The 55,227-nt window shown below is 66.0% G+C and carries 58 protein-coding genes (2 of these 58 cut by a window edge); 35 read left to right on the forward strand and 23 right to left on the reverse strand.

Annotation, left to right across the window (positions count from 1 at the left end):
- From pheT to msrA, 9 genes are all read left to right on the forward strand, one after another.
- On the forward strand, positions 1–1,219 hold the 3' portion of the coding sequence (gene pheT / locus AC1DQQ_RS10850) for a phenylalanine--tRNA ligase subunit beta (protein WP_478045161.1). Its footprint begins 1,157 nt before the window's first position; only the last 1,219 of its 2,376 coding nucleotides appear in the window; the start codon falls outside the window, past its left edge; the stop codon is at positions 1,217–1,219.
- Positions 1,220–1,431: 212 nt separating this feature from the next.
- Positions 1,432–1,872 carry a hypothetical protein gene (locus tag AC1DQQ_RS10855; protein ID WP_478031223.1) on the forward strand — a complete coding sequence of 147 codons (441 nt, stop codon included), beginning with the start codon at positions 1,432–1,434 and terminating at the stop codon, positions 1,870–1,872.
- A 3-nt stretch (positions 1,873–1,875) separates the two neighbouring features.
- Positions 1,876–2,622 (forward strand): SDR family NAD(P)-dependent oxidoreductase, encoded by a 747-nt coding sequence (locus AC1DQQ_RS10860; protein ID WP_478045162.1) that lies wholly within the window; start codon positions 1,876–1,878, stop codon positions 2,620–2,622.
- A 249-nt stretch (positions 2,623–2,871) separates the two neighbouring features.
- Positions 2,872–4,269 (forward strand): pyridoxal phosphate-dependent decarboxylase family protein, encoded by a 1,398-nt coding sequence (locus tag AC1DQQ_RS10865; protein ID WP_478045163.1) that lies wholly within the window; start codon positions 2,872–2,874, stop codon positions 4,267–4,269.
- Positions 4,266–5,138 (forward strand): aldose 1-epimerase family protein, encoded by an 873-nt coding sequence (locus AC1DQQ_RS10870; RefSeq protein WP_478045164.1) that lies wholly within the window; start codon positions 4,266–4,268, stop codon positions 5,136–5,138. The genes AC1DQQ_RS10865 and AC1DQQ_RS10870 overlap by 4 nt, the downstream gene beginning before the upstream one ends.
- A 41-nt stretch (positions 5,139–5,179) precedes the next feature.
- On the forward strand, positions 5,180–6,709 hold the full coding sequence (locus tag AC1DQQ_RS10875; protein ID WP_478045165.1) for a peptide chain release factor 3: 1,530 nt from the start codon (positions 5,180–5,182) through the stop codon (positions 6,707–6,709).
- 117 nt (positions 6,710–6,826) lie between these two features.
- A complete protein-coding gene (locus tag AC1DQQ_RS10880; RefSeq protein WP_478045166.1) occupies positions 6,827–8,026 on the forward strand; it encodes a pyridoxal phosphate-dependent aminotransferase in 1,200 nt (399 codons plus the stop codon).
- Positions 8,027–8,258: 232 nt separating this feature from the next.
- Entirely contained in the window at positions 8,259–8,402 is a 144-nt protein-coding gene (locus AC1DQQ_RS10885) for a hypothetical protein (RefSeq protein WP_478031229.1), read from the forward strand.
- A gap of 55 nt (positions 8,403–8,457) precedes the next feature.
- Positions 8,458–9,117, forward strand: coding sequence for a peptide-methionine (S)-S-oxide reductase MsrA (gene msrA, locus AC1DQQ_RS10890; protein ID WP_478045167.1), 660 nt, complete (start codon positions 8,458–8,460; stop codon positions 9,115–9,117).
- A gap of 148 nt (positions 9,118–9,265) precedes the next feature.
- Here msrA and pdeM read toward each other — a convergent pair whose 3' ends face one another.
- Entirely contained in the window at positions 9,266–9,928 is a 663-nt protein-coding gene (gene pdeM, locus AC1DQQ_RS10895; protein WP_478045168.1) for a ligase-associated DNA damage response endonuclease PdeM, read from the reverse strand.
- A gap of 154 nt (positions 9,929–10,082) precedes the next feature.
- On the opposite strand from pdeM, the gene AC1DQQ_RS10900 reads away from it, so the two are divergent.
- A complete protein-coding gene (locus tag AC1DQQ_RS10900) occupies positions 10,083–11,981 on the forward strand; it encodes a potassium transporter Kup (protein WP_478031234.1) in 1,899 nt (632 codons plus the stop codon).
- 118 nt (positions 11,982–12,099) lie between these two features.
- Positions 12,100–13,458, forward strand: coding sequence for a glycoside hydrolase family 27 protein (locus AC1DQQ_RS10905; protein WP_478031235.1), 1,359 nt, complete (start codon positions 12,100–12,102; stop codon positions 13,456–13,458).
- Between the two features lie 77 nt (positions 13,459–13,535).
- On the opposite strand, the gene AC1DQQ_RS10910 is transcribed toward AC1DQQ_RS10905, so the two are convergent.
- The 3 genes from AC1DQQ_RS10910 to AC1DQQ_RS10920 all read right to left on the reverse strand — a co-directional run bounded on the left by AC1DQQ_RS10910 (position 13,536) and on the right by AC1DQQ_RS10920 (position 17,402).
- Complete coding sequence (locus AC1DQQ_RS10910) at positions 13,536–14,942, reverse strand: M20/M25/M40 family metallo-hydrolase (protein WP_478045169.1); 1,407 nt, start codon at positions 14,940–14,942, stop codon at positions 13,536–13,538.
- A 70-nt stretch (positions 14,943–15,012) separates the two neighbouring features.
- A complete protein-coding gene (locus AC1DQQ_RS10915) occupies positions 15,013–15,978 on the reverse strand; it encodes an aspartyl protease family protein (RefSeq protein WP_478041456.1) in 966 nt (321 codons plus the stop codon).
- A gap of 50 nt (positions 15,979–16,028) precedes the next feature.
- Complete coding sequence (locus tag AC1DQQ_RS10920; protein WP_478045170.1) at positions 16,029–17,402, reverse strand: peptide MFS transporter; 1,374 nt, start codon at positions 17,400–17,402, stop codon at positions 16,029–16,031.
- A 361-nt stretch (positions 17,403–17,763) separates the two neighbouring features.
- On the opposite strand from AC1DQQ_RS10920, the gene AC1DQQ_RS10925 reads away from it, so the two are divergent.
- Entirely contained in the window at positions 17,764–19,179 is a 1,416-nt protein-coding gene (locus AC1DQQ_RS10925; protein WP_478045171.1) for a peptide MFS transporter, read from the forward strand.
- Between the two features lie 100 nt (positions 19,180–19,279).
- Here the strand turns inward: AC1DQQ_RS10925 and smc are convergent, their stop codons facing one another.
- Genes smc through AC1DQQ_RS10945 form a run of 4 tightly spaced genes read right to left on the reverse strand, consistent with a single transcriptional unit; the run spans position 19,280 to position 24,796 of the window.
- On the reverse strand, positions 19,280–22,678 hold the full coding sequence (smc, locus tag AC1DQQ_RS10930; protein WP_478045172.1) for a chromosome segregation protein SMC: 3,399 nt from the start codon (positions 22,676–22,678) through the stop codon (positions 19,280–19,282).
- A gap of 31 nt (positions 22,679–22,709) precedes the next feature.
- The gene (locus AC1DQQ_RS10935) at positions 22,710–23,453 is read right to left on the reverse strand and encodes a DsbA family protein (protein ID WP_478031245.1); all 744 of its coding nucleotides are present in this window, start codon (positions 23,451–23,453) and stop codon (positions 22,710–22,712) included.
- Positions 23,454–23,474: 21 nt separating this feature from the next.
- Entirely contained in the window at positions 23,475–24,203 is a 729-nt protein-coding gene (locus tag AC1DQQ_RS10940) for a thioredoxin domain-containing protein (protein ID WP_478041452.1), read from the reverse strand.
- Entirely contained in the window at positions 24,200–24,796 is a 597-nt protein-coding gene (locus AC1DQQ_RS10945; RefSeq protein WP_478041451.1) for a DUF721 domain-containing protein, read from the reverse strand. Before AC1DQQ_RS10945 ends, AC1DQQ_RS10940 begins: the two co-directional genes overlap by 4 nt.
- Positions 24,797–24,876: 80 nt before the next feature.
- Between AC1DQQ_RS10945 and AC1DQQ_RS10950 the strand changes: the two genes are divergently transcribed.
- From AC1DQQ_RS10950 to nudC, 3 genes are read left to right on the forward strand one after another with little or no spacing between them, the layout of a single operon-like run.
- Entirely contained in the window at positions 24,877–25,869 is a 993-nt protein-coding gene (locus AC1DQQ_RS10950; RefSeq protein ID WP_478041552.1) for an A/G-specific adenine glycosylase, read from the forward strand.
- Entirely contained in the window at positions 25,869–27,206 is a 1,338-nt protein-coding gene (locus AC1DQQ_RS10955; protein WP_478045173.1) for a serine hydrolase domain-containing protein, read from the forward strand. The genes AC1DQQ_RS10950 and AC1DQQ_RS10955 overlap by 1 nt, the downstream gene beginning before the upstream one ends.
- On the forward strand, positions 27,203–28,075 hold the full coding sequence (gene nudC / locus AC1DQQ_RS10960) for an NAD(+) diphosphatase (RefSeq protein ID WP_478045174.1): 873 nt from the start codon (positions 27,203–27,205) through the stop codon (positions 28,073–28,075). Before AC1DQQ_RS10955 ends, nudC begins: the two co-directional genes overlap by 4 nt.
- 30 nt (positions 28,076–28,105) lie before the next feature.
- Here nudC and AC1DQQ_RS10965 read toward each other — a convergent pair whose 3' ends face one another.
- The gene (locus tag AC1DQQ_RS10965) at positions 28,106–28,264 is read right to left on the reverse strand and encodes a DUF1674 domain-containing protein (protein WP_478041448.1); all 159 of its coding nucleotides are present in this window, start codon (positions 28,262–28,264) and stop codon (positions 28,106–28,108) included.
- A gap of 88 nt (positions 28,265–28,352) precedes the next feature.
- Here AC1DQQ_RS10965 and AC1DQQ_RS10970 point away from each other — a divergent pair, with 88 nt between their 5' ends.
- From AC1DQQ_RS10970 to AC1DQQ_RS11000, 7 genes are all read left to right on the forward strand, one after another.
- The gene (locus AC1DQQ_RS10970; RefSeq protein WP_478041447.1) at positions 28,353–28,547 is read left to right on the forward strand and encodes a hypothetical protein; all 195 of its coding nucleotides are present in this window, start codon (positions 28,353–28,355) and stop codon (positions 28,545–28,547) included.
- Positions 28,540–29,793: an RsmB/NOP family class I SAM-dependent RNA methyltransferase gene (locus AC1DQQ_RS10975; RefSeq protein ID WP_478041446.1), complete on the forward strand. Its 1,254-nt coding sequence runs from the start codon at positions 28,540–28,542 to the stop codon at positions 29,791–29,793. The genes AC1DQQ_RS10970 and AC1DQQ_RS10975 overlap by 8 nt, the downstream gene beginning before the upstream one ends.
- 8 nt (positions 29,794–29,801) lie before the next feature.
- Complete coding sequence (rpe, locus tag AC1DQQ_RS10980; RefSeq protein ID WP_478031259.1) at positions 29,802–30,464, forward strand: ribulose-phosphate 3-epimerase; 663 nt, start codon at positions 29,802–29,804, stop codon at positions 30,462–30,464.
- A complete protein-coding gene (locus tag AC1DQQ_RS10985; RefSeq protein ID WP_478045175.1) occupies positions 30,461–32,185 on the forward strand; it encodes a heparinase II/III family protein in 1,725 nt (574 codons plus the stop codon). Before rpe ends, AC1DQQ_RS10985 begins: the two co-directional genes overlap by 4 nt.
- Before the next feature lie 49 nt (positions 32,186–32,234).
- A complete protein-coding gene (purH, locus tag AC1DQQ_RS10990) occupies positions 32,235–33,812 on the forward strand; it encodes a bifunctional phosphoribosylaminoimidazolecarboxamide formyltransferase/IMP cyclohydrolase (protein ID WP_478045176.1) in 1,578 nt (525 codons plus the stop codon).
- Positions 33,813–34,207: 395 nt separating this feature from the next.
- A complete protein-coding gene (locus AC1DQQ_RS10995) occupies positions 34,208–34,462 on the forward strand; it encodes a hypothetical protein (protein WP_478045177.1) in 255 nt (84 codons plus the stop codon).
- A 220-nt stretch (positions 34,463–34,682) separates the two neighbouring features.
- The gene (locus AC1DQQ_RS11000) at positions 34,683–34,892 is read left to right on the forward strand and encodes a hypothetical protein (RefSeq protein ID WP_478045178.1); all 210 of its coding nucleotides are present in this window, start codon (positions 34,683–34,685) and stop codon (positions 34,890–34,892) included.
- Here AC1DQQ_RS11000 and AC1DQQ_RS11005 read toward each other — a convergent pair.
- Complete coding sequence (locus AC1DQQ_RS11005) at positions 34,889–35,374, reverse strand: transposase (RefSeq protein ID WP_478045179.1); 486 nt, start codon at positions 35,372–35,374, stop codon at positions 34,889–34,891. The genes AC1DQQ_RS11000 and AC1DQQ_RS11005 overlap by 4 nt on opposite strands.
- A 34-nt stretch (positions 35,375–35,408) precedes the next feature.
- On the opposite strand from AC1DQQ_RS11005, the gene AC1DQQ_RS11010 reads away from it, so the two are divergent.
- Positions 35,409–35,570 (forward strand): DUF6471 domain-containing protein, encoded by a 162-nt coding sequence (locus AC1DQQ_RS11010; protein WP_478045284.1) that lies wholly within the window; start codon positions 35,409–35,411, stop codon positions 35,568–35,570.
- Positions 35,522–36,364 (forward strand): hypothetical protein, encoded by an 843-nt coding sequence (locus AC1DQQ_RS11015; RefSeq protein ID WP_478045180.1) that lies wholly within the window; start codon positions 35,522–35,524, stop codon positions 36,362–36,364. Before AC1DQQ_RS11010 ends, AC1DQQ_RS11015 begins: the two co-directional genes overlap by 49 nt.
- A gap of 95 nt (positions 36,365–36,459) precedes the next feature.
- Here AC1DQQ_RS11015 and AC1DQQ_RS11020 read toward each other — a convergent pair whose 3' ends face one another.
- The 11 genes from AC1DQQ_RS11020 to AC1DQQ_RS11070 all read right to left on the reverse strand — a co-directional run bounded on the left by AC1DQQ_RS11020 (position 36,460) and on the right by AC1DQQ_RS11070 (position 43,266).
- Complete coding sequence (locus tag AC1DQQ_RS11020; protein WP_478045181.1) at positions 36,460–36,960, reverse strand: MmcB family DNA repair protein; 501 nt, start codon at positions 36,958–36,960, stop codon at positions 36,460–36,462.
- Between the two features lie 51 nt (positions 36,961–37,011).
- Complete coding sequence (locus AC1DQQ_RS11025; protein ID WP_478045182.1) at positions 37,012–37,683, reverse strand: cell wall hydrolase; 672 nt, start codon at positions 37,681–37,683, stop codon at positions 37,012–37,014.
- A 157-nt stretch (positions 37,684–37,840) separates the two neighbouring features.
- Positions 37,841–38,176, reverse strand: coding sequence for a DUF1491 family protein (locus AC1DQQ_RS11030; protein ID WP_478041440.1), 336 nt, complete (start codon positions 38,174–38,176; stop codon positions 37,841–37,843).
- Positions 38,173–38,643 carry a PaaI family thioesterase gene (locus AC1DQQ_RS11035; RefSeq protein ID WP_478041439.1) on the reverse strand — a complete coding sequence of 157 codons (471 nt, stop codon included), beginning with the start codon at positions 38,641–38,643 and terminating at the stop codon, positions 38,173–38,175. Before AC1DQQ_RS11035 ends, AC1DQQ_RS11030 begins: the two co-directional genes overlap by 4 nt.
- On the reverse strand, positions 38,633–39,100 hold the full coding sequence (locus AC1DQQ_RS11040; RefSeq protein WP_478031270.1) for a PTS sugar transporter subunit IIA: 468 nt from the start codon (positions 39,098–39,100) through the stop codon (positions 38,633–38,635). The genes AC1DQQ_RS11035 and AC1DQQ_RS11040 overlap by 11 nt, the downstream gene beginning before the upstream one ends.
- Positions 39,101–39,126: 26 nt before the next feature.
- Positions 39,127–39,711, reverse strand: coding sequence for a ribosome hibernation-promoting factor, HPF/YfiA family (gene hpf, locus AC1DQQ_RS11045; RefSeq protein WP_478031272.1), 585 nt, complete (start codon positions 39,709–39,711; stop codon positions 39,127–39,129).
- Positions 39,712–39,769: 58 nt separating this feature from the next.
- The gene (dnaQ, locus tag AC1DQQ_RS11050) at positions 39,770–40,468 is read right to left on the reverse strand and encodes a DNA polymerase III subunit epsilon (RefSeq protein WP_478031274.1); all 699 of its coding nucleotides are present in this window, start codon (positions 40,466–40,468) and stop codon (positions 39,770–39,772) included.
- An 8-nt stretch (positions 40,469–40,476) separates the two neighbouring features.
- Positions 40,477–41,070 (reverse strand): dephospho-CoA kinase, encoded by a 594-nt coding sequence (coaE, locus tag AC1DQQ_RS11055; protein WP_478031276.1) that lies wholly within the window; start codon positions 41,068–41,070, stop codon positions 40,477–40,479.
- Positions 41,067–41,870 (reverse strand): shikimate dehydrogenase family protein, encoded by an 804-nt coding sequence (locus AC1DQQ_RS11060; protein ID WP_478045183.1) that lies wholly within the window; start codon positions 41,868–41,870, stop codon positions 41,067–41,069. Before AC1DQQ_RS11060 ends, coaE begins: the two co-directional genes overlap by 4 nt.
- Positions 41,867–42,457 (reverse strand): Maf family protein, encoded by a 591-nt coding sequence (locus AC1DQQ_RS11065; protein WP_478045184.1) that lies wholly within the window; start codon positions 42,455–42,457, stop codon positions 41,867–41,869. Before AC1DQQ_RS11065 ends, AC1DQQ_RS11060 begins: the two co-directional genes overlap by 4 nt.
- Positions 42,454–43,266, reverse strand: coding sequence for a pyruvate, water dikinase regulatory protein (locus AC1DQQ_RS11070; protein ID WP_478031282.1), 813 nt, complete (start codon positions 43,264–43,266; stop codon positions 42,454–42,456). Before AC1DQQ_RS11070 ends, AC1DQQ_RS11065 begins: the two co-directional genes overlap by 4 nt.
- A gap of 286 nt (positions 43,267–43,552) precedes the next feature.
- On the opposite strand from AC1DQQ_RS11070, the gene hemE reads away from it, so the two are divergent.
- The 5 genes from hemE to AC1DQQ_RS11095 all read left to right on the forward strand — a co-directional run bounded on the left by hemE (position 43,553) and on the right by AC1DQQ_RS11095 (position 47,951).
- Positions 43,553–44,596, forward strand: coding sequence for a uroporphyrinogen decarboxylase (hemE, locus tag AC1DQQ_RS11075; protein ID WP_478045185.1), 1,044 nt, complete (start codon positions 43,553–43,555; stop codon positions 44,594–44,596).
- Positions 44,593–45,033 (forward strand): CopD family protein, encoded by a 441-nt coding sequence (locus AC1DQQ_RS11080; RefSeq protein ID WP_478045186.1) that lies wholly within the window; start codon positions 44,593–44,595, stop codon positions 45,031–45,033. The genes hemE and AC1DQQ_RS11080 overlap by 4 nt, the downstream gene beginning before the upstream one ends.
- Positions 45,034–45,184: 151 nt before the next feature.
- Entirely contained in the window at positions 45,185–46,441 is a 1,257-nt protein-coding gene (gene rho / locus AC1DQQ_RS11085; RefSeq protein WP_066805204.1) for a transcription termination factor Rho, read from the forward strand.
- Between the two features lie 173 nt (positions 46,442–46,614).
- Positions 46,615–47,268 (forward strand): YjbE family putative metal transport protein, encoded by a 654-nt coding sequence (locus tag AC1DQQ_RS11090; protein WP_478041431.1) that lies wholly within the window; start codon positions 46,615–46,617, stop codon positions 47,266–47,268.
- A 47-nt stretch (positions 47,269–47,315) separates the two neighbouring features.
- Positions 47,316–47,951 (forward strand): TerC family protein, encoded by a 636-nt coding sequence (locus tag AC1DQQ_RS11095; protein ID WP_478041430.1) that lies wholly within the window; start codon positions 47,316–47,318, stop codon positions 47,949–47,951.
- Between the two features lie 21 nt (positions 47,952–47,972).
- On the opposite strand, the gene AC1DQQ_RS11100 is transcribed toward AC1DQQ_RS11095, so the two are convergent.
- On the reverse strand, positions 47,973–48,674 hold the full coding sequence (locus tag AC1DQQ_RS11100; RefSeq protein WP_478041429.1) for a dienelactone hydrolase family protein: 702 nt from the start codon (positions 48,672–48,674) through the stop codon (positions 47,973–47,975).
- A 103-nt stretch (positions 48,675–48,777) separates the two neighbouring features.
- On the opposite strand from AC1DQQ_RS11100, the gene AC1DQQ_RS11105 reads away from it, so the two are divergent.
- From AC1DQQ_RS11105 to AC1DQQ_RS11130, 6 genes are read left to right on the forward strand one after another with little or no spacing between them, the layout of a single operon-like run.
- The gene (locus tag AC1DQQ_RS11105; protein ID WP_066824160.1) at positions 48,778–49,008 is read left to right on the forward strand and encodes a DUF6489 family protein; all 231 of its coding nucleotides are present in this window, start codon (positions 48,778–48,780) and stop codon (positions 49,006–49,008) included.
- 23 nt (positions 49,009–49,031) lie between these two features.
- Positions 49,032–50,312, forward strand: coding sequence for a tRNA uridine-5-carboxymethylaminomethyl(34) synthesis GTPase MnmE (gene mnmE, locus AC1DQQ_RS11110; RefSeq protein ID WP_478031291.1), 1,281 nt, complete (start codon positions 49,032–49,034; stop codon positions 50,310–50,312).
- Between the two features lie 37 nt (positions 50,313–50,349).
- Complete coding sequence (gene mnmG, locus AC1DQQ_RS11115; RefSeq protein WP_478031292.1) at positions 50,350–52,188, forward strand: tRNA uridine-5-carboxymethylaminomethyl(34) synthesis enzyme MnmG; 1,839 nt, start codon at positions 50,350–50,352, stop codon at positions 52,186–52,188.
- The gene (rsmG, locus tag AC1DQQ_RS11120; RefSeq protein ID WP_478031294.1) at positions 52,185–52,796 is read left to right on the forward strand and encodes a 16S rRNA (guanine(527)-N(7))-methyltransferase RsmG; all 612 of its coding nucleotides are present in this window, start codon (positions 52,185–52,187) and stop codon (positions 52,794–52,796) included. Before mnmG ends, rsmG begins: the two co-directional genes overlap by 4 nt.
- Entirely contained in the window at positions 52,793–53,578 is a 786-nt protein-coding gene (locus tag AC1DQQ_RS11125) for a ParA family protein (RefSeq protein WP_478031295.1), read from the forward strand. Before rsmG ends, AC1DQQ_RS11125 begins: the two co-directional genes overlap by 4 nt.
- Positions 53,575–54,483: a ParB/RepB/Spo0J family partition protein gene (locus AC1DQQ_RS11130; protein ID WP_478045187.1), complete on the forward strand. Its 909-nt coding sequence runs from the start codon at positions 53,575–53,577 to the stop codon at positions 54,481–54,483. Before AC1DQQ_RS11125 ends, AC1DQQ_RS11130 begins: the two co-directional genes overlap by 4 nt.
- Before the next feature lie 198 nt (positions 54,484–54,681).
- Here AC1DQQ_RS11130 and holA read toward each other — a convergent pair whose 3' ends face one another.
- Positions 54,682–55,227, reverse strand: partial view of a DNA polymerase III subunit delta gene (gene holA / locus AC1DQQ_RS11135; RefSeq protein ID WP_478031298.1) — the 3' portion only. The gene runs 474 nt beyond the window's last position; 546 of the gene's 1,020 nt are visible here — the last part of the coding sequence; the start codon falls outside the window, past its right edge; it ends in the stop codon at positions 54,682–54,684.

Genomic DNA, 55,227 nt, shown 5'->3' on the forward strand with positions numbered 1-55,227 from the left:
GCTCGACCATTGCGGCGGGACGGCGAGCGGGATCACCCGCGCCGGAGAGCCGCCTCTCGCGCCGCGCACGATCAAGTACGATCCGTCGCGGGCGGAGACGCTCGGCGGCCTCGCCGTCGCGCCTGAGCGGCAGAAGGATATCCTCGAACGCCTCGGCTTCGTGGTCGGCAGCGACTGGCAGGTGACGATCCCGAGCTGGCGTCGCGACGTCGACGGATCGGCCGACCTGGTCGAGGAAGTCATCCGCATCGAGGGGATCGACAAGGTCCAGCCCGTCCCGCTCGACCGTGCGCCCGGCGTGGCGCGCCCGACCGCGACCCCCGAGCAGAAGCTCGAACGCAAGCTGCGGCGCGCCGCGGCGGCGCACGGGCTCGACGAGGCGGTGACCTGGAGCTTCCTGAGCCAGGCCGAGGCCGATGCCTTCGGCGGCGGGGCGTGGAGCCTGGCCAATCCGATCAGCGAGGACCTCAAGGTGATGCGGCCGTCGCTGTTGCCCGGTCTGCTGTCGGCAGCTGCGCGCAACCTTAATCGCGGCGTGGGCACCATTCGCCTGTTCGAGCTTGGCCGGCGCTATCTGCCCGAGGCCGAGCGTCCGACCTTGGGCGTAGTGTTGGCCGGCGATCGCCGGCCGCGCGGCTGGCAAACGGGCAAGGCGCAGGGCTTCGACGCGTTCGACGCCAAGGCCGAGGCGCTGGCTTTACTCGCCGCCGCCGGGGCGCCGGTCGACAATTTGCAAGTGATGGGGGACGCCGGCGAGACCTGGCATCCCGGCCAATCGGGCACCTTGCGGCTCGGTCCCAAGACCGTGCTCGCCGCGTTCGGCATGCTTCATCCGTCGACCGCCAAGGCGTTCGACCTCGACGGTCCGGTCGCCGCGGTCGAGCTCTATATCGACGCGATCCCGGGCAAGCGCTCGTCTGGTTTCATGCGTACGGCCTATGCGCCGCCCGCGCTCCAGGCAGTTAAGCGCGACTTCGCCTTCACCGTCCCCGCCGGCCTGACCGCCGACGCGCTGACCCGCGCGGTGCGCGGATCGGACAAGGCAGCGATCACGGCCGCGCGCGTGTTCGACCTGTTCGAACGCGATGGCGTCCGGTCGATGGCGATCGAGGTCACATTGCAGCCCAGCGACAAGAGCTTCACCGATGCCGATCTGAAGGCGGTGGCCGACAAGGTGATCGCGGCGGCGGAGAAGCTTGGGGCGACATTGCGGGGATAATATACCTGCCCTCACCCTTCCCACCGCCTTCAGCGGCGGGCCCCTTCCCTCTCCCGGCGGGAGAGGGAGGGAGGCGCGAAGCGCCGGAAGGGTGAGGGCAGAAATGGGACGAAGGGAAAGTAAGGTGCGGACGGCCCTGATCATCGGCGAAACACCCAATGTTGGCGGGCCGATCGTCGCGAGGGCGATTCAGCCTGGGGGGCGCCCCAGCCATGAAGATCGATAGTTTCCTCGTCGGCTTTACCGCGCTCCACGAGGAGCCGGGCGATATCTACACGCCGATCCTGCTCCCGGGCGATTTCGATCCGTTCGAACGGCAGGCGCGGTTCACGCAATATATCGACGCCGAGTTGCGGATGACCGGGCTGGGTAGCGCCGGCGGCGGCAGCGCGATCCAATTTCTCGATGAAGACGACGAAGACGAGGATCAGCCCGGCGATGGCCAGTGGCGCGTGCTTTATTCGATCATCGACACCGACGTGACCGACCTGGACGCCGGGCGTGCGCTGATCCGCGTACAGCTGGCGGAACTCGGTTGCCCCGCCGGCACCTTGCTGCAATTCGACGATCGCGAAGATCGCTGGGACGGCGAGCGCTGGCATCTGGCCGAAGCGCGGTCGATCGACGAAGAGAATTTGGACCCGAAGGAGTAGACGATGCGCACTGTCCTGATCACCGGCGGAACCTCGGGCATCGGCCAGGCCGCGGCGCGCGCGTTCGTCGCCGCAGGCTGGCGCGTGGTCGCGACCGGGCGGCGCCAGGAGCGGCTCGATGCGCTGGTCGCCGGGCTGGGCGCCGACAAGGTGCACCCCGCGGTGTTCGACGTGCGCGACGAGGCCGCGCGCGACGAGGCGCTCGACGCGCTGCCGGCCGAGTTCGGCGCGATCGACCTGTTGATCAACAATGCCGGGCTCGCGCTCGGCACCGCGCCGGCACAATCGGCCTCGCTCGATCAGTGGAAGACGATGATCGACACCAATGTCACCGCTCTGGTGTCGCTGACGCGCAAGCTGCTGCCCGCCTTGGTCGAGCGCAAGGGCGCGATCATCAACATCTCGTCGGTCGCGGCGACCTATCCCTATACCGGCGGCAATGTGTATGGCGGGACCAAGGCGTTCGTGCACCAGTTCAGCCTGGGATTGCGCTCCGACCTGGCGGGCACCGGCGTCCGTGTCACCTCGATCGAGCCGGGCATGGTCGAAACTGAGTTCACGCTGGTCCGTACCGAGGGGAACCAGGAAGCATCGGATAAGCTCTATGGCGGCGCCAATCCGATGACTGCCGAGGATATCGCCAACACGCTGCTATGGGTCGCCCAGCTGCCACCGCACCTCAACATCAACACGCTCGAGCTGATGCCGGTCAGCCAGTCCTTCGCCGGGTTCCAGGTCGCGCGGGCATAGGTCGTAAAATTCCCCTCCCTGCAAGGGAGGGGCTAGGGGTGGGTGAGCATCGGGCGAGGCTCGATGCCTCGTCCGATGCTGTTTTGACGGCAGCTTTTTAGAGTCTTTAGGCGCGCAGACGCGCGCACCCACCCCCAACCCCTCCCTGCAAGCAGGGAGGGGAGTCCGAAAACCGAACGGCGATATAGCCCAAGCTTCGACAACAGGTTTCGGGTTGCGCCGGGTCGTCCACGCAACGACACCGGCGGGATGACCGACTCCGACTTCACCGCGATGATGCGCGCCGCCCAGGGCGCGATCGACTATCGCCGCCGCATTGCCACGGCGGAGACCACGCCCGCCGCGACGTACGCCGAGGTCTTGCCGGCGTTCGACGCTCCACTGCCCGAGCTGGGCGGGGATGCGGACGCGATCATCGCCGAGCTGATCGAGCGCGCGACGCCGGGGATCCGCGCCTCGACCGGCCCGCGCTTCTACGGCTGGGTGATCGGCAGTTCACACCCGACCGGGGTCGCCGCCGACTGGCTGACCGCCGCCTGGGGGCAGAATGCCGGCAATATCCTGGCCGCGCCGGCAGCGAGCGCGGTCGAGGCGGTGGCGGCACGCTGGCTGCTCGACCTGCTCGGCCTGCCCGGTGAGGCATCGGTCGGCTTCGTCACCGGCGCGACGGTCGCGAACTTCGTCTGCCTCGCGGCGGCGAGGAGCGAGGTGTTGCGCCGGGTCGGCTGGGACGTCGAAGGCGACGGCATGTTCGGCGCACCGCCGATCAATGTGCTGATCGGTGCCGATGCGCACGCGACGGTGTTTTCGGGGCTCAAATATCTCGGCCTCGGCGCGAGGCGGGTGACGTCGGTCGCCACCGACGACGCAGGGCGAATGCTGCCGAGCGCGTTCGAGGCGGCGTTGAAGGCGGCATCGGGGCCGGTCATCGCGATCGCCCAGGCCGGCCAGATCAATAGCGGGGTGAGCGATCTTTTCGCCGACATCGCCCCGATGGCGCACGAGGCGGGCGCCTGGCTCCATGTCGACGGCGCGTTCGGATTGTGGGCTCAAGCCAGCCACCGGTACGCGCACCTTACCCAAGGCGTCGAGTTGGCCGACAGTTGGGCGACCGACGGGCACAAATGGCTGCAGACGCCGTACGATTCGGGGTTCGCGATCGTCCGCGATGCCGAAGCGCACCGCCGCGCGATGGCGATCTCCGCCAGCTATCTGCCGCCCGCCGAGGGCGCCGAGCGCGATCCATCGGCCTATGTCCCCGAGCTCTCGCGCCGCGCCCGCGGGTTCGCTGCCTGGGCGATGATCCGCCAGCTCGGCCGCGCCGGGATTGCCGAGATGGTCGAGCGTTGCTGCCGGGTAGCCGCACGGATCGCCGAGCGCGCCGCCGGCGAACCGGGGATCGCGCTGGTGCTGGTGCCCGAACTCAACCAGCTGATGCTCCGCTTCGGCGATAGCGACGACGCGACGCGTGCCACGGTGCAGCGTGTGCAGGATGACGCGATCGCCTGGATCGGCGGGGCCGCGTGGCACGGACATTGGGTGATGCGCGTGTCGGTCAGTTCGTCGGCGACGACCGAGGCGGACGCGGACCTGACTGTCGACGCGATCGTTTCCGCCTGGCGGGCAGTAAGGGAGAACATCGCGTGACCGAAACCCTGATCGAGATCGGCACCGATCAGCTGTCGGCGGCGATCAATCCGCTCGGCGCCGAGCTCACGCAGTTGCGCGACGCCGAGGGTCGCGAGCTGATGACCGATGCCGATCCCGCTTATTGGACCGGGCACGCGCCGATATTGTTTCCGATCATCGGACGGTTGAATTGCGACACGCTGCGGCTCGATGGCCGCGACTATGCGATGAAACAGCACGGCTTCGCGCGGCACGAAACGTTCGACCTCGCCGCACGCACCGCCACCAGCGCGACGTTCCGACTGACCGCCAATGACGAGACGCGCGCCGACTATCCGTTCGAGTTCGTGCTAGAGGTCGGGTTCTCTATCGATGTGGCGACCTTGGCGATCGACGTGCGTATCTCCAATCCCGGTAGCGCGCCGTTGCCCGCGAGCCTCGGCTTTCACCCCGCCTTCGCCTGGCCATTGCCTTATGGCCGCCCGCGCGACGAGCACCGCATCATCTTCGCCGCCGACGACCCGGGCGACATCGTCGAGCTTGCCGGCGGGTTGTTCGCGTCGACGCGCCCCTCGCCGCTCGATGGCCGCGTCCTTCATCTTGCCGACGATCTGTTCGCCCAAGACGCGCTGATCTGGGATCCGGTGGCGTCGCAAAGCGTGACCTATGGCGCGGCCGATGGTCCGCAGCTCAGGGTCGATTTCCCCGATACGCCCTATCTCGGCATCTGGACCAAGCCCGGCGCCGCGTTCGTCTGTATCGAGCCGTGGCATGGCCATGCCGACCCCGCCGGGTTCGGCGGCGATTTCCGGACCAAGCCGGGCGTGTTCGAGGTCGCGCCGGGCGCGGACTGGACGGGCCGGATGGCGATCACGCTCGAACCCTGACCCTCGACCTAGGCCTACCCTGCGGCTAGGAGCCGCGGACCATGAGTATTTCCGACCGCCGCACCTTCGCGATCATTTCGCATCCCGACGCCGGCAAGACCACCTTGACCGAAAAGCTGCTCTACTTCGGCGGCGCGATCCATTTGGCCGGCGAGGTCAAGGCGCGCGGCCAGACGCGGCGCGCGCGGTCCGACTGGATGAAGATCGAGCAACAACGCGGCATTTCGGTCACCAGCTCGGTGATGACGTTCGAGAAGGACGGCATCACCTTCAACCTGCTCGACACGCCGGGGCACGAGGACTTTTCCGAAGATACCTATCGCACGCTGACCGCGGTCGATTCCGCGGTGATGGTGATCGACGCGGCGCGCGGCATTGAGGCGCAGACGCGCAAATTGTTCGAGGTCTGCCGGCTGCGGTCGGTGCCGATCATCACCTTCGTCAACAAGGTCGACCGCGAAGGCCGCCCGCCGTTCGAACTGCTCGACGAGATCGCCGACATACTCGCGCTCGACGTCGCGCCGATGAGCTGGCCGGTCGGCATGGGCGGGCAATTCCAGGGCGTGCTCGACCTCACCACCAACAAGGTCAGCCGGCCCGAGGGCGACAGCCGCGAATTCCTCGGCAAGGTCGACGACGCGCCCGAACTCCCGATCGACATCGCCGAGGAAGTCGAGCTGGCGCAGGCCGGCTATGCCGCGTTCGACGCCGACGCCTATCGCCATGGCGATTTGACGCCGGTCTATTTCGGCTCGGCGCTCAAGGATTTCGGGGTGGCCGAGCTGATCGCCGCGCTCGCCGATTACGCCCCGCCGCCGCGCCCGCAACCGGCCGAGCCGGCGCCGGTCTCGCCCGATTTCGACGAAGTCACCGGCTTCGTGTTCAAGGTCCAGGCCAATATGGACCCGCGACATCGCGACCGCATCGCGTTCATGCGATTGTGCTCGGGGGTGTTCAAACGTGGCATGAAGCTGACCCCGACCGGCCACGGCAAGCCGATCGCGGTGCATTCGCCGATCCTGTTCTTCGCGCAGAATCGCGAGGTCGCCGACGAGGCCTATCCAGGCGACATTATCGGCATCCCCAATCACGGCACGTTGCGGGTCGGCGATACCTTGTCCGAGCGCGCCGATGTGCGCTTCACCGGCCTGCCCAATTTCGCGCCCGAAATCCTGCGGCGCGTCGTGCTGAAGGATCCGACCAAGACCAAGCAATTGCGCAAGGCGCTCGACGACATGGCCGAGGAAGGCGTGACCCAGGTCTTCTATCCGGAGATCGGATCGAACTGGGTGATCGGCGTGGTCGGCCAGCTCCAGCTCGAAGTGCTGATCAGCCGGCTCGAGGCCGAGTATAAGGTCGCCGCGGGGCTGGAGATGGCGCCGTACGAGACCGCGCGCTGGATTTCGTCGGACGATCCGGCGGCGCTCAAGGAATTCCTCGACCTTAATCGCGGGTCGCTGGCCAAGGATCGCGACGGCAATCCGGTCTATATGGCGAAGTCGGCCTGGGACGTCGGCTATGTCGCCGACCGCTATCCCAAGGTGAAGTTCGCCGCGACGCGCGAGCGGTAACGGCAGCATTCGCGGTTGGGCGCCGACACAGCGAAGCTATAAAGCCGCGAAACTTTTGGTGCGGTTGCGAAGGCCGGGCGCATCGCTATAGCCGCGGGCGACCATCAGGAGCCCATCATGCAGCCTTCCGCCGCGCTCGCCCGCATCAAGCCCTCGCCGACGCTGGCGATCACCAGCCGCGTCCTGGAATTGAAGCGCCAAGGCGTCGACGTGATCGGCCTGGGCGCCGGCGAGCCCGATTTCGACACGCCCGACTTCATCAAGGAAGCCGGGATCAAGGCGATCCGCGACGGCAAGACCAAATATACCAATGTCGACGGCACGCCCGAGCTCAAGGAAGCGGTGCGGCTGAAGTTCAAGCGCGACAATGCGCTCGACTATGACATCAATCAGATCACCATCAACGCCGGCGGCAAGCACACCTTGTTCAACGCGATGGTCGCGACGATCGATCCGGGCGACGAGGTGGTCATCCCCGCGCCTTATTGGGTGAGCTATCCCGACGTCGTGCTGTTCGCCGGCGGCACGCCGGTGTTCGCCGCGGCGGGTGCGGACCAGAATTACAAGCTCAAGCCCGAGCAGCTCGAGGCGGCGATCACTGCCAAGACCAAGTGGGTAATCCTCAACTCGCCGTCCAACCCGACCGGCGCCGCCTATAGCGAAGCCGAATTGAAGGCGCTGGGCGCGGTGCTCGAGCGCCACCCGCATGTCTGGATCTATGCCGACGACATGTACGAACACATCGTGTTCGACGATTTCAAGTTCACGTCGATCGCGCAGGTCTGCCCGTCGCTCTACGACCGCACGCTGACCGCCAATGGCTGCTCTAAGGCCTATGCCATGACCGGTTGGCGGATCGGTTTCGCTGCCGGCGCGCCGTGGCTGATCAAGGCGATGTCGAAGCTGCAATCGCAATCGACCAGCAATCCCTGTTCGATCGCCCAAGCGGCATCGGTGGCGGCGCTGACCGGCGACCAGGCGTTCCTGAAGGACAATGCCAAATTGTTCGAGCATCGCCGCGATCTCGTCGTGTCGATGCTCAACCAGGCGACGGGCATCACCTGCCCGCGGCCCGAGGGCGCCTTCTACGTCTATCCCGAATTCTCCGCGCTGATCGGCAAGACCACGCCGGGCGGCCGGACGATCGCGACCGACGAGGATTTCGTCACCTACCTGCTCGACGATGCCAAGGTCGCGGCGGTGCAGGGCGAGGCGTTCGGCCTCTCGCCGGCGATGCGGATCAGCTACGCCACGTCGGACGAGCTGCTGCGCGAAGCCTGCGAGCGCATCCAGACGGCCTGCGCCGCGCTGCGCTGAGAATGCTCAGTGTTCCTGCGAAAGCAGGAACCCAGGACCACGAGCGACACGGCCTGTAACCCTGGGCTCCTGCTTTCGCAGGAGCACGGCGTTGGGACGCCCCAAACCCAAACCCCGGATGAACGGACCGGCCAGAGAAAGTTCAGGCCCGGAAACCTATCGTTTCGATCATCAGGGTTGAAGCGGAACGCCACATTCCCGATTTCGCACCCGCAACCAAGGGACAAGAGCCATGAAGGCCATTCTCACTTCTTCGTTTTTCTGGCGGTTCGCCGGCGGCTTCGCTTTGGGCGGGTTCGGCGTGATGACGCTACATCCGGCAGGCGCGCAGACCGCGCCGCAGGCGCCGGCGTCCGTCGCTCATCTGGCGGATTGAAACCATGGGGCGCCGTGTTCCGTATCTATATGATCGGAACAACGGAGCCCCGCATATGATCAAATATGTCTTGCCGCTTGCCGCCGCTGGTGCGCTGGTCGCGGCGATCTTCACCAGCCCCCTCGCCCATGCCGAACGCGCGGTGCCGATCCCGGCGCCGGCGCATGATGTCCAGCCGACGGTGAAGCCCAATGTCGCGGTGTTGGCCGGTGGGTGTTTCTGGGGCATGGAAGCGGTGTTCGAGCGCGTCAAAGGCGTGACGAACGTCACTGCGGGCTATGCCGGCGGCACCGCCGCGACCGCGAGCTATGACCAGGTGTCGACCGAGGGAACCGGCCATGCCGAGGCGATCCGCGTCGCCTACGATCCGCGCGTGGTGAGCTATGGCACGTTGCTGCGCATCTATTTCTCGATCGCGCACGACCCGACCACGCTTAATCGCCAGGGTCCCGATCGCGGCCCCAGCTATCGCTCGGCGATCTTTCCGCAAAATGCGGCGCAACGCGCAGTGGCAGCGGCGTACATCGCCCAGCTCGGCCAGGCGAAAGCCTATCCGCGGCCAATCGTGACCAAGATCGAGACCGGCGGCTTCTATCCGGCCGAAACCTATCACCAGCATTTCTTCGACAAGAATCCCAACCACCCGTACATCGTGGCGTGGGACAAGCCGAAGGTCGCGGCGTTCAAGGCGGCGTTTCCGGCGCTGGCAAAGTAACGCTTCCCTCTCCCGCCTGCGGGAGAGGGAGGGACCCGCGAAGCGGGAGGGTGAGGGTCTTCTTCCTTCTTTTTAGACCTCATTGCCCGGAAGAAGAAAGAAGACCCTCACCCAAACCCTCTCCCGTAGACGGGAGAGGGCTTAGATCTCATGCCGCCAACGGAAAACGCAGCAGCCGGTCCGCCACCGGCACCAGCGCTTCGCCGCACCGGCCGACCGCGCGGACGATTTCCGGATGGTGCACGTCGAGCCCACCGGTGAGCGAACCGAACGCGGGCAGCACCAGCTTGGTGCCGGTCGCGACGAAGCACCGCCGCGACACCAATCGCCCGCGCACGCGGACGCGCAATTTGGGGTGGAAATGGCCGGACAATTCCGGCCGCGGGTCGCGCGGATCGGCTTCGTGCCGCAGCACCAGCCCGTCGATCTCGGCCTCGTCGACGATCTCGCCACCGCACGGATCGGCCATCGCATGATCGTGATTGCCGATCACCCAGACGAAGCGATGCGCGGCAGTCAGCGCGCGCAACCGGTCCTGTTCGGCGACGGGCAAGCGCTCGCAGCCGCGCGAATCGTGGAAGCTGTCGCCAAGGCACCAGATCTCGGCCGGAGCGGTCGCCGCGACCGCGTTCTCCAGCGCCGCCAAGGTCGCTGCGCTGTCATAGGGCGGCAGCATCTGGCCGAAGCTAGCGAACCAGCTCGCCTTCTCGAAATGCAGGTCGGCGACGATCAGCGCACGCCGCGCAGGCCAGAACAGCGCGCCGTCAGGCAGCGCGGCAAACTGATGGCCGGCGAACGAAAAGGGAACCATTTCCCATCCATGCCGTAATAGCAAGGCGCGATCAATGGCTTGCGGCAGTGCAACAAATGCCACTTGATCGGCGCGCCAACAGGCGTAAAGCGCGCCGTCCTTCCCGGCAGGCCCATCCGACTCCATGTCAGCAGCCATTTCACCCCAAAAAACGATGTCGAAAAAGGCGCTTGCCGCGCTGACCATCGGCGCGATCGGCGTGGTATTCGGCGATATCGGGACCAGCCCGCTCTACGCCTTTCGCGAAGCACTGGGCCAGGCCGCAGCCGACGGGCTGACCGCCGACGAGATCCTCGGCGTGCTCAGCCTGGCCTTATGGTCGCTGATCCTGGTCGTCTCGATCAAATATGTCACCTTCCTGATGCGCGCCGACAATCAGGGCGAGGGCGGCGTGCTCGCGCTGGCGGCGCTCGCGCGGCGCGCGCTCGGCTGGCGCTCGCGCATCGCGTTGGTCCTCGGCGCGGCAGGCGCATCGCTGTTCTATGGCGACGCGATCATCACCCCATCGCTATCGGTGCTGTCGGCGGTCGAAGGCCTGCGCACGATTCCCGGCGGTGCTGATGCGATCGGCGAGCACACCATCATGGCGGTCACCATCGTGATCCTGATCGGGCTGTTCCTGATCCAGTCGCACGGCACCGCGCGCGTATCGGGATTGTTCGGCCCGGTCTGCGTCCTGTGGTTCCTGGTGATTGGCGGGCTGGGCCTGTACCATATCGCCGACGAGCCCGGCATCCTGTGGGCATTCAACCCTTATTATGCCGCCGGTTTCCTGGCGACACATGGCGTGCTCGGGCTGTTCGTGCTGGGCGCGGTGTTCCTGACGGTGACCGGGGCCGAGGCGCTGACCGCCGACATGGGGCATTTCGGGGCGAAGCCGATCCGGCTCGGCTGGTTCCTGCTCGCCTTTCCGGCCTTGTGCCTCAATTATCTCGGACAGGGCGCCTATACGCTCAACAAGCTCGAAGCAGTGCAGGCGGCCGGCGGCAAGTTCGAGAATGCCGATTGGTTCTTCCTGATGGCGCCCGAGCAGGTTCGCCCATTGCTCGTCATCCTGGCGACCTTGGCGACGATCATCGCCAGCCAGGCAGTGATCACCGGCGCCTATTCGCTGACGCAACAGGCCGTCCAGCTCGGCTTCCTGCCACGGCTCAGGGTGCGCAACACCTCGGCCGATTATGCCGGGCAGATCTATCTGCCGTCGATCAACTGGCTCCTGCTGGTCGGCGTGCTGGTGCTGGTGATCCAGTTCCGCACCTCGTCGGCGATGGCCGCGGCCTACGGCATCGCGGTCACCGGGACGATGGTGATCACTACCCTGCTCGCTTATGTCGTGGTGCGGCACAGCTGGCATTGGCCGCGCCATTGGGCGCTGGCGCTGATCCTGCCGTTCCTGACGCTCGACCTGATCTTTTTCGGCGCCAATATCCTGCGCGTGATCGAAGGCGGCTGGGTGCCGCTGGTGATCGCCGCGTTGATCGGATTGGTCATCTTCACCTGGGTGCGCGGCAAGGCGATCGTGAAGACCTTCGAGCAACGCCAGAGCGTCCCGCTCGCCGACCTTGCTGCTGCGCTCGCGCGCCGCGCGCCCGAGCGCGTCGAAGGCACCGCGATCTTCCTGACCGGCAATCCCGACAGCGCGCCCGGGGCGTTGCTCCACAACCTCAAGCACAACAAGGTGCTGCACGAGGTCAATCTGGTCGCATCGGTGCGCACTACCGACCGGCCGCAAGTGCCGCCCGAGGAAAGGTGCGAGGTCAAACGGATCGACGACAATTTCAGCGTCGTCATCCTGCGCTACGGCTTCATGGAGACGCCCGACGTGCCGCGCGCGCTGGCCGACGCGACCGAGGCGGGGCTGATCGACCTGCACCCGATGAAGGCGAGCTATTTCATCGGCCGCAACACGCTCAAGCCCGATGCCGAGGTCGGCATGCCGTTATGGCAGGACCGCATCTTCATGTTCCTGCAGCGCAATGCCAGCGACCCGACCGACTTCCTCCATATCCCGCCGGGCAAGGTGCTCGAGCTGGGCGAGCAGGTGACGGTTTAGGCGTTCCTGAAGCGGTCGACGACCCGACGAGCGAACTCAAATTGACTCGCGGGACGTCAGCAGCCAAGCGCTCGAGCCGGCGCGCTGGAAGTGCACCAGCAAAAAGGGGAGTACAAATATGAACGGCCCGACGATCGACCGCCGCGCGCTGCTGCTGGGGACCGGCGCGGCCGCCGCGGCACCGGCCATCGCACGAGCCGGCCGCGCCCGCCGGAGCCCCCCGCTCGCGTCCACGCCGCCAATGGGGTGGAATAGCTGGAACAGCTTCGCCACCACGATCAACGAAGCCCAGGCGCTCGAGACCGCGACAATCATGGCGGCCAGACTGAAGCCGGCCGGCTACGACATCTTCACCATCGACATTCAATGGTACGAACCCGGCGCATCGAGCTACACTTATGCCGCCAAGCCAATGCCGACGATGGACGGCAATGGTCGGCTGCTTCCTGCCCCCAATCGATTTCCGTCGAGTGCGAACGGACGCGGCTTCGCGCCGATCGCGACGCACGTCCACCGGCTCGGGCTCAAGTTCGGCATCCACTTGATGCGCGGCATCCCGCGGCTGGCGGTCGAGCGCAATTTGCCGGTGCTCGGCACACGCTACAACGCGCGCGATATCGCCGATACCGCCAGCATTTGCCCGTGGAATCCCGATATGTACGGAGTCGATATGACCCGGCCGGGCGCGCAGGCTTATTACGACAGCGTCTTCCGGCTCTATGCGTCCTGGGGCGTCGATTTCGTCAAGATGGACGATATGAGCCGCCCCTATGACGCCCACGCGCCCGAGATCGAGGCCGCGCATCGCGCCATCCTTGCGACCGGGCGGCCGATCATCCTCAGCCTCTCGCCTGGCGAAACCCCGGTGATCCGCGCCGATCATGTCCGCAAACATGCGCAGATGTGGCGTATCTCGGACGATTTCTGGGACGAATGGCCGCTGCTGGAGGCGCAGTTCACGCGGCTGGAGAATTGGAACCCGCATCGCTCGCCCGGCTGCTGGCCCGACGCCGACATGCTGCCGCTCGGCCGCCTCGCGCTCGGGCAGCGCGACACCAAGTTCACGCCCGACGAGCAACGCACCCTGATGACCTTGTGGTCGATCGCACGCTCGCCGCTGATCATGGGCGGCGACCTGCGCCATCTCGACCAGGCGACGCTCGATCTGCTGACCAATCCCGAAGTGATCGCCGTCAACCAGCAGTCGAGCGACAACCGTCCGCACTTCCTGGCCGACGACACGCGTATATGGTCGGCGCGCCATCCCGACGGCGACACCTATCTCGCGCTGTTCAACACCGCTGCGAAGCCGCGCGAAATATCGATCGCCCTCAGCCAGCTCGGCCTGCGTGGCACGGTGCGCGTGCGCGATTGCTGGGCGCGCGCCGATGCCGGGACGGCGACGGGCCGGATCGTACGGAATGTGCCTTCGCATGGCGCGGCGTTGCTGCGTTTGAGCGGCGATAACCAGCGGTGACTTAGCTACTGGTGAGGCCAATGGCCCCTCCGGGTAGGCACCCACTTTGATCCGTTCACCGGTGAAGAAGGACTGAGTTACCCCGCATACGCCTTCACCAGGTCGTAGAGGTAATCGCGGCCGACATAGAGCGACTCGACGCGGATGCGTTCGTTCAATCCATGGATGCCGCTGAAGTCGGATTCGATGAACACGCCCGGCGCGCCATAGGTCGGGATGCCGATCGCTTCGAAGAAGATGCCGTCGGTGGCGCCGGTCGACATGCTGGGCAGCATCGGCACGCCGGGGAAATATTTGTCGGCCAGCGTCTTCATCGGTCCGACGATCTTGGGATCGAGCGTCGGCGGGATGCCGATCGGGCGGACTGGCTGGTTGGCGGTGACGGTCACCTTGGACCCGGCCAATTCTTTCAATTTGGCGAGCGTTCCGTCGACGCTTTCGCCCGGGAAGATGCGGCAATTGACGTTGGCGGTGGCCTTTTGCGGCAGCGCGTTCTCGGCATGGCCGGCGTTGAGCAAGGTCGCGACGCAGGTCGTCCTCAGGGTCGAATGCATCGCCTTGTCGAGCGAGACGATCTTGTCGGCCTCGGTATCACTGGGATTGGCGAGCAGCCGCTTGACGGCGGCGGCCATCGGCGCCGGTGTCTGCGGCGCGCCGGCGACCGCGGTGAAGAAGGCGCGGGTCGTGTCGGTGAACTTCACCGGGAATTCGTAGCCGCGCACTTTCTCGAGCGCGTCGGCAAGCTCGTAGATCGCGTTGTCGGGCACCGGCTGCGAACTGTGCCCGCCGGGATTGGTGGTGGTGAAGGTGAAGTTCTGCGCCGCTTTCTCGCCGACCTGAATCGCCAGCAACTCGCGCTCGCCCTTGGCATTGTAGCGCCCGCCGCCGCCTTCGTTGAGCGCAAATTCGGCGGCGATCAAATCGGGCTTGTTCGCGGCCAGCCATTGCGCGCCGTTGAACGCGTAAGTGGTCTCTTCGCCGCACGTCAGCGCCATCTTGATCGTGCGTTTGGGCTTGTACCCGCTCTGCTTGAAGCGGATCATCGCATCGGCCCAGATCGCCGCCATCGCCTTGTCGTCGACGGTGCCGCGGCCGTAATAAAAGCCGTTCTCCTCGATCAGCTTGAACGGATCGCGCACCCAATCCTCGCGCTTGGCGGCGACGACGTCGATATGCGCGAGCAGCAGCATCGGCTTGGCCTTGGGATCGCTGCCCTTCAGGGTCGCGACCAGCCCGCCATCCTTGGGGTGATCGGGGACCGAGAAGGGCGTCAGCTCGCTGTCGCTATAGCCCGCCGCCTTCATCCGCGCGGCGATCTGCGCGGTCGCCTGGGTGCAGCTGCCGATGTCGACCACCGTGTTGGTCTCGACCAGTTCCTTGTAGAGGCCGAAAAACGCTTGCTGGTCGGGACGGAGGTCGGCTGCCGCTCCGACCACCGGTTGCGCGACGAGGCCCGCCGCAATGATCCATCCCAAAGCGCGCATGCCGACCCCCGATTGTTGCGATGACCAGGAGACTAGAGCGCGAAATCAGGCGGCTGGCAACCGCCCGGGCTCAGGGACGCATGCGGGCCGAACTCGCCATCACGTTGCGCGGCAAGGTCAGACGGATTTCGCGATTGGCGAAATCGATCTGGACGCGGCGGAACAGCCGCAGCGAATCCATGCCGAGCATCAAGGCCGGCGTATCGCTCAACCCGAACCGCTTGAACGGCACCGCATCGGCGAACGCGATCGGCAATCCGTGGAAACCGACTCCCGCAATGTCGAGCGAGTCGATCACGCGGTAATCTGCCAGGAGATATTGGCCGGTCACCGCTTGCAGCGAGACCGTGCCGAGCGACTTTTCGGTCTTCACGCGCTTGAGCAAGGCGAGGTTGCCTACCGTCACCGGCGACCCGGTGTCGATCACCACCGAGATGCGTCTGCCGCGATAGCGCGCGTCGGTGACGATCAGCTGCCCGTAGAGATTCTTGGCCTTGATGACGATGTCGTCAGGGCTGCCCATCAGGCCGCGCTTCTTGGAAGCGCGAACCTCCATCACATTCTTGTCGAAATCGATCGACACGGCGTGGCCCTTGAGCGCGTCGATACCCAGCATGCCCGGCGCGCCGAGATTGGTCGCCTCGACCGCCGGCGCCTCGATCAAGTCGGGCGCGATCATGTTCACGCGGAGATCGGAGAGCTTGTAGGTGCCGAGCTCGGTCTGCCCCGCCATCGTCGTCACGCGGACGCGGCGTCCGGTGGCGAGCTTGAGGACGTCGGCCAGTTCGCGCGACACCACCGTCCGTTCCGACCCGGTATCGATGATGAAGGAATAGGGACCGCTCGGCCCGATCGACACGGGAACGGTCATGCGCTGATCGGCATCGGCGAAGCCGAGCAGCTCGGATGCGGTCGCCGCGGTGGTCGCGCCGGTCGCCGGAACCACCGGCGGATCCTGGGGAACGCCGCTATCGGCCGACGACGGGGCACCCGTCGCGACAAGGGCCAATATCAGCAAGGGGATAAACCCGCGCATGACCGAATGCTACGCCTGTTCCGGTCTTGTACCAAGCGAATTCGTTGGCCTCAGCCCGGCGCCGAATCCCCCTCCGGCACGGGTGCCAGCGCCCGCGCGACCGGCCGCGCGATCGCCAGCATCAGCACGCCGCCGACCATTCCGATCGCCCCGTCGAGCGTCCAGAAAGCGGCCGGGCTCATCGTGTCGTAGAAGCTGCCAACCCAGCCCATGATCACGCTGCCGAGAAAGAACGACAGGAACACACCGCCCATCAACGTCCCGGTCACTTGCTTGGGCGCCGCCTGGCTGATCAGCGCCAGCAACACCGGCCAATAATAGAGGAACGCGACCCCCATCCCGAAGAAACCGATCAACGCCCACCACACACCGGTCTTGCCGTCGGGACCGGCCAGCAGCGCTCCGGCGACGAGGACGAAAGCGGAGAGGCCGGTGAGCAACGATCCGATCGCGATCTTGACGACGTCCGACGGCTCGCGCCCGCGCTTCGCCTGCCACGCCCACAACGCGACCAAAGGCGGCACCGCGACGACCGAGGCGAAGGGATCGATCGAGTTGAACCACGACGGCGGGACACCACCCCATGGCGTCGACAGGCTGACATGCTGGTCGACCCACAGCACGCCGATGCTCCAGATCATCGGATAAGCGACATTGGGGAACAGGGTCATCGCGGCGACCAGGATCAGCAGCCACATCCGCTTGCGCTCGGCCGCGGTCATCGGCGGCAGCTCGACGCGGTCGGCGCGCGGGCTGCGGCCGGCCAGATGGCGCTGGCCGGCGAGGTAGATGACAAGCGCCAGCAGCATCAGCCCGGCCGCCGCGCCGAAGCCGGCGTGCCAGCCGTAGACGGCGGCGAGCGTCCCGCAAGCCAAGGGTCCCAGGATGGCGCCCACGTTGATGCCCGCCGAAAAGATCGTGTAGCCCTGCGTCCGCCGCGATTCCGCTTCGGCCGGATAGAGCTCGCCGACCTGCGCCGAGATATTGCCTTTCAGGCAACCCGAGCCGAGGATCAGCAACAGCAAGGCGATCAGGAACGAGGCGTCGAACGCCATCGCCAGATGCCCGGCGCACATCAGCAGCGCGCCGATCACCACCGTGGTCTTAGCCCCCAGCCAGCGATCGGCGATCAGCCCGCCGAGGATCGGGGTGAAATAGACCAGGCCGCCGTACCAGCCATAGATCAGCGACGCGAAGGCGACGTTGCTGAGCGCGCCGTGCCATCCGAACACCTGGCGCAACACGGCCAGCCCCAGCACGTGCTCGGCATGGCCCGGCAGGAACAATTGCTGGACCATGTAGAGCGTCAGCAGCGAGGTCATGCCGTAATAGCTGAACCGCTCCCAGCATTCGGTGAAGGCAAGATAGGCGACCCCGCGCGGGTGGCCGAAAAAAACGGTGTCGTTCTTGGAGGGCTCAGCCATAGCGCGGTGGTGCCGTAGAGCTCGGCTTGGGGCAAGCGGTCGTCTGAGATTTCGCGCGGGCGCCCGATGGTCCGTCAGGAGCTATATGTTTTCGCGCAAAGGCGCGAAGGCGCTAAGAAGGTTCGCGCGGAGGCGCAAAGGGCGCGGAGAACAAAGAGTCTCGCAAAGGCCACGCTCTCGGTTATCGCGCGCGCCGTCCGGAAGGAAAACACCTCTGCGTTCTCCGCGCCTCTGCGCGAAAAAGCGCTTCGCGCCTTCGCGTGAACTATATCAGACCGTCGGGGCGAAGATCCCCAGACGCTGCCCATTGCCCCTATCGCACCATCGCCCTAGCCTCACTCTTTCGAGTGGGAGCGGGTGCGTGACGATCGAAGAACCGGATGCCGGGCCCCGACCCGTCGATGCGCCGCATCGCCGCGAGTTCCTGGGACATCCGCTCGGCCTGCCGGTCATCGCCTTCACCGAGGCGTTCGAGCGCTTTTCCTATTACGGCATGCAGACCTTGCTGGTGCTGTACATGGTCAAGGCGCTGCTGCTGGCGCCGCATGTCGAGCATATCGTCGGGTTCGGCTGGTTCAGCAGCGTGCTGGCGGGGATCTACGGCGCGCCGCCCAATACCCAGGCGCTCGCCTCGCACATTTTCGGCACCTACACGATGCTGGTCTATATCACCCCGATCCTGGGCGGGCTGCTCGCCGATCGCTGGCTGGGCAAGACACTGACCGTGACGATCGGCGCCTTGCTGATGGCGGCGGGCCATTTCCTGATGGCGTTCGACGTGTCATTCCTGCTCGCCTTGCTGTTGCTCGTGCTCGGCGTCGGCTGCCTCAAAGGCAATCTGGCGAGCCAGGTCGGCGCGCTCTACGCACCAGGCGATGGTCGTGCGACCGACGCCTTCCAGATCTATTATATCGGCATCAGCTTTGGCGCGTTCTTCGCGCCGTTGGTGTGCGGCGCGCTGGGTGAGGAAGTCGGCTGGCATTGGGGATTCGGCGCGGCCGGCGTCGGCATGGTGATCGGGCTGGTCATCTATCTGGCGGGTCGTCGCCATCTGCCGCCCGATCCGCTGATCGAGCGGCGAGCAGCGCGCGCATCGGCCGCGCCACGCCCGGCGATGACGCGGCGCGATATCGTCGTGCTCGTGCTGCTGCTGTTCATGGTCCCGGTGCTGGCGGTGAGCGCGATCGGCAACCAGCAGATGTTCAACGCCTATCTGGTCTGGGCCGACCGCAGTTATGAGTTCATGCTGTTCGGTCATCGCATGCCGACCTCGTTCCTGGTCTCGTTCGACGCCTTCACCGGGTTCGTGACGCTGGCCGGGGCGGTGGCGTTCTGGCGTTGGTATGCGCGGCATTGGCGCGAGCCCGACGAGATGACCAAATTGATCATCGGCTGCCTGATCTCGTCCTCCGCCTTCCTCCTGGTGATGATCGTCGCCAGCCGTCACGAAGCTACCGGGGTCAAGCCGGCGTTATGGGTCGCGCTCGCCGTCAACACGCTCAATAATCTGGGGTTCGCCAACGTCTTCCCGGTCAGCCTCGCGCTCTATTCGCGCGCCGCGCCGCGGGCGATCTCGGGGACGGTGGTCGGCATCTATTATCTGTTCCTGGCGCTGGCCAATTACCTGGTCGGCGTGGTCGGCGGCTGGCTGGAGATCATGCCGGCTGGGCGCTTCTGGGGAATCCATGTCGCGGCGATCCTGGGCGCGGCGGCGGTGTTCGTGGCGATCAAGCTGGTGTTCGGGAAGTTGTTGGTGCCGGAGCAGGTCGCAGGTTAGGCCCGCCGCGGGCAAAGCCCGCGTCGGACGGCGCTTGAGCGCCGCCGGCCGGGCTCGCCTCGACCTCGATTTCAGCTTCGCTGCAATCTTCGGCGGCGAGCTATTCCGCCGCCAGCAGACTCTCCGCGCCGCCGAGGTCGACCGATACCAATCGGCTGACGCCGCGTTCGACCATCGTCACGCCGAACAGGCGGTGCATGCGGCTCATCGTGACCGCATTGTGCGTGACGATCAGATAACGCGTCGCGGTTTCCTGGGTCATGCGGTCGAGCAGGTCGCAAAAGCGTTCGATATTGGCGTCGTCGAGCGGGGCGTCGACCTCGTCGAGCACGCAGATCGGCGCGGGGTTCGTCAGGAACAGGCCGAAGATCAGCGCGACCGCGGTCAGCGCCTGTTCGCCGCCCGACAGCAAGGTGAGCGATTGCAATTTCTTGCCCGGCGGCTGCGCCATGATCTCGAGCCCGGCCTCGAGCGGATCGTCCGAATCGATCAGTTCGAGCCGCGCCGCGCCGCCGTTGAACAGGGTCGTGAACAGCCGCTGGAAATGACCGTTGACCGCCTCGAACGCGGCGAGCAGGCGCTGTCGCCCTTCGCGGTTGAGCGTGCCGATCGAGCCGCGCAGTTGCGCCACCGCCTGGCCGAGTTCGTCGCGCTCGACCGCCGCGTCGGTGCGCTGCGAATCGAGTTCGGCGAGTTCGGTTTCGGCGACCAGATTGACTGGCCCGAGCCGCTCGCGATCGATCAGCAATTTGTCGTGTTTGACCGATTCGTCCTGCGGATCGCCGACCTCGTCGAGATCGAACCCGACGCGCTCGCCGAGCAAGGGCGGCGGGCAAGCGAAGCGCTCGCCCGACAGTCGCGCCATCTCGATCCGGCGCAGATCCTGGTTTTCCGCGCGCGCCGTGGCTCCAGCGCGGGCCTCGCGCGCCAGCGACAGCGCTTCGGCGGCGATGCGGCCCGCTTCCTCGGTCGTGCGGACGCGCGCTTCGGCCTCGCGCTCGGTGACCGCCGCGGTGTCGGCGGCAGTGCGCAGCTCGGCATGGCCGGCTTCGTGCGCGGCAATCTGCGTGGCGAGTTCGGCCGGGCGCGCTTCCGCCGCTTCGGCCTCGGCCGCCAGTTGCGCCTCGCGTTTGTCCATGTCGGCGATGCGCTTGGCCGCCTCGCCGGCGCGCGCTTTCCAGCCTTTCTGCTCGGCCTCGGCCGCCGCCAGCCGTTCGCGGTCGGCGGCGATCGCGCGATCGAGCTGGGCGCGATCGGTGCGCGCGTTGGAGGCATTGGCGCGGCGCGCCTCGGCCTCGGCCTGGAGCCGCGTCACCGCGGCGCGCGTGTCGGCGCCATCGGGCAGGGCTGCCCGCGCCGCCTCGGCCCGCGCCAGTTCGGTTTCGGCTTCACCGACTTCGGCCGCCACGCGGCGCCCGCGCGTGTCGAGATCGGCACGCTGCGCCTCGATCCGTTCGAGCTGCGCTGTGGCGCGATCCTCGGTGCGCGTCGCCTCGCGCGCGGCATTCTCGGCGCGCTCGAGCGACGCGCGTGCGGCCTGGGCATCGGCGCGCGCGGAAGCGATGCGGCGTTCAGCTTCGTCGAGCTGGCCATTGGCTTTCTCGACCGCGCTCTGCGCTTTGGGGCGTGCCTTATTGAGCGCCGCCAAGCGGTTGATTCGCTCGAGCCGTTCGGCGGCGGCGGCGCCACCCGACTTGGCGACATAGCCGTCCCACCGCCGCAAGGTACCGCCGAGCGTCACCAGCCTCTGCCCGACCGCGAGGACATGGCCGTCGTCGCGTTCGGCGACCAGAATCTGCGCCAATCGCCTCGCCAGCGCCGCGGGCGCTTCGACATGATCGGCGAGCCGCGTCAGCGCGCCTGCCGCCGGATCGCCCGGCTGCGGCTCGGCGCCAGCCCAATAGCGATCGGCCGCGGCGTCGAGCCCGGTTTCGAGATCGTCGCCGAGGGCGGCCGCCAGCGCGCGCTCGTACCCCGGCGCGGCGCGGACATGGTCGAGCAGGCGGTCGCGTCCCGACGGGCGGGTCGTCTTTTCGAGCGCGAGCACTTCGCTTTCGATCGCGGCGAGCTCGGCGCGTGCCGCGGCCCGCGCCTGTTCGGCGGCGTCGCGCGCCTCCTGCGCTGCGCGTTCGTCGGCGTCGGCACGGGCACGGGCGCCGCGCGCGGTTTCGGTCGAATCGAGCGCGTCGGCGCGCGCCTTGATCGCGCGGTCGCGTTCCTCGCGCAGCGGCGCGGCATCGCCCAGCGCCTTCAGTTCGGCGGCCAGGCTCGTCTGATCGCGCAACGCGCGGTCGTGCCGCGCCTTGGCCGCCGCCGCCGCCGCGTCGGCAACACGCGCATCGGCGAGTTCGGCCGCTTGCCGGCTCATCGCTTGGGCAAGCGCGACATCGGCGTCGCGCGCCGCGCGTTCGGCCTCGGCCAAATTGGCGTCGAGCGCGGGGAGCCGCGCGGCGGCCTCGTCGGCGCGTTTCGCCAGCATCTTGGCTTCGGCATCGAGCCGCGCCAGCGCCTCGGCGGCATCGACCGCCAGCGCCCCTTCGCGCTCGCGGTCCTCGCCGATCCGGTTGCGTTGTCCAGCAAGCTCGACGATCCGCCGCTCGGCCGCGCCGTGTTCGGCGCGCAGACCGGCGAGCGCATGCGCCGCCTCGCTCGCCGCTTCACGCGCCGCGGTCGCCACCGCGCGGGCGTCGCCCAGCGCTTCGGTTGCGGCATGCTGGTGCGCGGTCGCCGCGCGCTGCGCCTCGGCGGCGGCCGCCACTTTCTCCTCGCATTGCGCGGCTTCAGCCTTGGCGGCATCGGCCGCCGTCGCGGCGTCGCGCCAGCGCGCGAAGACCATCCGCCCTTCGGCGACGCGGATCTGATCCGAGAGCAGCCGATAGCGCTCGGCCTGGCGCGCCTGACGCCGCAGTGCCGAGGCGCGCGCTTCCTGGTCGGCCATGATCTCGTCGAGCCGCAGCAGATTGGCTTCGGTCGCGCGCAGTTTCTGCTCGGCATCCTTGCGGCGGACATGGAGACCGGCGATCCCGGCGGCCTCCTCGAGCATTGCGCGGCGTTCGGTCGGCCGCGCCGAGATCACCGCGCTGATCCGACCCTGGCTGACCAACGCCGGCGAATGCGCGCCGGTCGCGGCATCGGCGAACAGCAAGGCGACGTCCTTGGCGCGGACGTCGCGCCCGTCTATGCGATAGGCCGATCCCGCGCCGCGCTCGATCCGCCGCACCACTTCGGTCTCGCTGCCGTCGATCTCGGCCAGGATCGACACTTCGGCGAAATCGCGCGCGGTGCGCTTGTCGGTGCCGGCGAAGATGACGTCGTCCATCCCGGCGCCGCGCATCGACTTCGGGCTGTTCTCGCCCATCGTCCAGCGCAGCGCTTCGAGCAGGTTGGACTTGCCGCAGCCATTGGGGCCGACCACGCCGGTCAGCCCCGGTTCGATGCGGAGATCGGCCGCGTCGACGAAGCTTTTGAACCCCGACAGTCTCAGCCGTTTTATCTGCATTCGCTCAATGGCCCCCCGGCGCGGTCAACCGTCAGGCGCCCCGTGCCTTGAGCACGGGTTCGAGCGTCGCCCAGTCGCCGACATCGTTGAGCTTCTCGCCATTGATGATGAAGGTCGGCGTGCCGCTGATCTGGAACTTGTCGTTGGCGAACTTGGTGCGCTCGACCAGCTTGTCGACCGCCGCCTTGTCGTTGAGGCAGGCGCGCGCCTTGTCCTCGGGCAGGCCGCGCTGCTTCATGAAATCGAGATAGCCGAGCCCCTCGGCATACATGGTCGCGACCTGGTTCGGGGTCGCGCCTTGCGCCGCCTGGACCTTGGCCGACACCGCCTGCTCGTTGGTCAGCAAGGTCTGCTGGTTGGCGAACATCTGATCGAGGATCGGGAAGAAGGTCGCGGTGTCGCCCGAACATTGGCCGAGCAGGATCGGGCCGAGGTCGAGCGGACCATGGACCGGATATTCGCGGAATTCGTAGCTGACCTTGCCCGCGGAAATGTACTTCTCCTTGAGCGCCGGGAACCCTTCCTGATCGAACTTGCCGCAATAGGGGCAGGCGCGCGATCCATATTCGACGATCTTGAGCGGCGCATCGGGATTGCCCATCCGCATGCCGCCTTCGGGCGTCTTCACGACCGTGTCGACCCAGGCGGTACCGGCGGGAGCGGGCTTGGCGGCGACCGGCGCGGCAGGAGTCGCGCTGTTGGCGTCGCTGCCCGACCCGCCGCAAGCGGCGAGCGCCAGCAGCGGCAGAGCGGCGAAAAGGGGCAAGATCTTCATGTACTACTCCCTTGGGAAAATTCAGGCGCCGGCGGCGGCGAGCAGCGGTTGCAGATTGGCCCAATCATAGACGTTGTCCGCCTTGGTGCCATTGATGATAAAGGTCGGCGTGCCGCTGACGCCATATTGTTTCTCGGCGGTGTCGGTCATGGCGACGACGCGGTTGAGCGCGACGCGATCGGCCAGGCATGCCTTGGCGCGCGCGGGCGCCATGCCGCGCCGTGTGGCCAACGCGACATAGCCGAGATCATTCGCGACGGTGGTCGCGATCTGGTTGGGGCTCGGGTTGGTCATCGTCTTGAGCTTTGTTTCGGTCGCCTCGGCCTTGGCGAGCAGCGCCTGCTGGCCGGCGAACATCGCGTCGAGCAAGGGGAAGAATTGTCCCGGCGAAACGCACCGGCCGAGCAGAATCGGCCCGAGATCGAGCGCGCCGTGCACCGGAAAGTCGCGGAATTCGTAGCTGAGCTTGCCTGCGGCGATCGGGCCGGTCTTGAGCGCCGGCAAGCCTTCCTTGTCGAACAGCGCGCAATGCGGGCAAGTGCGCGAGCCATATTCGATCAGCTTCACTTTGGCGTTCGGATTGCCCATCCGCATCCCGCCTTCGGGCGTCGCGGCGACGACGTTGATCCAATTGACCTTGGCCGGGGCGCGTTTGGCCGGCACCGCCTTCTTCACCGGTGCCTTGGTCGCGGCGCCGGCGGCCAGCGGGAGCCCGGCGATCAGCGCCAGTACCATCAACGCACGGATCATTTCTCGGTCTTTCCTATAACGGGAACTTTGACGGGCCCGATGACGGGGATACCGCGATTGCCCGCGACGCCGGCGGCGAGCGCGGCCAGCACCGCCTGCAATTCGGGATCGGCGATCGCGCGCAGCCCCGGGCCGAGTTCGGCGGGCGGGATGGCGACCGGGCGCAGGCTGGGGGGCGCGGTCCGCGGCGTGCGCTCGGCGACGCGCCCCTGTTTGAGCGTCAGCCGCGCGACCGCCGCGTAACCGAAGAAGCGATTGACCCGCTCGACGATCTCGGGCGCGATATGCTGCATCATCGACGCGTGCGCGCCCTTGACCGTAACCGTCAGCACGCCATCGGCCTTCTTGCCGGGCGGGAAGCGGATCGATTCGGGCGACGATACGCCAGCATATTTGGGTCCGACGATTTCTGCCCAGCGCGTGACGATTCCGGACTGGATGAAGCCGAACCGCCGGAAAGCGGCGCCGCCGACCTGTGGCAGCAAGTCGCCGACCGCGCGCGCCGGTCCACCCCGCGGGCGCCCAGAATCCTTGGCGAAGCCTTTGGCCGGCGCGGGTTTAGCCGGGCCTTTGGGGGTGGCGCGCTTGCTCATTCGGTCATCCATGCCATAGCCGCGGGGTGGCCGCCAAGCTTCCTTCCGCACCATCCCTGTCCGGTTTTGTCGCGCCGGCGCTGTTGCGCTGGTACGACACCCATCGCCGCACCCTGCCATGGCGCGCCGGGCCGGGCGGGCGTGCGGATCCCTATCGCGTCTGGCTGTCCGAAGTGATGCTGCAACAGACCACCGTCGCGACGGTCGGGCCGCGCTTCGCCGCCTGGGTCGCGCGCTGGCCCGATTTCGCCAGCCTGGCCAGCGCCGACGAAGCTGACGTCATGGCGGCGTGGGCGGGGCTCGGCTATTACGCCCGGGCGCGCAACCTGGTCGCCTGCGCACGCGCAGTCGTCGCCGAACATGAGGGCGTTTTCCCGCGCACCGAGGCCGAGCTGCGCGCGCTGCCCGGGATCGGCGACTATACCGCCGCCGCGATCGCCGCGATCGCGTTCGACGAGCCCGCAACCGTGGTCGACGCCAATGTCGAGCGCGTCGTCGCGCGGCTGTTCCGACTGGAAGACAAGGCGACGATCCGCCCCGCCGCAGCAACGCTGACGCCGGCCGTCCGCACCGGCGATTTCGCCCAGGCGATGATGGATCTGGGCGCCACGATCTGCACGCCGCGCGTGCCCAAATGCCTGTTGTGCCCGCTGCGCGACGGATGCGCGGCCCATGCGGCGGGCGATCAGGAGCTTTATCCGGTCAAGCCGGCCAAGGCCGCCAAGCCGACGCGGCACGGCACGATCTTCTGGGCGCGCAATGGCGGCGACGTGCTGCTGGTGCGCCGGCCGCCAAAGGGATTGCTCGGCGGCATGCGCGCGCTGCCGACCGGACCGTGGAGCGCCGAGCCGCCTGGCCTGGCCGATGCGCCCGCGCCTGCTGATTGGCGCCTGCTCCCCGCGACGGTCGAGCACGTCTTTACCCATTTCAGATTGCAACTCGTGCTTGCGACCGCGCCGATCGATCGGCATGCAGCGCCGGACGGCGCCATATGGTGGCCGATCGAGTCGCTGGGGGAGGCGGGTCTGCCGACCGTCTTCGCCAAGGCGGCGAGCGCGACGGGAGAGCCTTGATGATCCGCCTGACTCCTTTCCTCACCGCCACCGCGACGATCGCGTTGCTGACCGGCGCCGGCATCGCCCAGACCGCCAGCGTACCGCTGCCCGCACCGGCTGCGGCACCCGCGACCGCCAGCCCGCTGCCCGCCACCCAGGCGCTCTATGATTCCTACGTCGCCACCAACAAGATGCCCGGCATCGTCGGCGCGTTCGGCGCGGGCAACGTCCCGACCATGTTCGTCTCGGCGGGCAAGATCGCGACCGACGCCAATGCCGCGCCGGCCGGCCCCGACAGTTTGTGGCGGGTCTATTCGATGACCAAGCCGATCACCGCGATGGCGGCGATGATCCTGATCGAAGACGGCAAGATGAAGCTCGACGAACCGGTCAGCGACTTCCTGCCCGCGTTCAAGACGATGCGCGTCCAGCTCAACGAGAACACGATCGACAGCCGTCCGGCGGTGCGCCCGATCACGATCCGCAACCTGCTGACGCACACTGCCGGCCTGGGCTACAATATCGTCACCAAGGGGCCGTTGCTCCAGCTCTATATGGACAAGGGTCTCACCCCTGGTCAGGTCAATGCGGCGATGGAGGTCGATGCGCGCAAGACGCGCCCCGCATCGCTCCAGGAATTCGCCGACCGGGTCGCGACCGTCCCGCTAATTGCCGATCCCGGCACCAAATGGAGCTATTCGATCGGGCTCGATTTGATGGGCGCGGTGATCGAGAAAGCGAGCGGGATGCGGTTCGACGCGTTCGTCCAGCAACGCATCTTCGACCCGCTCAAGATGAAGTCGAGCTATTGGTCGGTCCCGGCGAGCGAAGTCGGGCGGCTGTCGACCAATTACGCCTTCCTGCCCGGCGACAAACTCTTCGCGCTCGATCCGGCCGCGACCTCGGCCTATCTGTCCCCGCCCAGCTTCCCTTATGGCGGTGCCGGACTGGTGATGTCGGCGCGTGATTACGACACGTTCCTGCACATGCTGCAAAATTATGGCGAGCTCGACGGCGTCCGCATCATGAAGCCCGAGACGGCGAAGCTCGCCATGTCCAACCTGCTCCCTGCGGGAGTCGAGTTCGGCGGCGTGGCGGGCGCCACCGGCGGCACCTCCGGCCCCAAGATGGGCTTCGGCGCGGGCGGATCGGTGGTGCTGGAGGACAAGGCGAATTCGATGGGCGCGGGCACCTATGGCTGGGGCGGCGCTGCCGGCACCGCGGCCTGGGTCAATCCGGCCAAGAAGATCCGCGGCACGATCATGGTCAATTACTTCCCCGCCGACAAATGGCCGATCCGCGACGAGACGGTGAAGGCGCTGATCAGCGACATGCAGCGTTTCAAGACCAAGTGATTCGCCCAGGTTTTACCGGTAGCCCACTAGATCGGGCCGACCCGCTGCGTCACGATGCCGAGAAACTGGCGGCGGCGATGGGCGACTGGCGCGCCAGGCTGCTCAAGCTCGACAATTTCGAGCCCGACGTGGCCGAGGACGGCACGCTCGGCTGGACCAGCCTGGCCGACGCGCCCGACGATGCCGAACTGGTGCTGCTCGGACTGATCGACGGCAAGCCGCATTTCGCCGCTTACGTGCCGGGCATGCGCGCGCCGGCCGGTCGCTCGCCGAGCCTGTTCCGCGCACTCGACCTGATGCGGCCGGAGGAAGCGGAAACCTATGCCGCGGCGCGCAGCGTGCTCGACTGGCATAGCCGGCATCAATTCTGCCCCAATTGCGGGACGCAGACCGCGATGTTCCGCGCCGGCTGGGGGCGGTTGTGCCCCAATTGCGGCGCCGAGCATTTCCCGCGCACCGATCCGGTGGTAATCATGATCGCCGAACATTCGGGCCGCGCTTTGGTCGGCCGCGGGCCGCAATGGCCGGCAGGGCGCTATTCGGCGCTGGCCGGGTTCATGGAGCCGGGCGAATCGATCGAGGAAGCGGTCGCGCGCGAGATTTTCGAGGAAGCCGGCGTGCGCGTCCGCAACGTGCGCTATATCGCCAGCCAGCCCTGGCCATTCCCCTCGTCGCTGATGATGGCGTGCATCGGCGAGGCCGAGGATGACGTCATCACGATCGATCCGCACGAATTGCAGGACGCGATGTGGGTCAGCCGCGAGGATGTGCGCAAGTCGCTGGCCGGCGACCCGTCCGCGCCGTTCCTGTCGCCCCCGCATTACGCGATCGCGCATACCTTGCTGACGGCGTGGGTGGAGGAGGGGTAGTTCGCCGTCGCCGCTTGAGCGGAGGCGATCCTAGAAATCGACCGCGATGCCCTTCAGCGTCCAGTCACCGTACCGCGTCGGATCCTCGCCCAGCGGATCGTCCTTGGACGGCTCGACCTTTTCCGGTTCGGGCACCGGCGGGCTCGGCGTGAGGTAAACGGGCGGCTTGACGTGCGGCGGGCGGGGCATGGCTGGGTCCACGATTGAACGTGATGATCGACGATCCACATTGGTTCGATCGGCGATCGGTGCAATAGGCGATCGCATCGGAGGGTCCTTGGGCGGTTTTATCGCAGAGATTTTCGGCGGAATCATCCTGGACGGGGTCGTCTGGGGGACCGGCGCGCTCATTCTCAAGGTGATCAATCCGTCCGCAAAGGTCGACGACACGGGAGCAGTCGTCGTTGGCCTGCTCGCTTGGCTCCTCATCATCTTCGCGGTGATCGCTATCGGATATTGGCAATTTGGTTGACCATTCGCTTCCCCCCGGCGTCCCCGCCCGCCAGGCCGCGCTTCGCCTGCTCGATGCTGTGCTTCGCCGCGGCGAGACGATCGACCAGGCAGCACCGCGCGTGCTCTCCAGCCTGAAGGCGGAGAACGACCGCGCGCTTGCCCGCGCGATCGCGGCCGAAGTGCTGCGGCACCTGCTGGATCTAGACGCGCTGATCGATTCGGCGACGCAGCGGCCATTGCCGCATGACGCCAAGGCGCGCTTCGCGCTGCGCATCGCACTCGCCCAGTCGCTACGGCTCGGAACGCCGGGGCATGCGGCGATCTCGACCGTGCTGCCGCTGGTCGATGGCGGGCCGCGCAAATTGGTCCATGGCGTGTTCGGCACGCTCGACCGGCGCAAGGCGACCTTGCCCGAGCCCCCGACTCTACCCGACGCCGTCACCGCGCGCTGGCAAGCGGCCTGGGGCGACGACATGGTGCAGGCCGCGCGACGCGCTATCGCCGAGCCGCCACCCGTCGACCTGACCCTGGGCGGAGAGGAGGGGCCTGAGGGACTCGAGTTGATGCCCGGCCAGCGCCGCTTGCCGCGCGGCACCGCGATCCCCGATTTGCCCGGCTTCTCGGACGGCGATTGGTGGGTGCAGGATCTGTCTGCCGCGATCCCCGCGCGCCTGCTCGGCCCGGGGAAGGGGAGCGCGATCGACGCCTGCGCCGCGCCGGGCGGCAAGACGATGCAGCTCGCCGCCGCAGGCTGGGGCGTCACCGCGATCGACGCGTCGGAAAGTCGTCTGGCACGACTTCGCGATAATCTGGCGCGCACGCATCTGACGGCGGAGATAATCGCCGCCGACGTCGCTTTCTGGTCGCCGCCGGCGCCGGTCGACGCCGTGCTGCTCGATGCGCCGTGCAGCGCGACCGGCATTTTCCGCCGCCATCCCGACGTGCTCCACCGCGTCCACCCGGCGATCATCGAGGAAGCGGCGCATTTGCAGCGCCAGTTGCTGGTCCAGGCGGCAGGTTGGGTGAAAAAGGGCGGCACGCTGGTCTATGCGACTTGCTCGCTCGAGCGCGAGGAAGGCGAGGAGCAGGCCGAGACCTTCCTCGCCGCCAATCCCGATTTCACTATCGATCCGGTCCGCGCTGGCGAGCTTCCCGCTGGAATCGCGCCCAATCCGCGCGGCTGGGTACGCATTCTGCCAGGCGCGTTGGAAGAACAGGGCGGTTGTGACGGCTTCTTCATTGCCCGATTCGCGAGGGCTGGTTAGAGCAGGGCATGTCCCATCCCGTCCGCATTGCCCCGTCGATCCTGAGCGCCGATTTCGCCAAACTGGGCGAGGAAGTCCGCGCGATCGATGCCGCCGGCGCCGACTGGATCCATGTCGATGTAATGGACGGACATTTCGTCCCCAACATCACGATCGGCCCGCAAGTGGTGAAGGCGATCCGCCCGCACACCGCCAAGCCGCTCGACGTCCATCTGATGATCGCGCCGGTCGATCCCTATCTCGACCAGTTCGCTGAAGCCGGCGCCGACACCATCTCGATCCATGTCGAAGCGGGGCCGCATACCCACCGCAGCCTTCGCCATATCCGCAGCCTGGGTAAGCGTGCGGGGGTCGTTCTGACGCCGCAAACCCCGGCCAAGGCGCTCGATTATCTGATCGAGGAAGTCGATCTGGTGCTGGTGATGAGCGTCAATCCCGGCTTTGGCGGGCAGAGCTTCATCCATTCGGCGCTGCGCAAGATCGAAGCCGTGCGCAAGATGATCGACAAGCAGGGGCTCGACGTCGACCTGGAAGTCGATGGCGGGATCGATCGCGAGACCGCGCCTCAGGTGATCGCGGCGGGTGCCGATGCGTTGGTCGCGGGCACGGCCACTTTCCGCGGCGGGCCAAGCGCCTATGCCGCCAATATCGCGGCATTGAGGGGCGGGTGACCGACGAGCGCGCGCCAGACGGCATCGACGAAGGCAAGCGGCTGATCCGCATCGGGAGCAGCGCCGGCCTGTCGCTCGCCGACCGGGTCGCCGAACGCTTCCGCAAGCTTGCCTGGCGCACCCCGCTCCACGCCCTTCGGTTACGCGGCCGCCATCCGCTCAAATTGGTCGCGGTGCCCGAGGATCCGTTCGTCGGCGATCCGCGCCGAGGCAATGCGCTGCTCGACGGACGCCTCGCGGTGCGGGGCGACAGCACCGCGATCGCCGATCTCGATTTCGCCAAGCCCGATTGGTCGAAGCCGCTGGCGCAATACCTCCACAGCTTCGCCTGGCTACGCGACCTGTCGACCGTGGCGACACGGCCGGTCGGCGTGCCGATCGCCGAGACGATCATGCGGCTGTGGCTGGAAGTCCATGCCGACAAGGTCAGCGAACCCGCCTGGACGCCCGAATTGTGGGGCCGGCGCATCCTCCACTGGACCGCGCATGCGCCGCTGATCCTGTCGTCGTCCGATCTGGTCTATCGCAGCAAGGTGCTCAACACGCTGGCGCGCGGCGCCCGCCACCTCGACCGCAGTGCCGACAAGGCGCCCGCCGGGGTCGCGCGGATCGCGGCCTGGTGCGGTGTGATCTGCGCGGGACTGCTGATCCCGGGCGGCGATCCGCGCCGCCAGATCGGCGAGGACGGGCTGGAAAAGGCGATCGAGAGCGCGGTGTACGAGGATGGCGGCGTGATCGCGCGCGCGCCGCTGGCGCAGGTCGACATCATCATGCTGCTGACCGCGTTGCGCGAGGCCTATACCGCACGGCGGCTGGCGCCGCCGGCGACCTTGTCCGCCGCGCTCGGCCGGATGGTTCCCGCGCTACAGGGCGTGTGTCACGGCGATCATGGTCTCTCGAGCTGGCAAGGCGGCGGCCCGATCCGCGGCGAGCGGATCGACGAGATCGTCGCGGCGACGGGGGTGCGCGCGCGGCCGCTGCGCCAGGCGCGCGACTGGGGCTATCAGCGGCTGGCGCAAGCCGAGGCGGTGGTGATCGTCGATGCCGCCCCGCCGCCGGTGTCGCGGCTGGCCGAAGGCGGCTGCGCCTCAACCCTGGCGCTGGAGATGTCCGATGGCGCCGAGCGGCTGATCGTCAATTGCGGCGGCGCGCGCGCGGCGATCGCACAGATTCCGGCGACGCTGTCCGAAGGGTTGCGCACCACCGCGGCGCATTCGACCCTGGTGGTCGGCGACAGCAATTCGACCGCGATCCATGCCGACGGCACCTTGGGCAAGGGCGTCGCCGAGGTCGAACTGGCACGGCAGGAAAGTAACGGCGCCAGCCGGCTGGAAGCGAGCCATGACGGTTATGCCCGGCGGTTCGGCTTCCTCCATCGCCGCCAATTGCTGCTGGCGGGCGACGGCCGCGAGCTGCGCGGCGACGACATGCTGTTGCCGGCCGGACGCAAGCGCAAGGTCGGCACCATCCCGTTCGCGATCCGCTTCCATCTGGGGGCAGGGGTCGAAGCGGCACCGACCGCTGACGGCATGGCGGCATTATTGCGCTTGCCGTCGGGAAGATTGTGGCAATTCCGCTGCCGCGGCGGGTCGCTGACGATCGAGGAGAGTCTGTGGATCGACCCCGACGGGCGACCGGTTTCCACCCAGCAATTGGTGGTCAGCGGCGAAGCGGCGGCGGGCGGCGAGAATATCAGCTGGGCCTTGAAGCGCGCGACCTGATCGGCAATGGGGGCGGCGACTTCTTCCCAGCCCAGTACAGGAATTCGCCATGGCCACCGACATCGTCCCCATCCGGCGGGCGCTGCTGTCCGTTTCGGACAAGACCGGAATCGTCGACCTGGCGACGGGACTCGCGGCCAAGGGCGTCGAACTCGTCTCGACCGGCGGCACCGCCAAGGCGCTGCGCGACGCCGGGCTGGACGTTCGCGACGTATCCGACCTGACCGGTTTTCCCGAGATGATGGACGGGCGAGTCAAGACGCTTCACCCGATGGTCCATGGGGGTTTGCTCGCGGTGCGCGACGATCCCGAGCATGCCAAGGCGATGGACGAGCATGCTATCGGCGCGATCGATCTGGTGGTGGTCAACCTCTATCCGTTCGCGCAGACCGTCGCCAAAGGCGCGAAGCGCGACGAGATCATCGAGAATATCGATATCGGCGGCCCGTCGATGGTGCGGTCGGCAGCGAAGAACCACGCCTTCGTCGCGATCGTCACCGACCCCGCCGATTATGCCTTGCTGGAAAAAGGCGAAACGACCCTGGAGGAGCGCAAGAAGCTCGCCGCCAAGGCGTTCGCCGCCACCGCGACCTATGATTCGATGATCGCGAGCTGGTTTGGATTCGCCGACCAGGGCCAGATGTTCCCCGAGACGCTGCCGCTCGTCCTCAACCAGCCGACCGTGTTGCGCTATGGCGAGAACCCGCACCAGCAGGCCGCCTTTTATCGCCATGCCGGGCCGTCGGCGCGCGGCATCGGCCAGGCGCGTCAGGTGCAGGGCAAGGAACTGAGCTACAACAATCTCAACGACGCCGACGCCGCGCTGCAGTTGGTCGCCGAATTCCGCGACGCCGAGCCGACCTGCGTGATCGTCAAGCACGCCAATCCCTGCGGCGTCGCGACCGCGGCGAGCCTCGAGACTGCTTATGCCGAGGCGTTCGCCTGCGACACGGTGTCGGCGTTCGGCGGGATCATCGCGGTCAACCGGCCGCTCGACGCGGCAACCGCGCGCCAGATCACCGGGATCTTCACCGAAGTGGTGGTCGCGCCCGATGCCGACGAAGAAGCGCTGGCGCTATTCGCGGCGAAGAAGAATCTGCGGCTGCTGCTGACCGGCGAACTGCCCGATCCGGCGCGCGCCGGGCTCGACGCCAAGTCGATCACCGGCGGCTGGCTGATCCAGAGCCGCGACAATGGCCGCGTCACTGCTGCCGATTTGAAGACCGTGACCAAGCGCCAGCCGAGCCCGCAGGAACTCGCCGACTGCCTGTTCGCCTGGACCGTCGCCAAGCACGTCAAGTCGAACGCGATCGTCTACGCCAAGGACGGCGCCACCGCCGGTGTCGGCGCGGGGCAGATGAACCGGCTGGAGTCGGCGCGCATCGCCGCCTGGAAAGCCAAGGACGCCGCCGACAAGGCCGGCTGGGCAACGCCGCGCACGATCGGATCGGCGGTCGCATCGGACGCCTTCTTCCCGTTCGCCGATGGCTTGCTGGCGGCGGTCGAGGCGGGCGCCACCGCGGTGATCCAGCCGGGCGGCTCCATCCGAGACGATGAAGTCATCGCTGCCGCCGACGAGGCCGGACTGGCGATGGTGTTCACGGGCATGCGCCACTTCCGGCACTGATCTTTTTGTTCACGCGGAGGCGCGGAGGCGCGAAGAGTTTTTCGCGCAGAGGCGCAGAGAACGCAGAGATTAAAGTGAGCCTCGCTACGCGAGGCTCTTTATCGGTTCGCAATTAAGCCAATCGGTGCCCCTGAGGGCCAAAACGCCTCTGCGCCCTCTGCGCGAAATCAACCTTGTCTTCTTCGCCCCTCTGCGCCGCCGCGTGAATCAAATCACTCCGGCATTATGTAGGAAATGCACCACGAGATAGATGGAATTCTGGGTTGGATCTTGATCCAAACAGCGCGCGAATCGATTCGCGCACGGACTCGATTCGCGATTTGAGTCAATATAGAAAACGCGTGACACGACTCGGAAAACGGTGTTAGCGTAGCGTCCGCTAACGGAGGGCGGACGTGGCACACGCAATAGAAGTAGAAATCGACCGCAATTTCGCGGCGTTTCAAGGCATGTTGGCCAACCTGCTGCATACCAAAGCCGGGCAATATGCCCTTCTTCGGAATCAGCAATTGGAGGGCGTTTTCCCTTCGGCGGCAGATGCAGAGCGCGCAGGAATGAGCCGGTTCGATGACGAGCTGTATTCGATCCAGCGCGTTACCGATGAGGTTATTGACCTCGGCTTCTATTCGCATGGCTATACTAACCGGTAAGCTTGAGGACGGACGAATCCGGATCAAGGTCGGGATACGTCCGTTTCAGGATTACGGTCCTGTCGATGGTGTATCGTCGGCTCAAATCCTAAATTACCGCGAGTGTAACGCGCTCGTGGACACTGGAGCCCGCCGCACATGCGTCACCGAAAATACTGTGCAGTCGCTCGGACTGAGGCGCAAAGGTCGCGCTGAAGTCTGGAATATCAAGCGACCGGAGATGCATTTCACGTACCTGTTCCACGTGGCAATCTGGCCTGACACGCAGCAGAGCTACCACGCCCCGGTCGCCCCATACGGCATTGGGAGTGAGATCGAAGGTATAGACGTGGGCGACAATCGCTTCTTCGACATCCTGCTGGGCATGGACATCATTTCACAAGGCTCGTTTCACCTCGAAAGGTCGGGCGAGTTTCGTTTCGAGTTTTAGGCCGCCCGCTGCCGCTGCCGGTGCCCAGCCCACTTGCGCGACGCCATCGCAGCTTCACCAACGATTAATGCCTGCGTCCCGTTCGACACGCGATGGTTATCCTCGCGCCACACCATCTCACCAGCGTAGGCGTAAAGACACGGGCGGGAGATATGGCGGAGCGTGCCGACTTCGGCGCGGCGCGGGCGCGAGAAGAAGCTTTCCGCCATGTTGGTGCAGTAGCCGTTGAGCGAATAGGCCTCGCTGTGATTGACCCGGTATATTTCGAACCGACCGTGCAGCGCATCCCAATGGCTGGCTTTATCAGCGTGAACCACGGCGTCAGCCCCGACTGCAGCCTCGACGATAGCAACACCTTCTGCTTCGCTCTTGCCAACGAACGTCAGCATGTCGCCGCTACGCTCCCGGACGACAACGACTGACTGGCGCCTGCCCGACTGGCTGATTTTCAAGCGGCGATCGACGCGATCGGTCTTGGTCAAGCGGCTGCCGAAAGTCGAGTTGGCCCTAAAGGGTATGACCTATGCCGATCCAGTCGGGAGGCCAGCGGATATCGGCGTCGTAGACTCGGAGCCGAATATCAGGAACAAGATTAGCCGGGGCAAATTCACAGCGGTGTTTTCGATTCAATGCCTAGAAGCTATTGGGGCATCATCCTTGCGATTGTCGTCGGACTAGGCCTCTTAGCTTCCGCTGGCGGTTACTATGTTATCGAGCAGTCCGCTCATCCCAAATACGCCGAAGATAGCTATCAGCCCGCCCGCGACGCGAGCCTCCCAAAACCTGCGATAGCGGGTCAGCTTAAAGCCCAAGAATACGACCCACATTGCAAGCGACCGAACACCGCCACCGATGGCGATCTGTGTGCCCAATGGAGCGCGGTTAAAGCGGTCGATGAGAGTAATCGGCTAACGCGCCTCAATATCCTTATCGCCTACGTTCTCGGCGCGCTCGGTGTCGTTGCTACTGGTATAGGCGCCATTCTCGTTTTCCGTAGTTTGCAGCAGACCGATGCCGCGCTTAGCCTCGCCCGCGACAGCTCGAAACAAGAGCTGAGGGCCTACGTCGATTTCGACGACACCTATTTTATCTTTGATGGACATGATGAGCGAAAGCCAATCAACATTCCGCTGGGCATCGCTATCACGCTGAAGAACTTCGGCAACACGCCCGCCAACAAGGTGGTCTTTAAGATCGATGTCACATTCGAACTTGGTGGACACCCGCTGCCCACCGAACATTTCGAACAAGATTGGTCTTTCCTATCCCCGAACGCGCCTATGACCGCCCGCGCATCGTTCAAAATGGACGCCACGGTTTGGGATATGTTCGGGTCTAAACAGGGCAGCATTACCTGCCCGGTCGCTGTTTCTTATGAGGATGCGTTTGAGGGGAAGCACGAACTGACCGTAACCCTCCAGTCTGACGGACGTGCGCTGCGGTTCCTTCCGGGCACTCGCGCCACGACATGACGCCCGCGCGTTCGCTGCACTGCTAACGATGACAAGCATCAGCGCCAAGCATAGCAGATGCCTACGCGTTGGTGCATTTGCTACATAACGCAGAATCACTCGGCCTGCAGCAGGAACCCCAGTTCAGGATCCGCCAACCCGCTAGCCCGCCGCGCTGCCCGGCGCGCAAAGGCGAGGGTGCACTTCTTGCGCCCAGGCGCCGTCAACGGATGGGTGGCCGCTTCGCGCAGGATCGCGGCGTCGTAGCGGTCGGCGATGATCACGCCCGAGCGTTCGGGGAGGAAAGCATCGCCGTGGAGCGGGCCATGGTCGAAGCCATCGGGCACTGCCCAGAAGAAGCGGTCGCAATGGTCGAGATAGTCGAACCATTTGCCGTCGCCGAGCAGATCGGCACGCGACACCTTGATCTCGACGATGACGATTTGCCCACGCGAATCGATCGCCATGATGTCGGCACGGCGTCCGCCATCGAGCGGGACTTCGGTCATCGCCGCGAGATCGTGGCGCGCGAGCATGCGAATGACGCCGCGCGCGACATCAGCCGCGCACAGCGCCTCGGTTCCATTGGGCGGACAACGGGGAGACGCGTCAAGCATCTCCCCGCTTTAGAACATCACCGGAACATCGGGAAGACCCGATGACGATTTTTACCGGAAGAAGACGTGGTTGCCGATGGTGGCGACGCGGGGTCGGCCCCAGCCGGGGGAAACACGACGCGCGTGGAAATAGAGCGCGCCCGGCGTCGGATTATCCCATTCCTTGTCCATCGCGACCTGCGCGATGGCCATCGCGGTGCGATATTGCGCGGCCGAGCGAATCGCCGGGATCGTGCCGCCACGGATGAACGAGAATTGCCCCGGCTGCTTGACCACACCGCAGATCGTGCGCGGGAATCGGCCCGAATTGGTGCGGTTGATGATGACGTTGGCGACCGCGAGCTGGCCCGACAGCGGCTCGCCCTTGGATTCGAAATAAACCGCGCCGGCAAGGCACGACAGCTCAGAATCGGCGTCGTCAGAGAAATCCTGGCCAGCGACCGCAGCGGCCAGGCTGGCGAATTGCAGCCCCGGCGCGGGCGCCGGCGCCGCCGAACGGACCTCGTCGGAGGAGGTCGGCGCACTGTCACCCGGATCGATCGATGGAACCGGCTTGGGGACTGATGGGTTGATGGCGGTAGTGGTAGCCGTGGTGGCCATTGCCGGGATCAGCGTAGCGTCGCGATCCGCTCCCAGGGCCTTGCTCGAGACGGTGAGGCCGCCGAGCGTGGTTAGTGCAAGGAACGTCGCCGCGAGGTTCGCGGCGCGAGAGGAAAACAGCATTTAGACTTGCTAAAGTGCGGTTGGGGCGCGGACTCGATCGCAAGGAAAAGGATCGCCCGGACCACCACCCGACTGCGTAACCGTTAGGGATCGCACCCCGTCGCGGCACAACGCGGATAATTGGTGAATAATCCCTTGAATTGTGCAGCGCAGCAAGTCAATCGCCGACCAGGGTTTCAGCGGCGAACCGTTCCGCCTGCGGGATATCCAGTTCCACTACCCAGAGATCGGGATCGTTTCGGCGCCGTTTCGCCCAATAGTCGGTCAGCGCCTGCGCATCGCCCTCGGGGCCGACCGCGATCAACTCGACATCGCCGCTCGGACCGATCCCACGTTCCCACAGCCGGGCATTCTGGCCGCGATCCTGCGCCACCACGAGTACGGCACCGGCGGTCGCGTCGCCCTTGGCCAGGACGGTGGCGAAACCGCCCGCCTGGTTCGCGCGGCGGACCAGCGCATTGACCAGCGCGCCGGTCGCCAGCCGTGCGCTCACGCCGAACGGTAACCGGGCAAGCCGGCCAGCGCGATCGACGAGCGCATGAACGTGCCGGTGCCGCGCGCGACTTCTTCGCCCTGCTCGTCGATCAGCCGCGCTTCGCCGACGAAAACGCGGCGCTGGCCGCTGACCCATTTGCCCTCGGCGATCACCGGTCCGGCCTTTAACGGCCGGGTGAACAGCAGGTTGAACGCGGTGGTCAGCAGGAAACGATCGGAGACCAGGCTGTTGCAGGCATAGAAAGCGGCGTCGTCGAGCATCTTGAAATAGCTCGTGCCGTGCACCGCGCCGCCGGCATGATAATAGCGCTCGTCGATCTCGAAATGGATCCGCGCAATGCCGCTTTCGGGGATTTCCAGCCGCGATTTGAACAATTGGTTGATCGGCGCCGCTGCGTAGAGCGATTCGAGCGCGCGGAAATGCGCTTGGGCACCCGAATCCGCGCCGCCCGATTCAGGCGGCATCCCTGGCCTCGTCCTGGGTCAGCAGGAAATAGAGCGCGTCCTTCGACCCGGCGCCGCGCAATTTGGCGACGAACGCGGCGTCGCGCAGCAACCGCGATACCCGCGCCAGCGCCTTGAGGTGCGCGGCGCCGGCATCGGGCGGCGAAAACAACGCGAACACCAGATCGACCGGCAGATCGTCGACCGCGGCGAAATCGATCGGCCGCGCGAGCTCGACGAACACGCCATGGATCGCCTCGATCCCCTCGATCCGCGCGTGCGGGATGGCGATGCCGCCGCCGAATCCGGTCGAACCGAGTTTCTCGCGCTGGGCGAGTCCCTCGGCCGCGGCCTTGGCGTCGATGCCATAGGCCGTCGCGGCGAGCGCGCCGAGCTGTTGGAACAGCGTCTTCTTGCTCGCCGCCGCCAGCCCCTCGGCAACCGCTTCGGGCCGGACCAGGTCCGACAGGTCGATCATATCGCGCTCTCTTCCGGCTTCTGGCGTTAGCTGGCGCGCTGCGGCTCTACCCAGCCGATCGTGCCGTCGCCGCGGCGATAGACCATGTTGTACGACCCCGTCCCGCTATTCTTGAACATCAGCGCCTGGGTGTTGCGCAGATCGAGCATCATCACCGCGTCGGATACCGATGCCTCGGGCACGTCGACCCGGGTTTCGGCGATGATCAGCGGCGAATCACCGGCTTCGTCCTCGTCGGTCGAATCCTGGAACAGGGTATAGCCGGCATTGGCGGCGGGTTCGGCCTCGCCGTTGACGATCGTCCCGGCCGCCTTGCGATCCTTCAGCCGGCGCATGTAGCGGCGCAGTTGCTTCTCGATCTTGTCGGCCGATCCATCGAACGCGCCGTGCGCATCGTTGCCGTCATTGCTGGCCTTGAGCACCAGGCCATGCATGACGTGCGCGACGACATCGCATTTGAATCGATTGTCGTGCGGGCCTTTCCCGAAAGTCACCTGAGCAGAGATGGCGCGCGAGAAATATTTGTCCGCAATACCCTGGAGGCGATCCTGGACATGGCCCTTCAGCGCTTCGCCCGTTTCAACCTGATGTCCCGAGACACGGATATCCATTTTCTCTTCTCCATTCTTGGCGACGGTGGCGCATTCGCCTTGTCCCTCGCAACGCGCGTCAACCGGACGCCTCGGCCCCCCATAAAGGGTTTTTGAGCGTCGCCACGAACCCGGCGTGGCGCGCCAGTTCCTCCGCGCTCGGCTCGAATACGCGCATCGGCCGTGGTTGGGCGGTACGCGGATCGATGTCGATCACGGAGATTTCGATTGTTTCCTCGACTTCGCTGACCAGGGTCAGGCCGATCTGGCGGCCGCCGGTCAGCTCGATATAGACTTGCGACAGCAATTGCGCATCGAGCAATGCGCCGTGGAGCACGCGGTGGCTGCGGTCGATGCCGTAGCGCGTGCAAAGCGCGTCGAGCGAATGTTTGGCGCCGGGGTGGCGCTGGCGCGCCATCGCCACGGTGTCGATCATGCGGTCGAGCGAGATGATCTCGCGGCCGATCTTGCCGAGCTCGCCGTTCAAGAAGCCGAAATCGAAGCTGGCATTGTGCGCGACCAGCCGCGAATCGCCGAGGAACTCGAGCAGCTCGTCGACCTTTTCGTGGAAGCGCGGCTTGTCGGACAGGAAGACGTCGGACAGCCCGTGGACGCGGAACGCCTCGACCGGCATCGGGCGTTCGGGATTGAAATACAGGTGGAAACTGCGTCCGGTCTCGACACGATTGATCATCTCGATACAGCCGATCTCGACCATACGGTCGCCCCCGCTGAAGGAGAGGCCGGTGGTTTCGGTGTCGAAGACGATTTCGCGCATTTGTCCTTTTATCGGTCTTGGCTGGCACGGACGCAAGCTATCACCCTACGCACGGCGGTACGGGTTTGATCCATCGGGCAATCGGTCGCGATAACATGGTCCGCGCGCGCTCTTTTTTCGGCATCGGGGGTCTGGCGAGCGAGAATTTCGGCGAGTCGTTCGCGAGTCATGCCGGGTCGCGCCAGGACGCGCGCCTGTTGGGTTGCGGCGTCGGCGGACACCACGACGACGACATCGACATTGCGGTCGCCGCCGGTCTCGAACAGCAAGGGAATGTCGAACACGACCATGTCGTCGTCGCCATGCTGTGCCAGAAACGCGGCGCGCTCCTCACCGACCGCGGGATGGACGATCGCCTCGAGCCGCTCGATTGCCGCATCGTCGCCGAACACGCGGGCGCCGAGTTCGGCGCGATCGACGCCATCGGGACCGGTCGTACCGGGGAAAGCCGCCTCGATCGCCGGCAGCAGCCGGCCGCCCGGTCCCTGAAGCCGGCGCACCGTCGCATCGGCATCGAAGACCGCAATCCCTTCATCGGCGAACATCTGCGCCACCGCCGATTTGCCCATCCCGATCGAGCCGGTAAGGCCGATTGTCTTCATGACGTCAGCAACGCCCTCAGCTCGTCGTCGCGATCGCGCGGGGGTTCGGCGCCGAACAGCAGTTCGAAGGCCAAAGCGGCCTGGCCGATCAGCATGTCGAGCCCGTCGACCGTATCGAGGTCGCGCGCCCGCGCCGCCTTGAGCAGCCCGGTTTCGAGCGGCGCATAAACCACGTCATAGACCACCGCATCGTCGGGCAATGGCGCCAGATCGAGGTCGAGCGGCGGTTGCCCCGCCATGCCGAGCGAGGTCGCATTGACCAGCAAGGCGGCCGGCGGCAGCGGCGCGTCGAGCTTGAGCGCATCGCCCTTGAGCCCGAAGCTGGCGAGCAACGCGGCGCCTTTGAGCGGATTGCGGTTGAGCAACGTGACTCGCCCCACCCCCACGCGAGACAGCGCGAACAGGATCGCACGCGCCGCGCCCCCGGCGCCGACAACCACGATCGGCTGGCCAGCGAGGTCTAGGCCAGAGATCGGCGCGTAGAATCCGGCGGCGTCGGTATTGGTCCCGACCAAAGCGCCCTCCGAGCGGAACGCCAGATTGATCGCGCCGATCGACTCCTTCACCCCGCCGCGATCCTCGACAAAGGCGAGCGCGCTCTCCTTGTGCGGGATGGTGATGTTGCAGCCGAGCCAGTCGGGGTCGGTGGTGCGCGCGGCGAAATAGTCGGCCAGCCCCTCGGGCGTGACGCGGGTGGCGCGATAGTCGCCGTCGAGACCGAGCGCCTTCAACCAGAAGCCGTGGATCAGCGGCGATTTGGAATGGCTGATCGGGTCGCCGATCACTTCGGCGTATTTCATGACGTCATTTCCCCCCGCGTGCGCAGATAATCGAGCACCGGAAGCAACGGCATGCCGAGCACGGTGAAATGGCTGCCCTCGATCCGGCCGAACAATTGCACGCCAGGACCTTCGATGCGGAAACAGCCGACACAGCCGGCGATCGCCGGCCATTCGAGATCGAGATAGGCCCGGATGAACGCTTCCGACAACGGACGCACGAACAGCCGCGCGCGGTCGACGTGACGCCAGACCGGCCGGCCCTGTTCGGCGATCACCGCCGCGCTCCACAAGGCATGCTCGCCATTGGACATGGCGCGGAGGTGATCGCCGGCCTGGTCGCGCGTCAGCGGCTTGTCGAGCAATCGACCGTCGGCGAGGGCGACGATCGAGTCGCTGCCGAGGACCAGCGCCGTTGGATACGCCTGCGACACCTTCAACGCCTTCAGCTCGGCGAGCGCGTCGGCGATGTCGCGCGCCGGCTGTCCCGCCATTGCCGCCTTGACGCCATCTTCGTCGACCCGCGCGGGTTCGGCGATGTACGTCACGCCGGCGGCATCGAGCATCGCCCGCCGGGAAGCGCTTTGTGAAGCGAGGATCAGCGTCATTCGTCACCAGCCTGGTCGTTGATCAACGCGACAATTGCCGCCGCGGTCTCCTCGATCGAGCGCCGCGTGACGTCGATCACCGGCCAGCCATTATCGGCGAACATCCTCCGGGCGAAGGCGACTTCTCGGGTCACGGCTTCCTGATCGACATAAGCGGTTTCCGGGGATTGGTTGAGCGATAGCAGGCGGTTGCGCCGCACCTGGATCAGGCGGTCGGCGCTGGTGGTCAGGCCGACGACGATCGGATTTTTGAGCTCGAACAGTTTGGCCGGCGGCGGGCTTTCCGGGACGATCGGGATATTGGCCGTCTTGTAGCCGCGATTGGCGAGGTAGATCGAGGTTGGGGTCTTCGACGTGCGCGACACGCCGGCAAGGACGATATCGGCCTCTTCCCAATTCTCCCAGCCGATGCCGTCATCATGCGCGATGGTGAACTGGATCGCATCGACCCGCGCGAAATAAGCGGCGTCAAGCACGTGCTGGCGGCCGGGACGCGCCTTGGCCTGCTGGCCGAGCAAATTGGACAAAGCATCATTCACCGGATCGAGCGGCGCCACCGCGGGCAGGCCCAATGCGCGGCATCGCGTCTCCAGCGCACGGCGCATCTCGCCCGACACCAAGGTGAACAGCACCAGCCCGGGATTGTGCGCGATCTCCTGCAGGATGCGCTCGAGATGCGCCTCACTTCGGACCATCGGCCAGAAATGCCGGATCGTCTCGACATCGTCATATTGCGCCAGCGCCGCCTTGGCGATGTTCTCCAGCGTCTCGCCGGTGGAATCGGACAGGAGGTGCAAATGGAGCCGCATTTTTCAGCGCGCCGGAAAGCCTGTGGGCAACATCGGGAAAACCGCTAGCGCAAGTCATCCCCTCGGCCAAGCGATGCTCGGCGGTGGATAAAGCCATCGGTCATCCACAACGTCATCGACAGGGGACGTTTCCCCACACAGGCTGTGGATTGCGGGGACGAAAGAATGGAATCGGCGCGGTTGCGTGAGTCCGCTGCCGTCAAGCTGTTGGCATTTGCGGGACGAACGCATAAGCCCCGGCATCCACGCGCCAACAACTACAACAACCTTCTATCAATATATCTATATGACTCTTGGGACCGCCCCGATTCCGGAAAAACTCCTACTCGCGACGTTGCTCGGCGAGCGCCGCGACGTGCCTCCGGTCTGGCTGATGCGCCAGGCGGGGCGCTATCTTCCCGAGTATCGCGACCTGCGCGCGCAAAAGGGCGGCTTCCTCGAGCTTGCCACCGACAGCGAGACGGCATGCGAGATCACCCTGCAGCCGGTCCGCCGCTTCGGGATGGACGGCGCGATCCTGTTCTCCGACATATTGATCGTGCCCTGGGCGCTGGGACAGCGTCTGTGGTTCGAAACCGGCGAAGGCCCACGCCTGGCCCCCAAGCTGGTCGACACTGCGCTTAGCGAGCTTGTGGCAGTACCCGAGCGGCTCGAGCCGGTGTACGAGACGGTGCGACGCGTGGTCGCCTTATTGTCGGCCGAAACTACCATGCTGGGTTTTGCCGGCAGCCCATGGACGGTCGCGACTTATATGGTTGAGGGCCAGGGCAGCCGCGATCAGGGCTCAACCCGGCGCCTCGCCTATCGCGATCCCCAGGCATTCCAGGCGATCATCAGCGCGATCGAGGCGATGACGATCGACTATCTGTCGAAACAGATCGAGGCGGGCGCCGAGGCGGTGCAATTGTTCGACAGCTGGTCGGGCAGCCTGGCGCCGAGCGAATTCGAACGCTGGGTGATCGCGCCGACTGCGCGCATCACCGCGGCGCTGGCCGGGCGCCATCCGACGACGCCGGTGATCGGCTTTCCCAAGGGCGCGGGCGCGAAGCTTGCCGCTTATGCGCGCGAAACTAAAGTCGGCGCTGTCGGGCTGGACGAGACAGTCGATCCGGTCTGGGCGAACGAGGTGCTGCCTAAGGGATTGCCGGTGCAAGGCAATCTCGATCCGCTCGCACTGATCACCGGCGGCGACGTCATGACGTCGGCCGCGCGGCGCATCCTTGCGGCGTTCGCCGATCGCCCGCATATCTTCAACCTGGGCCATGGCATCCTGCCCGATGCGCCGATCGCGCATGTCGAGCAGCTCCTAAATTTCGTAAGGAATGGATGATGGACTTCCTCGCCTCGATCTATCTGTGGCTCAAGGCGGCGCACGTCATTTTCGTGATCTTCTGGATGGCCGGGCTGTTCATGCTGCCGCGCTATCTAGTCCATCACCAGGATGCGCTCGGCACGCCCGAGGCGGCGAAATGGGTCGAGCGCGAAACCAAATTGCGCAAGATCATCATGACCCCGTCGATGATCCTGGTCTGGGTGTTCGGTCTGACCATCGCCACGGTCGGCCAGCATTGGAATGAGGGCTGGCTCCACGCCAAGCTGTTGCTGGTGATCGTGATGAGCGGTTATCACGGCTGGATGACGGCCTATGCGAAGAAGCTCGCCGGCGGCAAAGCGACGCTGACGTCGAAACAACTCCGCCTGGTCAACGAGCTTCCTGCCCTGTTTGTCGCGCTCATCGTGATCCTGGTGGTGGTGAAACCGTTCTGATCGCCTTGACTTGAGGGAATCGCGCCCATAGATCGTGGAGACGAGCGGTGCCCTTCGGGACGCTCGCTCTCCTCCTTCCTCCAGCATCGTCGCGGTCCTCGCCGACAGAAGCTCGAAAAATCTCCCCCAAGTCACTCGGAATACACCCGAAATGCATCTTAAAGACCTCAAGAAGAAACCCCCCGCCGAGCTCGTCGCGATGGCCGAAGAGCTGGGGGTCGAGAGCGCGTCGACTCTGCGCAAGCAGGATCTGCTGTTCGCGATCCTCAAAGAACAGGCCGAAAATGGCGAGCTGATCATGGGCTTGGGCACGATCGAAGTGCTGCCCGACGGTTTCGGCTTCCTGCGCAGCCCCGAGGCCAATTACCTCGCCGGCCCTGACGACATCTACATCTCGCCCAACCAGGTCCGTAAGTTCGGCCTGCGTACTGGCGACACGGTCGAAGGCGAGATCCGCGCGCCCAAGGATGGCGAGCGCTATTTCGCCCTGACGCGCCTCACCAGCGTCAATTTCGACGATCCCGATGCGGTCCGCCATCGCGTCAATTTCGACAACCTCACACCGCTCTATCCCGAACAGAAGCTGACGCTCGATCAGCTCGATCCGACGATCAAGGACAAGTCGGCGCGGGTCATCGACATCGTCAGCCCGCAGGGCAAGGGCCAGCGTACGCTGATCGTCGCCCCGCCGCGCGTCGGCAAGACGGTGATGCTGCAGAACATCGCCAAGGCGATCACCGACAACCATCCCGAAGTCTTCCTGATCGTTCTCCTCATCGACGAGCGCCCTGAGGAAGTCACCGACATGCAGCGCAGCGTGAAGGGCGAGGTCGTGTCGTCGACCTTCGACGAACCCGCGCAGCGCCACGTCCAGGTCGCCGAAATGGTGATCGAAAAGGCCAAGCGCCTGGTCGAGCACAAGAAGGACGTCGTGATCCTGCTCGACTCGATCACCCGCCTCGGCCGCGCCTACAACACTGTCGTCCCATCGTCGGGCAAGGTGCTGACCGGCGGTGTCGACGCCAACGCGCTACAGCGCCCGAAGCGCTTCTTCGGTGCTGCGCGCAATATCGAGGAAGGCGGCTCGCTGTCGATCATCGCCACCGCGCTGATCGATACCGGCAGCCGCATGGACGAAGTCATCTTCGAAGAATTCAAGGGCACCGGTAACTCGGAAATCGTCCTCGACCGCAAGGTCGCCGACAAGCGCATCTTCCCGGCGATGGATGTCGGCAAGTCCGGTACCCGCAAGGAAGAGCTGCTGGTCGAGAAGAGCAAGCTGTCGAAGATGTGGGTGCTGCGCCGCATCCTCATGCAGATGGGCACCACCGACGCGATGGAATTCCTGCTCGACAAGATGAAGGATTCGAAGACCAACGAAGACTTCTTCGACAGTATGAACCAGTGAGCGGCCGGGATTAGCGCCCGCTAATCCCCGGACTCGCTCCTGGTCGGCCGGCGGGGCAAAGCCCCGACCGACGCGCGAATTCACTTCGCGCCGCTGTCCCGAACCAGAAAACGGCGCGGCTTACCCGCGCCGTTTTCATTTGCACCCCTCCCCCTCGCTGCTAACGCCTCCCCATGCCGGTCATCGATATCTCCGACGTCTTCACCGCCGCGGGCCTCGCCGCATTGGGCCAGGTCATCATGATCGACCTGATGCTGGCCGGCGACAACGTCGTCGTCCTGGGCACACTCGCCGCAGGCCTGCCCGAAAAGGACCGCAAGCGTGTCCTGTCGATCGGCGTCGGCGTCGCATTGCTCTGCCTGGTGGCATTCGCATTCGTCGCGACGCAATTGCTCCACGTCGTCGGCCTGCTGTTCGCCGGCGGCGTGTTGCTGTTGTGGGTGGCGTGGAAGCTGTTCCGCGAGCTGCAGCACGCACGGCGCCACGACAAGGCGGTTGCCGCCGATGCCGCTACGCCGGCCCGCGCACCCAAGAGCTTCGCCAAGGCGGCGTTCCAGGTCGCGCTCGCCGATCTGTCGATGAGCCTCGATAACGTGCTCGCCGTGGCCGGCGCGGCGCGCGATCATCCCACCGTATTGCTGTTCGGGCTGGCGCTGTCGGTCACGCTGATGGCGATCGCGGCCAATTACATCGCGCGGCTGATCGAGCGCTATCACTGGATCGCGTATCTGGGGTTGGTCGTGATCCTCTACGTCGCGGGATCGATGATCCACGAAGGGATCGTCGATCCGTCGATCGGGCTTGGACGGTTGTTCGGCTGGATTTGATTAGCCCGGGAACATCCGTCACGTTAGCGGGCTTGTAGAGACCGCCGATGACCATCGCCGACTTCTTCTCCGCCGAATCGCTTGCCGTGCTGGGCGAGGTCGTGGTGATCGATCTGGCGCTGGCGGGGGACAATGCCGTTGTGGTCGGTGCGCTTGCCGCTGGCTTGCCCCACGACAAGCAACGCAAGGTCATCCTGTTCGGGACGCTGGCGGCGTTGGTGCTGCGTATCCTGTTCGCGCTAGTCGCGACCTATCTTCTTAATTTCGTTGGTATTTTGACCGCTGGCGGGTTGCTGCTGCTGTGGGTGGCGTGGAAGATGTGGCGAGAGTTGCGCCATCATGCCGGCCACGACGAAATACATGCAGGGCGCACCAAGACCTTTGGCGGCGCGGTCATCGCCGTTGCGCTCGCCGATGTCAGCATGAGTCTGGACAATGTCCTCGGCGTCGCCGGCGCGGCACGCGACCACCCGGCGATCCTGATCTTCGGCCTGGTCTTCTCGGTCGCTCTGATGGGACTAGCCGCCAATTATATCGCGCGCGTGATCGACCGCTATCGCTGGGTCGCCTATGTCGGGCTGGCAGTGATATTGTGGGTGGCGTGCTCGATGATCTACGACGGCCTGACCGACCGGCGGATCGGCGTGCTGCCGGCGCTGGGCGTCGACATCAGGTTACCGTAACATGCTGTTATATAAGATAAATCAGTCCAAATTATCGGCGAAGAACGCCATCGTGCGGTCGTCCGCCTGATTGGCAGCCTCTTCTCTCCGGCGGTTGCCGAACTCGGTCGCGAAGCCGTGGTCGACTCCGGGATAGTCGTGCAGCGTGACTTTGGGGTGGTCGTCCAGCCCCTCGTGCATCGCCTTCTGCACCTCGGGGCTGACGAAGCCGTCGGCGCCGGCGATATGGAGCATCAGCGGCCGCGCGATGGCGTGCTTCTCGCGCAACAGGCCGTCCACGCCGACCGCGTAATAGCCGACGGTCGCGTCGATATCGGTGCGCGCGGCGGTCATATAGGCGAGCCGCCCGCCCAGGCAGTAACCGACCGCGCCGACCTTGCCGCCGCCAACGCGGTCGCGCGCGGCATGGATCGCCGCCTCGATGTCGCGGATACCCTGATCCTGATTGAACTTGCCCATATGCTCGAGCGCGGCCTTGAACTGATCGGGGATGTCGGGATCGAGCTCGATACCTGGCTCGAGCCGCCAGAACAGATCGGGCGCGATCGCAAGATAGCCTGCCTCGGCGAGCTGGTCGCATTTGCGGCGGATGCCGGCATTCACCCCGAAAATCTCCTGGATGACGATGATCGCCGCGCTCGCGCTGCCCCCGGCAGGCTCAGCAACATAAGCATCGAAGCTGGCATCTTTTTCGAGCGTCTCGATCTTGATCGTCGCGGTCATGGCTCTCTCCGAATGGGGCGTTGCGATTGATGGTCCGTCGCGCGCATACAGGTCGTTCAAACAGGTAGCAGCGCGGCCGGCGCGCTCAAGCGGAGTTTCGGCGATGAAGATCAATGTCGAGGTGGATTGCACCCCCGAAGAGGCGCGCCGCGCGATCGGCCTGCCCGATCTGACGCCGATCCATGACAAATATGTCCAGGCGCTGATGGGCGCGATGGACGGTAATATGGTCAAGCCCGAACTGCTCGAGACGATGATGAAGAGCTGGATGCCGATGGGCGATGCCGGGATGCAATTCTGGCGCAAGATGTTCGAGGGCGGCAAGAGCGAGTAATCGCCGTTTGGCGTGACATTGCCATGAGCACGATCTTTGCCCCTTCGTCCGGTCTGCCGCCGGCGGCGATCGCGGTCATCCGTATCAGCGGCCCACAGGCTCTTGCGGCGTCGCGGGCGCTAGCTGGCGATTTGCCTGTTCCACGTGAAGCACGGCTGCGGACCTTGCGCGACCCGGCGAGCGGCGATCATCTCGACAGCGCGCTGGTGCTGGTCTTCCCCTCCCCCAACACCGCGACGGGCGAGGATCTGGTCGAACTGCACGTCCATGGCGGTCGCGCGGTAGTTGCCGCGGTCGAGGCGGCTCTGGCCCGACAGCCGGGATTGCGGCGGGCCGAGCCAGGCGAGTTCACCCGGCGGGCGCTGACCAATGGCCGCATCGATCTTGCCGAAGCGGAAGGCCTTGGCGATCTGTTATCGGCGGAGACCGAATTGCAGCGGCGCGCGGCGCTGGCGATGGCTGACGGCACGCTGTCGCGGCAGATCGCCCATTGGCGCGCCGCGCTGCTTGGACTGGCGGCACGGCTCGAAGCGTCGCTCGATTTTTCGGACGAGGCCGACGTCGACCCGGTGTTGCTCGATAGCATTCGAAGCGGCGCCCGGACGGTGGCGTCCGCGATCGAAGCGGCGCTTAGCGCTCCTGCGGTGGATCGCCTGCGCGACGGCATCCGGGTCGTACTGGCGGGCCCGCCCAATAGCGGCAAGTCGACCTTGCTCAATGCATTGGCCAGGCGCGAGGCGGCGATCGTCTCGCCGATCGCGGGGACGACGCGCGACCGGATCGAGGTGCCGGTCTCGCGAGCCGGCATCCCCTTCGTCTTGACCGATACAGCCGGGCTGCGGGATTCGACGGGCGACGTGATCGAGGCGATCGGAATCGATCGTGCTGGGCAGGCGATCGCCGGGGCCGATCTGGTGCTGTGGTTGGGTGACGAGAACCCGCCCGAGGACCGGATGCTATGGCTCCATGCCCGCGCCGATATGGCCGGCCGTGAGGAAGCGCCGGACGGTGCGGCGCTCGCGGTGTCGGCGGAAACAGGTTCCGGAGTCGAGCAATTGTGGGAGTTGCTGGTCATCCGCTCATCGGCGCTGATCCCCGGCGCGGGCGATATGGCGCTCAATCAACGTCAGCGGGCTCATTGCCAGGAGGCGCTTGAGGCACTTGGTGACATCGGTGCATCGGACGAGCTCGTCGTTGCCGACGCATTGCGGCGGGCCAACGTGGCGCTGGCGCGAATCACCGGCGATGTCGGCATCGAAGCGATGTTGGATGCCTTGTTCTCTAGGTTCTGCATCGGAAAGTGAGTGTTCCACGTGGAACATCCCTGCTAATCGCGCCGCCATGAACAGCTTCGATGTCATCGTGATCGGCGGCGGCCATGCCGGTGTCGAGGCCGCCGCGGCGGCCGCGCGACGCGGCGCGTCGGTCGCGTTGGTCACATTCGACGCGCGCAATATCGGGACGATGTCGTGCAACCCCAGCATCGGTGGACTCGGTAAGGGGCATCTGGTTCGCGAGGTCGATGCCTGCGACGGGATCATCGCGCGCGCCGCCGATGCCGGCGCGATCCACTATCGCCTGCTCAATCGTTCCAAGGGCGCTGCGGTACGTGGCCCACGCATCCAGGCCGATCGCGCCCGGTTCGGCGCCGCGGTGCGCCAGCTACTCGCGCAGCACGATGGCGTGCGGATCGTCGCTAACGAAGCGACGGCGTTGGCGATCGACGGCGGTCGGGTTGCCGGCGTCGAGATGGCGGATGGCATGCGCCTCGCCGCGCCAGCGGTGGTGCTGGCCACCGGGACATTCCTTGGCGCCCGCATGTTTCGGGGTGACGAGCGCGACGCGGGTGGCCGGCTCGGCGAGCGCGCGGCAACGGTGATGGCCGTGCAGTTGCGCGATCTCGGCCTGCCGATGATGCGGCTCAAGACCGGCACGCCGCCGCGCCTGGACGGGCGGACGATCGACTGGGCGCGGACCGAAACGCAGCCGTCCGAAGCGGATAGCTGGACGATGTCGGCGCTGTCGACGGGGCGTCCCCTTCCCCAATTGTGGTGCGCGATCACCCGGACGACCGAGGCGACGCACGCGATTATTCGTGGAGGCCTCGATCGCTCCCCGCTCCTTTCCGGAGATATCGAAGGTGTCGGCCCGCGTTATTGCCCATCGATCGAAGACAAAGTGCATCGCTTCGGCGATCGTGATGGGCACCAGATTTTCCTCGAACCCGAGGCACTGGACGACGCCACGGTCTATCCCAACGGCATTTCCACCTCCCTGCCTACCGATGTGCAACAGGCGCTGGTTGCCTCGATTCCGGGGCTCGAGCGAGCCCGGATCACCGCGTTCGGCTATGCGGTCGAATATGATCATATCGATCCGCGAGCGCTCGATCACCGATTGGCGGTCGCAGCATTACCCGGCCTGTTCTGCGCCGGGCAGATCAACGGGACGACGGGCTATGAGGAAGCCGCGGCTCAGGGCCTGGTCGCCGGCGCCAACGCAGCGGCGGTCGCGCTTGGCGTCGCTGACTTCCTCCCCGACCGCGCGCAATCCTATCTCGGCGTGATGATCGACGATCTGGTCCTCCAAGGCGTTACCGAGCCCTATCGCATGCTCACCGCGCGCGCCGAGTTCCGGCTGCGGCTGCGCGCCGACAATGCCGAGACGCGGCTGAGCGCGGTTGCCGAGGCGGCCGGCCTGCTCGGCGACGAGCGGTTACGGCACGTCCGCGGGCGCGAGGCGGAACGCGCCGCGGTCGACGCGCACCTGGCTGAGCCGCTCACCGCGAGCGCGCTGGCAGCGCGTGGAGCGCAGGTCGCGCAGGACGGTGCGCGACGTTCCGCCGGTGAGTGGCTGCGTTTTCCCGGTGTCGAGCTGGCGCACGTCTCCCCCGCCCTTGCCGCATCGCCTACCCCCGTCGTCGATGAGGCGATCGAGGACGCGCGCTACGCTCCCTATGTCGAGCGGCAAGAGGCCGAAGTATCCGAGCTGCGTGCAAGCGAGCGCATCGCGCTGCGATCGGATCTCGACTTCGAGGCGATTCCCGGCCTGTCTAACGAAATGGTCGAGCGGCTGACCGCTGCCCGACCCGCGACCCTGGCAGCCGCAGGACGTGTCCGAGGGATCACGCCGGCCGCCCTTACCGCGATCCTGCTTCACGCGACACGGGCCGCGGCATGACCGAGGATGAAGCGCAAGACTGGGCAGCGGCGCGATTCGACGCCGAGGCAATTGCCCGGCTCGAGCATCTAGCGGCGATCGTCACGGTCGAAAGCGATCAGCAGAATCTGATCGCGCGCTCGACGCTGGCGACGATCTGGTCGCGGCATATCGTGGATTCGCTGCAGCTCGCGCCGCTGGCGCCCGACAAGGGGGATTGGCTCGATATCGGAACGGGCGCGGGATTTCCCGGGCTCGCGCTGGCGGCTGTGCAGCCCGAACGCCGGTTCATCCTGGTCGAGCCGCGCCGGTTGCGTGCCGATTTCCTGCGCGAAACTGCTGCGACGCTTGCCCTTCCCCAGGTCGAGGTGATCACCGGCAAGGTCGAGAATGTTCGCCAACCCGTCGCGGTCATCTCTGCGCGGGCAGTCGCGCAGGTGGCACAAGTGATCGCGTCGGCGGCACAATGCGCCAGCAATGAGACACTTTGGCTGCTACCAAAGGGCCGAGCGGCGCGCGAAGAGGTGGCGCGCGCCAAGCAAAGATGGCATGGAATGTTCCACGTGGAACAGAGCATCACCGATCCTGTATCAAGCATCGTGATCGCGCGCGGAGTACGGGCGCGATGACCGTCATTGCCGTGGCCAACCAGAAGGGCGGCGTGGGCAAGACCACGACGGCGATCAATCTGGGCACCGCGCTGGCGGCAACCGACAAGCGCGTGCTGATCATCGACCTCGACCCGCAAGGCAATGCCTCGACGGGGCTCGGTATCCACCGCGCTGATCGCAAGAAATCGAGCTACGACATATTGATCGGCGACTGCTCAGTAGTCGACGCGGTGGTGGGGACGGTGGTGCCCGGGCTCGACATCGTCCCCGCGACGGTCGACCTGTCGGGCGCCGAAATCGAGCTGGTCGATTATGAGGAGCGCACGCACCGGCTCGACCATGCGCTTGAAGTCGCGAGCGACCGCTGGGATGTCGTGCTGATCGACTGCCCCCCCTCGCTCGGCTTGCTGACGATCAACGCGATGGTCGCGGCCGATTCTTTGCTCGTGCCGCTGCAATGCGAATTCTTCGCGCTGGAAGGCCTGAGCCAGTTGCTGTCGACGGTCGAGCGCATCCGCTCGCGATTCAATCCCGGCCTCGCGATCCTGGGGGTCGCGCTCACCATGTACGATCGCCGCAACCGGCTGACCGACCAGGTGTCGGCGGATGTCCGCGCGGTGCTGGGCAAGGTGGTGTTCGACACGGTGATCCCGCGCAACGTGCGGCTATCCGAAGCGCCTAGCCATGGGCTACCAGCCTTGATCTACGATTATCGCTGTTCGGGGTCCGAAGCCTATATGGCGCTGGCGCGTGAGTTGATTGGGCGCCTGCCCCCCGCTGCCCCGGCGATCGCCGCATGACCACAGAAGCTCCCCGCAAGCCGCGCCCCAGCCTTGGCCGCGGCCTCAACGCTCTGCTCGGCGACATCGCGCCCGAAGCGGTGCCGACGGTGGGTGGCGGCGAAACACCCGCGGGTATTCGCATGCTGCCGGTTGGCGCGCTGACGCCACAGCCGGGCCAGCCGCGCCGCGTGTTCGACGAAGCCTCACTCGAGGAGCTGGCGCAATCGATCGCCGCGCGCGGCGTGCTCCAGCCGATCCTGGTCCGTCCGCATGGCCGCAACTACCAGATCGTCGCCGGCGAGCGGCGCTGGCGTGCGGCGCAACGGGCAAGGCTGCACGAAGTCCCCGTGATCGTCCGCGAACTCGACGATGCCGATACATTCGAAATCGCGCTGCTCGAGAATATCCAGCGCCGCGATCTCAACGCAGTCGAAGAGGCCGATGCGTATAAGCGGCTGATCAACGAGTTCGGCCATACACAGGAAGCGCTGGCCAAGCTGGTCCACAAGTCGCGCAGTCATATATCTAACCTATTGAGATTGCTTGACCTTCCAGAATCTGTCCTGTCGCTGTTGACCGACGGCAAGATCGACATGGGGCATGCGCGCGCCTTGATCGGCGCCCCGGATGTGGAAAGCCTCGCAGCCGAGGTAGTGGCTCGCGGCCTGTCGGTGCGCGAGACCGAGCGGCTGGCCAAGGCAGCGAAGGATGACGGGACATCGGGCGGCCATGGCGGTGGCAGTGGTGGTGGCCATGGCGGACGCAATGCCGATATCGCCGCGCTCGAACGCCAATTGACCGACGTGATCGGGCTGGGCGTGAAGATCACCTATGGGGCGAAGGGCGGGACGCTGACCGTGTCCTATTCGACGCTCGACCAGCTCGACATGGTGTGCCAGCGGCTAACCGGCGAACCGCTTTAATTGTTCACGCGAAGGCGCAGAGAAAGCGGAGATTTTGGAGAGCCTCGCTGCGCGAGCGAGGCTCAGCGTTTGATCGCCGCATTTGAGTTTCGCGCGCAGCCCACAGCGAAACACCTCCGCGCTCTCCGCGCCTCCGCGCGAACATCAATCTATTCTTCTTCGCGCCTTCGCGCCTTCGCGCTTTTGCGTGAACCAAATCTACCGCATCCGCGCCGCGGCGCGTGTCGTCTCCGTAATCGCGACGTCGGACAACAATTCCCCTGCCCCGCCCGGCGCCATCAACTGACGTTCGGCCCGCCGTAACCGGTCGATCGCCGCGGCGATGTCGGGCGATTTCCATTTCTGGACCTGGCGGATCATCCCCGGTTCCTCGCGGAAATGGACTCGCCGTGCCTTGACCACCGCCGATGGCTGTTTGCCGGCATCGACCTCGGCGCGCATCGCCGCCAGCGTCATCAGCTTGCGGACGATCTGGCGCAGCAATGGGATCGCAGCACCGCCCGAATCGGCGAATCGGGCCAGTTCGCGCGCGATGTCGTGCACCCGCCCCTCCAGCGCGGCATCGACCACGTCGGACATTTGCGATTCGCCGAGATCGGCCCCCAGCGCGTCGAGCGCCTCGTCGTCGAGCTCGCGCGGCCGGTCGGTCGCCGCGTCGAGATAGAGCGCGAGTTTCTCCACTTCACGCGCGATCACGCTGCGATCGCCGCCCGATGCCGCCATCAACCGCCGAATCGCCGTCGG

The organism is Sphingomonas sp. P4_G3, assembly GCF_056401105.1.

Excerpts from the sequence above, each read along its gene's own strand:
- AC1DQQ_RS10855 (WP_478031223.1), top strand. The coding sequence starts at position 1,432 with ATGAAGATCGATAGTTTCCTCGTCGGCTTTACCGCGCTCCACGAGGAG.
- AC1DQQ_RS10860 (WP_478045162.1), top strand. The coding sequence starts at position 1,876 with ATGCGCACTGTCCTGATCACCGGCGGAACCTCGGGCATCGGCCAGGCC.
- AC1DQQ_RS10865 (WP_478045163.1), top strand. The coding sequence starts at position 2,872 with ATGACCGACTCCGACTTCACCGCGATGATGCGCGCCGCCCAGGGCGCG.
- AC1DQQ_RS10875 (WP_478045165.1), top strand. The coding sequence starts at position 5,180 with ATGAGTATTTCCGACCGCCGCACCTTCGCGATCATTTCGCATCCCGAC.
- AC1DQQ_RS10880 (WP_478045166.1), top strand. The coding sequence starts at position 6,827 with ATGCAGCCTTCCGCCGCGCTCGCCCGCATCAAGCCCTCGCCGACGCTG.
- AC1DQQ_RS10885 (WP_478031229.1), top strand. The coding sequence starts at position 8,259 with ATGAAGGCCATTCTCACTTCTTCGTTTTTCTGGCGGTTCGCCGGCGGC.
- msrA (WP_478045167.1), top strand. The coding sequence starts at position 8,458 with ATGATCAAATATGTCTTGCCGCTTGCCGCCGCTGGTGCGCTGGTCGCG.
- pdeM (WP_478045168.1), bottom strand. The coding sequence starts at position 9,928 with ATGGTTCCCTTTTCGTTCGCCGGCCATCAGTTTGCCGCGCTGCCTGAC.
- AC1DQQ_RS10900 (WP_478031234.1), top strand. The coding sequence starts at position 10,083 with ATGTCGAAAAAGGCGCTTGCCGCGCTGACCATCGGCGCGATCGGCGTG.
- AC1DQQ_RS10905 (WP_478031235.1), top strand. The coding sequence starts at position 12,100 with ATGAACGGCCCGACGATCGACCGCCGCGCGCTGCTGCTGGGGACCGGC.
- AC1DQQ_RS10910 (WP_478045169.1), bottom strand. The coding sequence starts at position 14,942 with ATGCGCGCTTTGGGATGGATCATTGCGGCGGGCCTCGTCGCGCAACCG.
- AC1DQQ_RS10915 (WP_478041456.1), bottom strand. The coding sequence starts at position 15,978 with ATGCGCGGGTTTATCCCCTTGCTGATATTGGCCCTTGTCGCGACGGGT.
- AC1DQQ_RS10920 (WP_478045170.1), bottom strand. The coding sequence starts at position 17,402 with ATGGCTGAGCCCTCCAAGAACGACACCGTTTTTTTCGGCCACCCGCGC.
- smc (WP_478045172.1), bottom strand. The coding sequence starts at position 22,678 with ATGCAGATAAAACGGCTGAGACTGTCGGGGTTCAAAAGCTTCGTCGAC.
- AC1DQQ_RS10935 (WP_478031245.1), bottom strand. The coding sequence starts at position 23,453 with ATGAAGATCTTGCCCCTTTTCGCCGCTCTGCCGCTGCTGGCGCTCGCC.
- AC1DQQ_RS10940 (WP_478041452.1), bottom strand. The coding sequence starts at position 24,203 with ATGATCCGTGCGTTGATGGTACTGGCGCTGATCGCCGGGCTCCCGCTG.
- AC1DQQ_RS10945 (WP_478041451.1), bottom strand. The coding sequence starts at position 24,796 with ATGAGCAAGCGCGCCACCCCCAAAGGCCCGGCTAAACCCGCGCCGGCC.
- AC1DQQ_RS10955 (WP_478045173.1), top strand. The coding sequence starts at position 25,869 with ATGATCCGCCTGACTCCTTTCCTCACCGCCACCGCGACGATCGCGTTG.
- AC1DQQ_RS10965 (WP_478041448.1), bottom strand. The coding sequence starts at position 28,264 with ATGCCCCGCCCGCCGCACGTCAAGCCGCCCGTTTACCTCACGCCGAGC.
- rpe (WP_478031259.1), top strand. The coding sequence starts at position 29,802 with ATGTCCCATCCCGTCCGCATTGCCCCGTCGATCCTGAGCGCCGATTTC.
- purH (WP_478045176.1), top strand. The coding sequence starts at position 32,235 with ATGGCCACCGACATCGTCCCCATCCGGCGGGCGCTGCTGTCCGTTTCG.
- AC1DQQ_RS11000 (WP_478045178.1), top strand. The coding sequence starts at position 34,683 with ATGCATTTCACGTACCTGTTCCACGTGGCAATCTGGCCTGACACGCAG.
- AC1DQQ_RS11010 (WP_478045284.1), top strand. The coding sequence starts at position 35,409 with ATGACCTATGCCGATCCAGTCGGGAGGCCAGCGGATATCGGCGTCGTA.
- AC1DQQ_RS11015 (WP_478045180.1), top strand. The coding sequence starts at position 35,522 with ATGCCTAGAAGCTATTGGGGCATCATCCTTGCGATTGTCGTCGGACTA.
- AC1DQQ_RS11020 (WP_478045181.1), bottom strand. The coding sequence starts at position 36,960 with ATGCTTGACGCGTCTCCCCGTTGTCCGCCCAATGGAACCGAGGCGCTG.
- AC1DQQ_RS11025 (WP_478045182.1), bottom strand. The coding sequence starts at position 37,683 with ATGCTGTTTTCCTCTCGCGCCGCGAACCTCGCGGCGACGTTCCTTGCA.
- AC1DQQ_RS11035 (WP_478041439.1), bottom strand. The coding sequence starts at position 38,643 with ATGCCGCCTGAATCGGGCGGCGCGGATTCGGGTGCCCAAGCGCATTTC.
- AC1DQQ_RS11040 (WP_478031270.1), bottom strand. The coding sequence starts at position 39,100 with ATGATCGACCTGTCGGACCTGGTCCGGCCCGAAGCGGTTGCCGAGGGG.
- hpf (WP_478031272.1), bottom strand. The coding sequence starts at position 39,711 with ATGGATATCCGTGTCTCGGGACATCAGGTTGAAACGGGCGAAGCGCTG.
- dnaQ (WP_478031274.1), bottom strand. The coding sequence starts at position 40,468 with ATGCGCGAAATCGTCTTCGACACCGAAACCACCGGCCTCTCCTTCAGC.
- coaE (WP_478031276.1), bottom strand. The coding sequence starts at position 41,070 with ATGAAGACAATCGGCCTTACCGGCTCGATCGGGATGGGCAAATCGGCG.
- AC1DQQ_RS11060 (WP_478045183.1), bottom strand. The coding sequence starts at position 41,870 with ATGAAATACGCCGAAGTGATCGGCGACCCGATCAGCCATTCCAAATCG.
- AC1DQQ_RS11065 (WP_478045184.1), bottom strand. The coding sequence starts at position 42,457 with ATGACGCTGATCCTCGCTTCACAAAGCGCTTCCCGGCGGGCGATGCTC.
- AC1DQQ_RS11070 (WP_478031282.1), bottom strand. The coding sequence starts at position 43,266 with ATGCGGCTCCATTTGCACCTCCTGTCCGATTCCACCGGCGAGACGCTG.
- hemE (WP_478045185.1), top strand. The coding sequence starts at position 43,553 with ATGACTCTTGGGACCGCCCCGATTCCGGAAAAACTCCTACTCGCGACG.
- AC1DQQ_RS11080 (WP_478045186.1), top strand. The coding sequence starts at position 44,593 with ATGATGGACTTCCTCGCCTCGATCTATCTGTGGCTCAAGGCGGCGCAC.
- rho (WP_066805204.1), top strand. The coding sequence starts at position 45,185 with ATGCATCTTAAAGACCTCAAGAAGAAACCCCCCGCCGAGCTCGTCGCG.
- AC1DQQ_RS11090 (WP_478041431.1), top strand. The coding sequence starts at position 46,615 with ATGCCGGTCATCGATATCTCCGACGTCTTCACCGCCGCGGGCCTCGCC.
- AC1DQQ_RS11095 (WP_478041430.1), top strand. The coding sequence starts at position 47,316 with ATGACCATCGCCGACTTCTTCTCCGCCGAATCGCTTGCCGTGCTGGGC.
- AC1DQQ_RS11100 (WP_478041429.1), bottom strand. The coding sequence starts at position 48,674 with ATGACCGCGACGATCAAGATCGAGACGCTCGAAAAAGATGCCAGCTTC.
- AC1DQQ_RS11105 (WP_066824160.1), top strand. The coding sequence starts at position 48,778 with ATGAAGATCAATGTCGAGGTGGATTGCACCCCCGAAGAGGCGCGCCGC.
- mnmE (WP_478031291.1), top strand. The coding sequence starts at position 49,032 with ATGAGCACGATCTTTGCCCCTTCGTCCGGTCTGCCGCCGGCGGCGATC.
- mnmG (WP_478031292.1), top strand. The coding sequence starts at position 50,350 with ATGAACAGCTTCGATGTCATCGTGATCGGCGGCGGCCATGCCGGTGTC.
- rsmG (WP_478031294.1), top strand. The coding sequence starts at position 52,185 with ATGACCGAGGATGAAGCGCAAGACTGGGCAGCGGCGCGATTCGACGCC.
- AC1DQQ_RS11125 (WP_478031295.1), top strand. The coding sequence starts at position 52,793 with ATGACCGTCATTGCCGTGGCCAACCAGAAGGGCGGCGTGGGCAAGACC.
- AC1DQQ_RS11130 (WP_478045187.1), top strand. The coding sequence starts at position 53,575 with ATGACCACAGAAGCTCCCCGCAAGCCGCGCCCCAGCCTTGGCCGCGGC.